Consider the following 57,671-nt stretch of genomic DNA (forward strand, 5'->3'; position numbering starts at 1 on the left):
CTTATAAGCTTATAAGTCATTTCGCCTTTTTCAACTTGGGTTACGACTGACAATTTAAAGGCAAGAGAATAATCTCGTTGAGTACGTCTACTTGTTGTTTTCATGACACTCTCCAATTTCATGTTGGAAATGTGTMAACCATAGTTAGGACGGTACATACAAAATAAAAGAGCCCGCTAACTCATGGCTAACAGGCTCTTCTTCAATCGAGACACTAAGGTGTTTAGTCTTTTAAAAACAAAGCCATAACGCTTAGTTTGCTGATGTAGAGTCTCTTAAAATATCGCGCTTAACTTCACCTTTCAGATCGGTCAGGGTTTGTTGGTCGATATCAATCAAGAAGTGGTCACTCGCTTGACCTGTTGCGAATTTTTCAAGAATCACGAACAAGCTACCGAAACGAGAGCGGAATACCTCGCCTACTGTATATTGGCCAAGGTCGCCCAGTTCTGAATCCACAGTGCCGTCAAACTCGGCAAGCTCACGGCTTAGCAGTTCGTATTGGCGAAGCTGTGTTTCACCGATATCACGGAATGCCAGTTCGTCTGCATTACGTAGTCGGTAGAAATCTGTCGCTAATAGCTCACCGCTCCACTCAGCAAAATCGGCTAATTCTAGTCCTTCTAAAGAAGCCAACTTTTCAGCAACAACCTTAGCCGTCTCCCAATCGCGTTGAAACTGTTCGTAATCATCCACACCATTTTCAACACAAGTACCTACGTCATAGCCGAGTTCGTTAGCTAGCTGACAGACCGTGAAATTAGTTTCTAGCTGAGACATGATCATCATCTCTTGACCATTCATTTCCATGATCATAGCGCGCATCTCTAGCGGCCAGTCACCCGGAAGAAAACGCAGACGGGTTAGTTCACGGATGTGCCAGTCGGTGAGTTCGTAGTAGCTCTCTGAATCTAGAATTTCTTTGTTCCAAATCTTAGCTTCTGCATCAGGATCGCCATTCGCAGCTTGAGTAAGGTACTCATGCTCTTCTTCATAGTGACTGAATAGCTCGTTGTAACGTTCAACTTGATCGATAACGACTGTTTCAACTTCGATTTGGTTATCAGGGCGAATGTTCAGCAGCTTGTACGCCGGAATGTAACCCGCTAGCGATGGTGCTTGAATATTAAAGAGTGTGTGCTGTACGCCATCGATATTGAAGCTCTTCTTACCCGTATCGTTAAAGTGCATGTGACCGCCGACGTGGATATTTAGGCCAGTAGCAGCTAATGCACGGCTGGTATTGTCATCCGGTTCACGAGCCAATTGGTGGCTTCCTTCGCCAAACAAGTCTTCAATCTCTTCAGAGGCACCGTTATAGAAATCAGTCATTGGGAAATGTGAGAAGGAAACAAGCGTCTTGTTCTGCTCTTTCGCTGCTTTTACCACATCAGAGATCCAATCGATCACATGTTCTTTGTGAGTCAGCATCATGTTATAACCAGCGTTGCTTGAGCCATCAAATGTATCACCATCGACAGAGTTATCAGACGAGTTTTCTTTAGGACGATAGACGTTCGCGTCAATCGCCAACAACCACAACCCTTTTACAGGCTCGACTAAATAACTGGTATCAGGCACTTCAGAACAGCTTGAGTAACCACTTTCTTTGTAGCTACCGCCTGTGCCTTCGTAACAGATCTCGTACATGCGCTTGTCAAAGGCCGCTTCTTCTTTAGCTAAGTCATAGCTGTAATTAGTACGAGCTTGGTCGCTGCTGTAAGGCGTTTCAAAGTAGAAGTAATCTTGTTGGGGGTAGAAGCCGTGAGTACCTAGGATACTCATGATCTCTTCATAGCCCCACTCTCGTACTTCTTCAGTACATATGGTAGCTAGGTTGTCGCCTTCACCGGGAATAGTCGTCCACTCATCATCATAACCAACACACTCTTCCTTACCACGGCTGTAGATACGTTGGTTCTTGCCACCTTCTCCTAAGTAATCAGATTTACCTGCTGGGATTGTAAATGGACGCACTGGATCGTGGTTACCCGGCGCTGCAAAAAACTCAAGGCCGTACGTATCACGATAGTGATCAAAAATGCTAACTAAGCCACGCATATGAATCGGCTGACCGTCGTCACTGAAGTCACCGGGCAAGGCAACGTATTTAACTCCCCGATCAACCACATCATCCAATGCTGCGATCATCGCAAAGTAGTTTTCATTGAATAGACGGGTGGAGTTCATTTGAGACTCCATCGTTCGGATTGTCGCGTACTTGCCACTATCCGAGTTGTAGAGCCCTGCGAACGAACCATCTTCAAATGTACCGTAAACGTCATGGAAATGGATATCTGGCATGAACGCAACTTGTACTGCGCTCTCTAGATTGCCGTTGTCGTCACTTGGTGAACTTGAATTACAACCAACCAGCGTGGCTGCTATCAAGCCTGACAGTACGGTCAATGTACTCTTTTTCATTTTCTCTTCCCAAAAAGTTAGAACTCAAAATTTGGCGAGGAGATTAGGTGAGAAAAATGACATTATTGTTTCTGATATCTTACAAAACGTCGCATGCAGAGTACTTATGCGACCTTGCTTCAATCCTTAAAATTCAATTAGTTAGACAACATCACAACCATCAATGATTTAATCATACAAATCAGATATAAGTATACAAACCATCACACATCGATAGATCGAACATCAATGATAGCAATGCATCCAAGCGGTTCAAGAGTGACACCCCTTTCCTAAAAGTGGCTTATTAGTGCCAAGGTTTACGACTACTAAGCCGTGCAGACTTTCAAAGCCAACTATTACATATATGTAATAATCATTTTCCATTTCGGGGGATTATCAAAACCAAGAGTCGTATCTATACTAGCTCCAACAAAACGAGAGAGCGGAAACAAACTTGCTCAACTACGCTTAATACGTTGAGCATATTGAGAATCAAAAAGTCCGCTGTAATGACATAAATAGGAAGCATCCAATGACTATCGAAATCAAACCTGGTCAAACTCATATCCAATCTAAAGCAATGGTCGCTTGGAAAGCGGGTGAGCCTCTAAAACGTGAAACTGTTGACGTTGAACTGCCAAAAGCAGGTGAAGTTCTTGTTCGTATCGTAGCGACCGGTGTTTGTCACACTGACGCATTCACACTATCAGGTGACGATCCAGAAGGTATCTTCCCTTCTATTCTTGGTCACGAAGGTGGCGGTATCGTTGAGATGATCGGCGAAGGCGTTACCAGTGTTGAAGTTGGCGACCACGTTATCCCACTTTACACAGCAGAATGTGGCGAATGTAAATTCTGTAAATCTGGTAAAACTAACCTATGCCAAGCGGTTCGTGAAACGCAAGGTAAAGGCCTAATGCCAGACGGTACAAGCCGCTTCTCTATCAATGGTGAGACAATCTTCCACTACATGGGTTGTTCTACTTTCTCTGAGTACACAGTACTTCCAGAAATCTCACTAGCGAAAGTAAGCAAAGAAGCACCGCTTGAAGAAGTTTGTCTTCTAGGTTGTGGTGTAACTACAGGTATGGGCGCTGTACTGAACACAGCTAAAGTTGAAAAAGGCGACAACGTTGCTGTATTCGGCCTAGGCGGTATCGGTCTTTCTGCAATCATTGGTGCTCGCATGGCTGGTGCTGACCGCATCATCGGTGTTGATATCAACGAGAGCAAATTCGAGCTAGCTAAACAGCTTGGCGCGACAGACTGCATCAACCCAATGAACTTCGACAAGCCAATCCAAGACGTTATCGTTGAGATGACAGACGGTGGTGTTGAGTACTCTTTCGAGTGTATCGGTAACGTAAACGTGATGCGTCAAGCTCTTGAGTGCTGTCACAAAGGTTGGGGCGAATCAGTAATCATCGGTGTTGCAGGTGCAGGTCAAGAGATCGCAACTCGTCCATTCCAACTAGTGACTGGTCGTGTATGGCGTGGTTCTGCTTTCGGTGGTGTTAAAGGCCGCTCTGAGCTTCCAGAAATCGTAAACCGTTACATGGCGGGTGAGTTTGGTCTTCAAGAGTTCATTACTCACACAATGAGCCTTGATGAAGTAAACGACGCATTCGACCTAATGCACAAAGGTGAATCTATCCGTACTGTTCTACACATGGATAGATAATTCTCCTTGGTCTCGATACTTAGGTGTCGAGGCCACAGTTCTGACTTAAACATCAGAGCGAAACTGTCTTCACCACCTCCTGCCCGGTGGGTGGTGAAACTTTAAGTGACATAGACAAACTTACTCCCAAACCATCAACCTAACGGAGCACTATAGATGACAATCGAAAACATTAGCCAAGCAAAGGTTGCTGGAGGTTGGCACAAACAATACACCCACTTTTCTGCAACGCTTGACTGCAATATGCGTTTTGCGATTTTCTTGCCACCTAACGCAAGCAAAGAAAACCCAGTTCCTGTTTTGTATTGGTTATCAGGCTTAACCTGTACCGATGAAAACTTCATGCAAAAAGCCGGCGCATTCAAAGCCGCGGCTGAGCAAGGCATTGCCATTGTTGCCCCAGACACTAGCCCACGTGGCGAAGGCGTTGCCGACGATGAAAACTACGATTTAGGCCAAGGCGCAGGCTTCTACGTGAATGCCACTCAAGCACCATGGGACAGCCATTACCACATGTACGATTACGTGGTAACAGAGCTTCCAGCGCTGATTGAATCTTTCTTCCCTGTGACATCTGTAAAATCAATTTCTGGTCACAGTATGGGCGGACACGGAGCCCTAACGATTGGCATCAAAAATGAAGATAGCTACCGTTCTATCTCAGCATTCAGCCCTATTAGTAACCCAATGCAATGCCCTTGGGGACAAAAAGCCTTCAACCAATATCTAGGCTTAGATATTGAAGAATGGAAACAGTACGACGCCTCTGAGCTTCTAAAAACGAAAGGCACTAAACTGCCAATGTTGGTAGACCAAGGCGAAGCAGACAACTTCCTAATTGAGCAGCTTAAACCTGAGCAATTGGTCGAAGCAGCGAAGACAACCAATGCCGATTTAGAGCTACGTATGCAGCCAGGTTACGACCATAGCTACTACTTCATCTCTAGCTTCATTGATGAGCACATTGAGTTCCACGCTGCTTACCTAAACAAGTAGAGACACCTATTTAGCCCACACCTTGCAAAAGCGTGAGGTGTGGGCTTTTTTATGCCTGCTGTTTAGCTTCAGCAACCTTAAACAACGATTAGCACTTTTAAACTCCTCCCTATATCAACACAAATAACATAACGACAAAGGTACGCATATGAGCTGGTTTTTCTTGATGATGGGCGTAATGGCTGAAGCACTTTCTCACGTTGCACTTAAAGCCACTGACGGGTTTAGTTTGTCTAAGCCAGTACCAGCTTTACTGGTTATCTCAGGGCATTTGGCAGCGTTTCTATTTTTGAGCCAAGCGATGAAGGGTATGCCAGTTGGTGTGGTGCACTCTCTATGGGCAGGATTAGCTATTTTGACAGTGAGCTTAATATCGACCTTCGTTTACAGCCAACATCTGGACACAAAAGTTTGGATTGGCATGGGGCTTGTTGCCGCAGGCGTCATGTTGATCAACCTATCACAAGGCCACGCTCACTAATATATCCAGACGCTTTTTGATAGAAAGCGTCTGAAACGTAAATTATGAACAGTGCGTCAACTTGTTCAAACTTCCTAACAGAGTGGTGCCGACTTCACTTATTCATACTCTTACAATCGACAAATCAAACCTGTTACCATGGCACCTTCAACATCACCTATTTTGAAGGTTGCTATGAAAGCAATTAAGACTCTTTTCTTCCTGATGGTTTTACTGAGCGGTCTGTTTACCGCTTGGCTGTTTATCCCGATTCCAGCCACCATGGACAAGCAAACGCTTGATGTTCCATTAACAGAACCGTTCAAGCTTGTGGCGTATCGCAGCAACCCAAATGATGCGAGCAAGCCGCTCACTTATCACTACTATGTGATTTCAGATGTGGTTGGCGTGGATGACATGGATCCGTTTCTGATTACGACAGACCAGTTCGTAAAACTTGGTGAGTTCGATGAGAACACATTCAACCTAACGGTTAACGGCAAGATCGAGAGCTACACTAACGATTTGTGGATCAAAAAATCGGACGGCAAGCTTCAGCACTGGTACGTGAGTATTAATGCAAACTATATTCGTTAGAGTCGAATCCCAATAGACCCTACTTTAAAACTGCGCTTTGGTTTCCAAGCGCAGTTTTTGTTTCTATTCCCCCCGCTTTACAAGCAAAGAAGATCTCACAAGCCATGTAGGTGTCATAAGCTCTGTAGATGTTATAAGCTCCACCTATGCTCGACTCCCCATAAATCAAAAACAATAAAGGATCACCCGTGGAATTTACGCTCGACAAATTTAACGGCATCATCATTGACCCAGTAACCGCGCCCCAAGATGCTGATTCATTCAACGCCGAACTAAGCGAGATCACCGAATTTTCAAAGCAGAATAACAAAGGCATTATTTGGATTAGCTTGCCGATTTCGCTCTCACACCTCATTCCGGTAGCGACCGAACTTGGCTTTGTCTTCCACAACTGTCTAGAAGACGAGATGACGCTGATCCACAAATCCGAAATCGTCGAGTTTGTGCCTTTCATCCCGACCCACACATTGGGTGCTGGCGCGTTGATTACCAATGAACACAACCAAGTGCTGATGATCAAAGAGCATGGTATGACAGGCTACAAATTACCTGGCGGCCACATTGAGCTTGGCGAGGGTATCGAAGAGTCTGTAGTTCGAGAAACATTAGAAGAGACAGGCATAGAGGCAACATTCGTGTCTGTGGTTGGCATGGCGACAAGGCACCCATATCAGTTCGGTAAATCGAACCTCTACTTTGTATGTCACCTTACCGCTCAAACTCAAGAGATCGCAATTCAAGATACCGATGAAATTGCAGAAGCAAAATGGGTCGATGTAAAAGAGTTCATCAACAATGCTGAAAACTACCCGTTCAACCGCCAGATGGTGGGTTCTTTGATTGGCAAACAAGGATTAGAGCTAACCCAACTAGAAGGTAACTACGGCCCAACCCACAAGCCAGAGATCTTCTTTTCGAAAAGCTAGAACCCTCAAACATAAAAACGCCCAACTCACATGAATTGGGCGTTTTGCTTTTACTTGTTGTTTTTCTTAAGCCGACTGCGTTGTTAATTTTCTCTAATTCAGAAAGCTATCTTTAGAACATGTCTATTTTAGAGAAGCCTAGTTTAGAAAAAACCTAACGGATTCGTATCGTAGCTGATCAGCAGGTTCTTCGTGTTTTGGTAGTGATCAAGCATCATCTTGTGTGTTTCACGACCGATGCCTGATTTCTTGTAACCACCAAACGCCGCGTGTGCTGGGTAAGCGTGGTAACAGTTCACCCAAATACGCCCCGCTTCAATATTACGACCCATGCGATACGCTAGATTTGCATCACGCGTCCAAACGCCAGCACCCAAGCCATATTCGGTATCGTTGGCAATCTCCAACGCTTCCGCTTCATCTTTAAATGTCGTTACCGCTATAACAGGGCCAAAGATCTCTTCTTGGAAAACACGCATCTTGTTATTGCCTTCGAGCATGGTCGGTTGAATGTAATAACCATTACCGAGATCATCCGGTTGTTGAGCGATTTCCCCACCAGTTAGCACTTTTGCGCCTTCTTGGCGGCCAATCTCTAGGTAGCTCAGAATCTTATCAAACTGCTCTTGAGATGCTTGTGCGCCAACCTGAGTGTCAGTATCTAACGGGTTACCTTGCTTGATGGTTTGTGCACGCTCGATGACTTTGGTGATGAACTTGTCGTAAACCGATTCGTGGATCAACACACGCGATGGACAGGTACACACTTCACCTTGGTTGAAGAACGCGAGCAACATACCTTCGACGCACTTGTCTAGGTACTCATCTTCATGATCAAAAATGTCTGGGAAGTAAATGTTTGGAGACTTACCGCCCAATTCAACGGTTGATGGAATCAAGCTTTCAGCCGCACATTTTAAAATATGATGTCCAACCTCTGTTGAGCCAGTAAACGCCAACTTAGCCAAACGATCACTGGTTGCTAACGCTTGACCCGCTTCACTACCAAAACCATTCACGATGTTGACCACACCTGCAGGCAGAAGATCAGCGATCTTCTCCATCATCACCAAAATTGACGTTGGTGTTTGCTCGGCAGGTTTCATCACTACACAACAGCCCGCAGCTAGCGCAGGTGCCAATTTCCAAGCCGCCATTAAAATCGGGAAGTTCCAAGGAATGATCTGCCCTACCACACCAATTGGTTCAGGGAAGTGGTAGCTTGCCGTGTTTGAATCTAACTCTGCAGCGCTGCCTTCTTGCGCTCGAATACACCCCGCAAAGTAACGGAAGTGATCGACAACCAACGGAATGTCTGCCGCTAACGTTTCACGCACAGGCTTGCCGTTTTCCCATGTTTCAGCGACTGCGATTTCTTCTAGATTAGCTTCAATACGATCAGCAATTTTAAGTAGGATGTTCGAGCGTTCTGTCACACTGGTCGCAGCCCAACTCGCACGAGCGGCATGCGCCGCATCGAGCGCTAAGCTAATGTCCGCCTCGGTTGAGCGCGCGACTTGGCAATACACCTGACCATTCACGGGAGACGTATTATCAAAATACTCGCCGCTGACAGGCTTCACCCACTCTCCACCAATAAAATTGTCGTATTGGGCTTTAAAGTTCACTACTGCGTTGTCACTACCCGGCTGTGCGTAAATCATAGTTAGATCCTTCTTTGATTTGTTGTTCGTTATTGAGCGAGAGCTGTCTTATTTTTATGGCGACTTCTCTTGAGAAAAGAACTCATGACAAGACGCCCATGTTTATGCTTTCTGTTTAAAACACTGATACTTCGTGTTTTCTTCACAACAAGAACAACGCAAATCACACGCCACAACCTCAAAACTTGTTGTTAATAAATTGTAAAACTATGATTACCAAACATTTACAACCCAAAGTGAGTTGGCATTGAACGGCCGTATGGAAAGCACTCCAGTGTTCAACTGTTCCAATTTGGTACACTCTCACTGTTACGACATGGAACAGTCATGCACCTTCAACAAGGATTGGCTTTCGTCCTCTTGGCACCGCAGCACAGAAGCGGGGCTTAAACAGAGACGTCTTCCCGAAGATATTCGCCTGCCACAGTCGATTCTTAAGCAGCGACGTCATCAATCATCGAGCTTGATTCAAATCGTCGAACGCAATGCGCTGCCTCTGTTTAACCAAATGTTTGCACGCACCGACAGTCGTTTAATCTTGACCGATATTGAAGGGGTGATTCTAGCTAGTTGGGGACAAGAGCGGTTTAAGGAAAAGCTGACTTCGATTGCGATCAGTTCTGGAGCGTGTTGGCAGGAACAACTCAAGGGCACCAACGCCATTGGCACAGCGATTGTGGAAGCCAAACCCGTGACCATCATTGGTGAGCAACACTTTATCCACCAGCATCGGTTTATCAGTTGTTCAGCAAGCCCGGTGTTTGACCATCAAGGGCAAATGGTTGGCGTATTGGACATCACTAGCGAGCAACAACAACACGACAGTTCAGTGCAGCTACTCGTTCAAAACATGGTTCAGCTTATTGAAAATCAGTTATTGAGCCATATCCCACAAGGCACCACTCGCATTGATCTCGCGTGTGAGAAGTCGTTATTGCATAGTGGTTGGCAAGGGATTGTGATAGCCAATGAAGCTGGTGAAGTAGTAGCGCACAATCAGGTCGCCTCTCAACTGCTGGATCAAACCTCGATCGTCGGCGAGTGCATCGACACTCTGTTCAACCGAACCTCATTAGATACACCCTTTGTATTTGAAAAACAGCACCTCAAGCGAACGACTACCAAACGTACGCGTTCACTCTCAGCATCGTGCGATTTACATCACGGTGAACAACAAATTGAACACGCTTGGCAGCAAGCCAACAAGGTAATAGACAAAGGGATCAGCTTGTTGATCTTAGGAGAAACGGGCGTTGGAAAAGGCGAGTTTGTTAAGGCGTTACACAAGCAGAGCCAACGTAAATCATCTCCTTTAGTGGCAGTGAATTGCGGTGCGCTGCCTAAAGACCTTATTGAATCTGAACTATTCGGTTATGCGCCGGGGGCTTTTACGGGCGCAAGCCACAAAGGTTTCCAAGGTAAGATCCGCCAAGCGGATAAGGGAATTCTGTTTCTAGATGAGATTGCCGACATGCCATTGGAAGCTCAGTGTCGACTGCTGCACGTTCTGCAAGACAAATCCGTGGTGCCTGTGGGGTCGAACCAAAGCTACCAAGTCGATTGTCAGATCATCGCTGCCACACATAAAAACTTAGAGCAGCTAGTCGCAACTGGCGAGTTCAGACAAGATTTATACTATCGTCTGAACGGTTTGGCCTTTACCTTGCCAAGCCTGCAACACCGACAAGATAAGCATGCCTTAATCGAACACATTCACCGTAAATACGCTGAAGATGAGCAGACAATCTGCCCACATTTGATGAGTTTGCTGTGCGCCTACTCTTGGCCGGGCAACATCCGTGAATTAGATAATTTACTTAAGGTTGCTGCTCTATTGGCAAGTGATGAACCACAACTCACGCTAGAACATGTACCGAGCCATCTTGCTCAACACCTCACCTCTTTAGCTCAAGATAGTCATCATCAGATTACTGCTTCTCGTATCATCGAAGGTAAGCCAAATGCTGATTTAAGAAGTACCGTTGAAGAAACCTTGCTGCAAACCTATCAAGCCAACCAAGGCAACATCAGCAAGACTTCACGGATACTTGGCATCAGCCGTAATACGATTTATCGAAAATTGAAAAGCTTGGGGATCCTTCAGTAAAGCCACTGGCGATCTTGGCCAGCCCTTTCGTTATCAATAAATAAAATTCACTTCCAGTGAGACATTTGGCCCTCTGAGTCGTAATGCATCAAAACGAATGAGGGCTCAAATGCAAACAATCAACATAGTGTGGCTAAAGCGCGATTTAAGGCTCACCGACCACGCACCTTTACAACACGCTTTATCAGATAAAAACCCGACCGTATTGCTCTACATTCTCGAACCTATGCTTTTAAACAATGCACACTATTCTGAGCGACATTGGCGGTTTGTTTGGCAGTCGCTGCAATGCATGAACCAGTCATTAAAAAAGCATGGACATGAGGTTTCAATACTCCATGGCAGTGCTATGGACTGCTTCGAAGCGATCCAATCTCGTTACCACATCAGAAACGTCTTCTCTCATCAGGAGATAGGATTAAATTGCACCTTTGAGCGTGACAAGCAAATATCTGACTGGTTTCAAGAGCACAACATCCAGTGGCAAGAGTTTGCACAGGGCGCTGTCGTGAGAGGGTCGAAAGACAGAATCGGTTGGGACAAGCATTGGAACAGTGTGATGCGTGCTCCCATAGAAGAGAGTCAGTTAACTACAGAGTCACTGCATACCCTTGATGCTGAAGAGCTTGAACTCGCTATGGAACCTCCACAAGCATGGTTAACCAAAATTAACGGCATACAAACGGGCGGAAGTGCACTGGCATGGGCAACGTTACACGACTTCTTTGAGCGCCGTGGTCGAGATTACTACCGCAGCATCTCAAGCCCAGAAGCCTCGCGACATGCCTGTACACGTTTATCCCCATATTTGGCTTGGGGCAATATATCGCTGCGTGAAGTTTATCAACACCTGTTGGGACACTGGCAAGTCGCGGGATTTCGTCGCAGCCTAATTGCCCTTTCTTCAAGGCTTCATTGGCACTGTCATTTCATGCAGAAGTTTGAATCGGAATGCGCGATGGAATATCGCTGTATCAATCACGCCTACGAGACGTTATTGCAGAATGAGACGGTAAAAGATCCAACACGTTTACAGGCATGGAAGGCGGGGATGACTGGCGTGCCATTGGTCGACGCTTGTATGCGCTGCTTGCATCACACGGGTTATATTAATTTTCGTATGCGCTCTATGTTGGTGAGCTTTCTCACTCACCATATGAACATGGACTGGCGTGATGGTGTCACTCATTTAGCGCAGCTGTTCCTCGATTTTGAACCCGGCATTCATTACCCACAGTTTCAAATGCAAGCTGGAGTAACCGGCATCAACACCATCCGAATTTACAACCCAACCAAGCAAGCCCAAGAGCACGACTCTGATGGAGACTTCATCCGTAAATGGGTGCCAGAACTTTCAGACATACCCACCCCACTTCTTTTTGAGCCTTGGAAGATGACTCCCATGGAGGTGATGATGCATGAGCTTAAACCAGATTCACCTTACCTCAACCCAGTCGTCGATCTCGATACTAGCGCCAAAGAAGCGCGGGTGCGTTTATGGTCGTGGCGCAAACTGACCGAGGTAAAACAAGAACGAAGTCGTATCTTGGCTCGCCATGTCAGGCCATCGAAGAAGAAGCCTAATCAGAGTCCAACTCAACAAGCTGATTAAGCACTTCTTTATCCAATACTGGATGATGCTTGCTCGCTAAGATCAGCACAATATCGACAGAGGGCAACGGCGGCATATCTTGAAGAACTTTTAAATCTGGAGTCACACTGAGCTTGCCCATCGCACCAATTGCCAACCCAGCTTTGACAATTGCACGCTGCGCTGAAGCCGTATTACTGCACGCCAAAAGCTGATATGGCGTGTCTTGTTTGGTTAAACCATTCACTGCCGCAGCATGGTATTTACAATCCGTCTGGAACAGGGCGAGTGGGACAGGTTTAGAATCATCAAACACAAAATCAGGGCTGCTTATCCAAACGCCCACATCATTGGTTAGCCAATACCCTTCTTCGCTATCGGGAGCGCGGGTCACGATCGCAGCATCAAGCCTGCCATCATCAAGCCACTCTCTAAGCGTAATGCTCGGCAAGCTAAAGACTTGAATGGAGCACGTAGGTTCAGCGTTCTGCAACAGCTTAATCACTTTCGGCAAGATGCTGTCGTTATAGTCTTCAGGGCAACCTAATCTCAGTGGCTGTTTGTCCTCATAACGTTTTACTTGTTTCAACGCTGTATTGTGGAGTGCGACTAGCTGCTCCGCATGAGAACGTAATGCCAAGCCCGCCTCAGTCAATACTAGGTTGCGTCCTTCCTTTTGAAACAGAGTAACGTTAAGTTCTTCCTCTAACTTACGCATCTGAGCGCTAAAGGCCGATTGGGTGCGATTAATCTGCTTTGCAGCACGTGTAAAACTACTGGTCTCCACAAACGCAAGAAAGCCTCGCAACGCATCAATATCCATATTGAAATCACCACCCATCGTTTTTATTAATGTATTGCATCAAAATTATCCGTTAGTGCGCCGTAATACAATCCCTTAAGCTCAAATGCATACCCACCAAACGTAAGGAAGCACCTATGCAGCTTTATATCGCAAACCAAAACTACTCAACTTGGTCACTTCGCGCATGGCTCATATTCGACCATTACAACCTCGACGCAGACATTATTAAGCTCAAGCTGTTCACCTCAGATTTTTACGACACGTTAGCGAAAGTGACACCTACAGCCAAAGTCCCGACCCTAGTTGATGGCGACGTCGCGGTGTGGGATTCACTCGCAATTCTCGAATACGTTAATGATGCCTATTTGAATGGTGCGGCATGGCCAACTTCCGTCGCAGAACGCGCTCTCGCCCGTGCAATCTCGGCAGAAATGCACTCTGGTTTTTTCAACATCAGAAATGAGTTACCAATGAATTGCCGAGCCAAAAGAAAGCTCACGTTGAGTGATGGTGCATTGAAAGACATCGCTCGCATCGACGCAATATGGTCTGCACAAATGGAACAATACCCAGAGGGATGGTTGTTCGGTGAATGGTCGATTGCCGATGCGATGTTTGCACCTGTGGCGCTACGCGTAGAAACCTATGGCATCCAGCTATCAGAAAAAGCCAAGCAGTATCAACAACGCGTGCTCAACAGCCCATCAATACAAAAATGGCTAGCCGAGGCGAGTTTAGAAAGCGATGTGGTAGAAGAAGACGAGGCGGGAGAGCCTGTATAGGTAGATTTAAAAGAGTCTCGATACGATATCGAGACTCACTCATTACCAGATGATTAAACGGTTAACTGGTTAAAAAAGATGTCCTTAGTGGCTATTCTTCAGTAACACTGTCTTGATGATCATTCGGTTCAAATTCCAAAATATCACCTGGTTGGCACTCTAAAACTTCACACAGCTTATCGAGTGTCGATAGCCTTACCGCTTTGGCTTTGCCATTTTTTAATACTGATAAGTTGGCTTCGGTAATCCCAACTTCTTTTGCCAGTGTCTTCAATCGCATTTTTCGTTTGGCCATCATAATGTCTAAATTAATGCGGATAGTCATGACAAGTCCTTTAAATGGTTTGGCTATGTTCGTCAGCCAGAATATAACCTTCTTTCATCACCCATGAGATGATCAAAATAATTATACCTAATATCAGTGTTAAAAAGTCCATACCAACAAAACTAATCTCAAAGATACGTTCACCTGGTGGATTATTGAACGACAAAATAACTGACATCAATGAACCATAGATAATTGAACCTAATACCCAATAGAACAAGCTATATCCGAGCTTCTGGTAGGACATTGCGTTTTCTAAAGAGAAGATTTCACCTCGCTCATAGTTACGAAACAGACGTATCAAAACCATTAGTGCATACATAAGGATGCTCGACATCGCTAAGCTTGTGAACGCAGCAACGATTCTTGTTGTCATAGTCAGCGGCAACATCGTGAAATACCCTATATCGTAGGTAAGGTAAAAAATGCCCGTCGCACTAATAAAGTCGTAGGGAGTCTCAATTGTTAGCCAGAAGTAGCACACCATAATAGGGGTAAGTACAAAAAGGGATTGCAATAGCATACGTACACGTCGGCTTTGTTTTTGGATGTTAGACATACTTATATTCCTGTTGAATTGACAGGAGGATACTAAGATCAAAACAAATGCTGATCAATAAAAAATTATCGTTTTTCGATAATTTTTTATTGATTAAAGTAACACAAAGAAGCTACTTATAATTTATGTTCAGAGTATGTTATTCAACAATTCACAAAATCTAGACGCTATCCACTGATGCGAAGCGGATGTAAATGTACGTTGATGCTGCAATAAATAGAGATCTACGTGATATTGTTTACTGTCTACAAAGTCGTAAATGTCCACAAACCTACGGTCGAAATCCGCTAGTGAACTCAGCGCGTTCATACCAAAAATCACCGCATCAGAACGAGACGCAATCTCCATAAGCACATGAGTTTGAGTGCTTCTAAGTTTTGGACGTTTATCGCTTTCAAGCTCTAACAATATTTGCTGAAGAGGCGTATTAAATGCTTGTTTGTGGTCTTCTTCTACATTCATCGCGAGCACTGGGTATCGCATGATTTCATCTAACGTAGCGTTTCTCCCCACTAGAGGATGGTCTCTCCGAACAAACAGTTTGGGGTAAATGGTTCCTAACTTTGTCGCTTGGTATTTTTGATCTAGCGAACTCGAATAATGAATCGCAAAATCTAACTTCCCTTTATCGAGCAAATCATAAGGATTACTTTTCGCGGCCATTTCTATCAAATTCACATCCGGAGCTTCATCAAATAGCCCCAAAACCAAATTAGGAAGAATGGTGCTGCCCAGAAAAGTAGGCAAGGAGATCGAAAAGGTATCATTGCATTCTCGAGGATCAAATTGATTATGCTGAAACAACGCACTCAACTGCGGAAGAATGTGTTGCAGTTCTTTGCCTAACTCTAAGGATTTTGCTGTCGGTGTCAGCCCTGTCGATGTTCGAATAAAGAGAGGGTCATCGAACGTTTCTCTCAACCGTTTTAAGCTCCGACTCATGGCTGACTGCGAAACAAACAATGCCTTAGCAGCATTGGTGACATTACGTTCCTTAAGCAACGTATCAAAGGCCACCAGCAGATTTAAGTCGACTCGATTCAACTGATATGAAATATCTTTTTGCATAAACCCTCTAGCTAGATTGAACAATGACATTGTTTAGAACGAAATAACCATAACATGAAAAGATACCCCCAGTTAAAGGGGTACCCCATATTGATTAGCTTTCTGTTCTACTTTGGTAGAATCACTTGTTTACTTTGATAAAGTCACTTGGCTTCCATGAATTATCAAACCATTTTTCAGTCGGTGAATACATACGGAAAATGATATTAAAGCCCTTACCGTCCGTCGTTTGAACCCAGTTATTTTCCATTCCTTTGGGTGCATTGGGAGCAAAGTGGATGGTGATAGAACCATCGGCATTTTTCTGAATACCGTCACTCAAACCATCAATACCCGCAGACTTTTGATCCGTTTCTAACATAGAACGCGTCTGGTTATCGTAGATCATAAATGACCAAAACTTCTCTACTGGCGCATTCGGCGGCAATGTCACCGTGTAATGTTGACTACCATCCAATACTTCTTTGTTCACATCACGTGTCGCCAATAGGTAATCCGAGCCTTTGCCTACGGTTTTTGTCACCATATCAGGGGTAATCCCCGTCGCCATGAAGTGGAAGGTGGCTCGCATATCCGAGTCAATCACACCATTCTCGTCTTTAAATTCATGGCCTGAGACTAACGGAGTAAACCATTGTCGATCATCGTAGCGGAACATTTCTTCCTTAGGATGAAAATAGGTAGAGCGCGCTTCAGCCGTTGCTATTTTTGCCGCTTCCGACAGTATTTTCTGCATGCGTTTATTAGGAGCAAACTCCTGACCTTTTTCTATCCCAATATCTTTGGCTAGCGACAACCATTCAGCATCAAAAATAGCAGTAGGTTCGTACTGAATTAGCGCATTTACCTCATCGTAAAACGTCGCGTCCATAGCGTGGATGGTGTTGTAGTCGACACCTGAAATATTCACGAACTCTGTCTTATCCTTTTCTCCATACGGATAAAGTTTTGTTGTCGCTTTTAGTGTTTCGATACTTTCTTGCATCTCTTCTGGAGAGCTTACAAGGCGCAGTAATAACCAGTGCTGATAACCTTCACTGACAATCTCAATGTACCCCTCTGGTACTTCACCTTTCCACGAAGAATGGCGAACGAAGTACTTACCTGATTTAGCGACGTTGTCTGGGTGAGTCACGCCAATTCTATCTACATATTTAAATGCAGCATTGTCAAGCAAGCCAAGCACTGGAGTGGGAATATCCAGAATGACAGGGCCATTTCTTACATCAATTTCTGATGTGATATACGGTGTGGTCGTATTCGCTGTTAGCCAAAGGCTATTCGCGTCTAGATTATCTTCAGAAATTGCGATGGTTTGATTCGGCTTCATACCGATGCTTTCATGTCCCAATAATAATCCTTGTATTGAAGCAACAGGGATACCGGATAGAAAAACACGAACGGCATTGGATACCTGAACGAAATCTTGCACTTTGGTGTGTGTTTCGGCTGTCGGTGCGCCATCGGTATAATTCAGTTCACCTAGATAGTTAGACTCAACCTTATTTGGCGTGATGATGCTCTCTGGCACTTGTGCACTAAATTTAGGCTCCGCAAATGCGAAAGATGAACAACCTAGAGTAATCAGCAACGTAGCAATAATCGATTTTTTCATAATAGTTTCTCTTGTCTAAAGTGATTCATATAGCCTAGGCCGCACCAATTGATATTCTTGGCTTGGGTGTCATGCTCTAGGCTATTTATTTCCAGAAACGGGTTAGCGTTTATTGCTGGTTAGCCACTGATTTTTTCCATGTCTTCTAGCATCCAGTTTTTAAAGAACGTCTTCGATGTTGGACGGTAAAGTCGGAACAGTAAGAAGTAATCTTCACCACCGGTAGGTACCCAATTTTCCTCTTGTCCTTTTGGTGCTTCTGGGCCGAAGTACAAATCGTAAGAACCATCAGGATTCTTTTTCATCGTGTCTGCATTTCGAGAAGAGAGCCCGACTCGGTCGACACCTTTCACGAAGTTCTTGGTTTCCATGTTGTAAACAATGGCTGACCAGAAATCTTCGACTGGCGTATCCGCTGGCACATTAAGCTTGTATGTCGCTTTGCCATCTAACATCTCACCTTTTGAATCACGCAAGCCCGTTAGATAAAAGGTTGAACCACCGAGCTGTTTCGGCAAGTAAGTGACGTAGAAGTACGACGCTGCACGCTTATCGACTAACACCTCATCTTCATCTACAAAGGGAAAGCCAAGCTGAGCTTGAGGGCCAAAATTCCAGAAAGACCATTGTGATAGAGGCTTGCCATTTTCATCTTTCCATAACGCACTCACCGTCTGATCAGGTTTTACGAATTTCGACTGCATGTGCGCATAAGCCATCAGTACACCTTCACGTATCGCTTTTTTCTGCTCATCTGTTGGGTCGAATTTTTTACCTTTTTCGATACCAAGGTCTTTTAGTAATGACGCCATCGCCTTGTCTTGATCTCTGACCGGGTTCTCTTGGATAACGTCATTGATGTCTTGAAAGAACGTCTCGTTGTAATACGGAAGACTGTCATACGCGACTTCCGTTGCATCTAAATAATCCGTTTTTGGTGGGTTTTCAGCATCAACAAGATTGTAGATTTTGATTTTCTTCGCGTAGTTACCCGCATCTAAATCTGTCGCACCATTGGTTAACGATGGTCTGAACGAAAAGCCATACAAATAAGTGTCGGTTTCAAATACTAGATAACCTTGGCTTTCTAGCGCTTGCTTCGAACCAAACTCGTTGTTGTAATCTGGCGGTAAGAAGAGATACTTACCTCCTTCACCTTCATCAGCGCCTTTATAGCCAACATCCGTGATCGGCACTTCCCACTGGTTCACAACCGAACCAAAGTAATTCACTTTGTCTGTTGCTGCTGGCACTTCAATAACGACGGGGCCATTTTTAGAGGTTGTGGTTGCCCACGCATAAGCTGTGGTGTCATTGGCAGTGAGGAACCCCTTTTCTGATCCGAAAGGTTCATTCACGTAAACCACATCATTGTAGTCGCCATTCAAATCACGACGGGTTGCTTTCAAAAAATCAATCTGAGTAACGGCAGGCATATAGTGAATCGCCGTTTGAGTCGCACGTTGTACCATCATTTTGTATTCAAGGTTTTCAATCTGCGATGCGCGATTAAGGATGTCGTCGGTATCATCAAACGATTGAGAATAGACAGGCATTGTGCTGATTGTAAGTAGCGAAGCTAATAGAAGTTTTTTCATGTTGAGCATATCTCTTCGTAAAGGTGAAACATTCAATTGTTTAAAAAACATCCTTTGTTTGAACCAAGTATACGAATGCGACCAAAATTCATCCAATGACTTATAGTCATTACTAATTATTCGAATTATGGATAATGATAGATGAGATTCGATTAACTCAATGGCTTGCGAACCATCCCCTCTAAAGTGCTTTAATTTGATCGATTGTGATCGCCGAATCACAATGTGCAGACCTGATTGTTTATATTCAACTAAATTCAAATCATTAAGATAAACATCATGTTACGAGCAACCATCGCATTACTCAGTGTGACCAGTTTCGCTGTATCTGCCAATGTCGCCCTTCCCTCTGGAGAAGACTGGATCAATCATGCTTCAGAAGGGCTGGCACCTTATTGGTTAATGCCTAGCGCGCAAGGAGAACCAATAGGTAACTTCCCCACTTTCCGCTGTGATGATGGAACATTGCTTGATGTGGCTAACGTTTGTCCTGAATTGAACAGAGGCTGGATCACGCCACACTTTGGTAAAGAGTTCACGCGTATGAAATCGCGCCAAATCTATGCCTATGGCGTGCTTTATCATCTTACCGGAGACAAACAGGCGCTAGCGCTCGCTAAGCAAGGAGCTTACTACCTTATTGAACACTTAGAAGATGAGCAAAATGGCGGCTTCATCAGCTTCACCAAAGACGGTAAAGCAGGGCTTGAGTGGCAACAGCGAACGGCTCAAGATCAAGCGTATGCGTTAGTTGGATTGGCGATGTACTACTACCTGACCCAAGACAAAAAGGTAGAAGAAGCGCTAATCGCCCAACAAGCTTTTATCTTTGAAAATTATCAACTTAAAGACAACAGCGGCCTAGCGTGGGTACTTGCCGATGGTGAAGATGGTAAAGCCACACAACGTGAATTGGTCGCGCAACTTGATCAGATTAATGGTTACATGCTGTTAGTCGCTCCCCTACTACAAGAGCCCATCAAGACACAATGGCTCGATGACCTGAATTGGCTCACCCAAACCATGGTCGAGCACTACCATTCTGAGGATGAACAACGCTTCTACGGTGCGATTCACAGCAAAGCAGCTATGATGCCGAATGCCAATCACAACGATTTTGGACACACCATCAAAGCATATTGGATGACTTACCTTACTGGACAAACACTGGATAACTCTGAATGGAAAGAGTTTGGCATCAAAGGGATGAAGCACACCTTAGCCCAAGCTCAATATCAAAAAGAGTTTGTGAGCATATCTCAATACTTTGGCGAAGAACTTCAGCAAGCTTGGCAAGGACAAGAGATTACAGGCTGGCAAAGCAGACCAAACACAAATTGGGCTTCATCATGGGAATGGGCAGAGCTCGACCAAGCTGCAATGACGGTATCGCTGGTCGATGGTTCAATGAAAGAAGTTCTGCAATACACGCTACCGACGTTTCATGATGTATGGGTCGATCATCAGTATGGTGGTGTAGGGCTTGAACCCAAGCGCACCAAGGCTTTCCATTGGGGCAATGGCTACCATCAATTTGAGCATGCGTTGATTGGTTACTTATATGCCAGACAGGTTGAAGGCAAACCTGCAATCCTTCATTACGCGAGACCAGCTAACAGCGAGATGCCAATGGAACCGTATTACTATCAAGGTGATGTGGTTAAGTTAGAAGACATTGGAGATGGCACGCAGGCAGTCAGCTTCAAGAACATTCGACCTTAGCGTTAGTTGTTTACTCTGAATGAACTTGAGATGCAGGGGAATGGACAAGTTCAAAGAGTCAGCACAATAGTGATGTCGCAGACCAAACTAAAGCCGCTGTTGATCAGCGGCTTTCTTGATGGAGATAAACGGAGTTTAGTCGTCCAACCCTTTAATTGGGCCCATCGGGTGATAAACGGTGTTCACGTCACCAGTTATCGACAACGAACTCAAGTCATCAATGAAGAAACGGCTGGTCATTGTGTGCTTACCGCCATTGATAAAGATTTCGATCACTGACTTATCGACATAAACCTCGATGGTTTGCTTGGAGCTCAACCTCGGTGCTTTTCTCACAAAGCCAAACTCTTCCGCATAAAGTTGAGACATCTTACTGCGATCAAGCATGAACTCCGATTCTGTGGCGCTGAACACGATGTTATCACCCGCAGCATTAGCAAGCGTTAACTCAAACGCGTCCGTTTCCGTTTCAAGCTGAACCATGAAGCTGGTTGTATCCAACACAAGAACGCTCTCAACCACGACAGCTTCGCCTTGCAACGCTTTCAATTCAGGTAAAGCAGACTGAACCAGATAGCCATCTTGGATGTGAAGTTCGCGTGGTAGCGACAACATACCCGCCCACTGATGCTCATTAGATGGTGTATCAATCTCAGGCAGACCGATCCAAGCAATCAGAATGCGGCGGCCTTTATCATCTAAGTATGTCTGTGGTGCATAGAAATCGAAGCCATAATCTGGCTGTGCAATATCTTGATGGTTTTCCAGTTCTACCGAATCTAGATTTAGTCGGTCACCGACAATGTAAGCCACCGAGTAGATGTTTTTGAAATCGTATGGGTTTTCGCTAGACACACCTTGTGGAGAAAACAACATCACCGACTGGTTGTCTATTTCAAAGAAATCTGGGCATTCCCACATATAGCCAAGGTTGTTGTAACGAGTTTGAATTGGACCTTTGTGCTGCCAATTCATCAGGTCTCGGCTGCGATATAGCGCCATTGAGCCAGTCTCTTGAGGCGTTTGAGCACCCACAACCATCAGATAATCGTCGCCCTGTTTCCACACTTTTGGGTCGCGGAAATGTTCGGTGTAGTGATCGTTTTCGATAACCACGCCGTGCTTTTCTATTTTGCCATCGGCAGACATCCTGGCAAAACATTGAGTTGGTACTCGCAGCCAATTTTCATCGCGCTTGTTACCCGTAAAGAACAACAATGCATTGTCGTTTTCAACCAATGCACCACCAGAGTAAACACCATGCGAGTCATAATCTTGGTCTGGGTGTAAGCCAATGCCATGGTCTTCAAAATGAACGAAGTCTTTGGTAGAAAGGTGGTACCAGTACTTCATACCATGGACTGGACCAACTGGCGTCCATTGGTAGAATAGGTGGTGTTCACCATTAAAGAAACACAGGCCATTCGGATCATTGAGCAGACCAAATTTAGGCGCAATATGGTAACTCGGATAGCCAGCATCTTGTTTGCGAAGATTGACCATCTCATCAATGCTGTTTTGTGCAATCTCTTCTATACGACGATATCTTTGCTCTACCGTCCAGTTCGAGTTCAAACTCATACACTCCCCTCTACGGAATTCGTATTTGAAGCGTCTTTTTGAATAAACTGAGTTAGATCCTCTTGCGTTGGAAGTGCAGTCATTGCGCCTTTTTGCGTGGTCGCCAGTGCACCACAACCATTCGCCCACTGGATTGCAGAATCGACGACTTGTTGATTATTCCACTCTTCATGTTGAGAAAGCTTTGCAAGCAAACCGCCAACAAAAGCATCGCCTGCGCCCGTGGTATCCACTGGCGTCACTGAGCGACCTGAAATCAACACTCCTTGGTTTTCAAATACTCGCCAAACGCCTTTCGCGCCCTGCGTAACCAGAACAAGCGTGTTGTTAAGATCTGCAATGTTAGCCAAGCCTTGTTCCATCGACGTTGAATTGGTTAAGAAATCCAGTTCTTCTTCTGAGAATTTAACCACATCAGCCAATTCAACCGCTTTCATGACCACAGACTTAATTTCAGATGGGTTTTCCCACACTTCATCACGAAGGTTGGGATCGAAGCTGATGTAACCGCCCGCGGCTTTCATACGTCGGATCGCTTCAAAGGTGCTGCTTCGGCTTGGTTCATTAGCCAAAGAGATTGAGCAGACGTGTAGCCACTCGTTTTTCTTAAATTCTGGAATGTCTTCAACAGACATAAACTGGTCGGCACTTGGCTTAACCATAAACGTAAAACTGCGCTCGCCTTGGTCATCAAGATCAACCACCACGGTTGACGTGCGTTGTTCAGGGTCCTTCACCAAACGCTCGGTATTCACACCTTCCTTTTGCAGAGTCACTTCCATAAAAGTGCCAAACGGGTCGTTACCCACTCGGCCAAAAAATGCGCTTTTGCCTAAAAGGCGAGAAATCGCTACCGCGACATTGGCAGGCGCACCGCCCGGACACTTCAATAATGTCGCGTCAGTCTCCGGAATGAGGTCGACGACGGCGTCTCCAGTTACCCAAACTTGATTCATCTTTCTTACCTTAAAACTGAAAATCATGACAACCGAAAGCAGTGGCAATCGAAAGCAGTAGCAACCAAAAGCAAGGTGACACTTCACGCTGTCATGTAAAAATATAAAAAGGCTAGCTAAGCCAAATCACTTAGCTAGCCCCCCAAAGCTTAGGAAATGAAGTGAAAAGGGGGGCTTCACTTCTAGGGAGAAACGTTAAGCTGTTGCTTTAATGTTTTGCTTGCTGCTCTCACGTAGACCTAATACAACGGTCAGCGCAAATGCAGTTACGAACGCGATAATCATACCTACCACGTAGTAGCCAATTTTCTCTGGCGATATTGAGATGATGCCAGGAATACCCGCGGCACCTAGTGCTTGTGCTTTCACATTAAACATGGTGATAAATGCGCTTGAAACCGCAGCAGCACAAACCGCAGCAATGAATGGGTAGCGAAGCTTCAAGTTCACACCGAACATGGCAGGTTCAGTAATGCCAAGCAAACCGGTCACACCAGAAGGAATCGCGATACCTTTCATTTTCTTATCTTTACTCATGAAACCAACCGCCAGTGCCGCTGCACCTTGAGACACGTTAGACATCGCCGCGATAGGGAAGATGAACGTACCGCCAGTCGTTGCGATATCCGCAAGCAGCTGAGTTTCAATAGCAATAAAGCTATGGTGCATACCAGTAATAACGAACGGCGCATAAATCAAACCAAACACCGCACCACCAATGAAGCCAGCGCTGTTGTATAGCCAGTTAAGACCGTCACCCAGTAGGAAGCCGATATCACGTGTAAATGGCCCCACAACCATGAATGTCAGTAGGCCAGTCACGAAAATAGCCAGTAGCGGCGTTAGCAAGTTATCCAGAACCGAAGGAATAACTTTACGCAGGCCAAGCTCAACTTTCGCTAGAATAAACGCAGAAACAAGAACGGGCAGTACTGAACCTTGATAGCCCACTTTCTCGATTTCGAAACCTAGAATGTTCCAAACTGGAATGCTGCCCGAAACCGATGCGCCACCGAAGCCCCAGCCGTTAAGCAAGTCTGGGTGAACCATCAACATACCCAAAGCCGCGCCAAGGTATGGGTTACCACCAAACTTCTTACTGGCTGAAAATGCTAATAAAATAGGTAAGTACACAAAAGGGGCATTAGCAAATGTATTGATCATGTTTGCTAAGTCGGTCAAACCCGGATTAGCGTCGATTAAAGATTTGCCATCAATGAACAAGCCTTGAGCCGTCAATAGGTTGTAGATTCCCATCAACAAACCACCAGCAACAATCGCCGGAATGATTGGTACAAAGATATCAGACAGACCTTTCACTGCACGTTGCAGGATATTTTGGTTATCAGCACCTGCAGACGCCACATCGTTGGTCGACATTTCAGTCATTTCAGTCAGCTTAGCCAACTCAGCATAAACTTGGTTTACGATACCTGAACCAAAGATGATCTGATATTGACCTGCTACTTTAAACTGGCCCTTAACCCCTTCTAGGTTATCAACCGCCTGTTCATCAATTTTATCTTGGTCTGCAACCGCAAGACGCAGACGAGTCGCACAGTGTGCGAGTGCGGTGATATTACTTTTACCACCTAATAGAGAAAGCAGCTCTTTTGCTATTTTTGGATAATTCATTACATACCCCATTGGATTATCATTTGAGCCTTTGAATTTTCGGGAACGTTTGCAAAACAAATTTTTGCCTAGAAATAACAAATGATCAAAGATAACTGCTCAATACTGTGAGAATGATCTTCAAATTATCTCCCTAGGATAAGAAGACAGGGTTAAAATCTCCTAATAACAGGTAAATTTGATGCTCTGTTTGCAAACAATCCCAAAACTAAAAATACAAATGGATAATGAATAATGGCTAGTCTTCATGATGTCGCTCGTCTCGCTGGAGTTTCCAAGTCGACGGTCTCAAGAGTAATCAACGATGAGTATGGCGTAAAAGACGCAACCAAGGTGAAGGTGCGTAAAGCGGTTGAAGAGTGTGGCTATCTCCCAAACCAAGTCGCTAAAGACTTAAAGTCTCAGAAAACCAACCTGGTTGGCGTGATTGTTCCTAGGGTTTCTTCCCACGCCACCTCTCAAGGTGTCGATGGTTTAACCGCCGTCTTAGAGCAAGCGGGCAAGCATGTTTTATTAGCCAGCACACACCAAACACACCATAAAGAACTTGAATATATTCAGATATTTAACCAAAAGCGCGTTGAAGGCATCATCCTGTACGCGACCCACCTCGATAACAAATTAGTCAAAGCCATTCAAAACTCTGCTGTGCCGGTGGTATTGGTAGGTCAAGACGGGTCAATGTTTAACATCCCAAGCATTGTGCACGACGACACTCGCGTAGGGTTTGAAGCGGGTAATCGCTTCATAGCAAAAGGTTGTAAGCATATGGGGTTCATCGGCGTGCAAGGCGATGATATTGCGGTTGATAAGATGAGATCGGAAGGCTTCGCTCAATCGCTTCAATTTAACGACCTCACACTGCAATTTCACGCCCGTGGCGACTTCACCATAGAGTCAGGTTACCAACTGGCTAAACAGTCTCTAAAAGAGCACGCCAAGCTCGATGGCCTGTTCTGCGCAACTGACCGTATCGCAATCGGTGCGATCAGAGCCATTCAGGAAGCTGGACTCATTCCAGGAAAGGATGTCTTGGTACTCGGCGTGGGTGACGATGAACTTGCTTCAGTATGCACACCAACGCTGTCTACGTTTAACTATGCATTTGATAAAGCCGGAGAAAATGGAGCCAAGCTGCTGCTCGACCGTATTGAGAAAAAAGGCTTTGAAATGAGTAAGATGGTGTTGACCTTCACCACTATTGACCGAGAGTCTTGCTAGCGATTTATTTCAGAGATCAAGTTATCCCAAGATGAAAAAATGCCAACCTTCGAGTTGAAACGATAAGGTTGGCATTTGATGATGCGACTATCACATCATGAGTAACACTCTCTATCTAGACGATATATCAGGTAATTAGAACCAAGTTTCCATCTGCAGTGCAAACAGAACCTCGCCGCCCTCTCCCATCGTTGCTGCATCTGCTTCAGTGCTGATCGAGTAACCATTCAGGTCTTCACTCCAATCCACATAGCTCACAGCGAAACGTAGTTCTGGTCGGTCAAAGAAACCAGTGCTGGTTGAAAGCTTCAGTGTTGGTGCCACTGTCGCTTTGTAGAAACCGCCGCTTGCTTGCTCTGTCGAGTTGTCTAAATCCATGTATTGCAATGAACCTTCGTAAACCATCTCAAAGTTCTCTGTGAACTCTTGAGCTAATCGAACGTTTAAAGAAGCCCATGTAAACTCGTCATTCTTCTTCAAACGGTCTTGGCTATGCTCTGCCATTAATGCAGGTGCTAAGCGCCAGTTATCGCCAATACGAGTAACACCGTAGCTAAACAGGCGAACGGCTTTTGCGTCATCCAGTAGATCACCATTTGAACCTATGCCTTTTAGCTCAGCACCTAGGCCGCTACCCACTAACATACCCGTTTTAGAGAAGCCTTCGCTCAGACCAAAGAAGTTGTCTCCATTGTACGCAAACATGGCGTGTACACCGCTTTCAGCTGCGCCATTTAAGCGGCTATCGTTGTCTGCTGAGGTCATGCCACTCAACATCACTTGCCATTGACCAATACGGTTATTAATGGTTGCAATGTAGTTTTCTACATCTGTTGATGAGCTATCAATCTCGCCAAAATCTCGGCCATAAATGGAGAAATTCGCTTTCCAGTTGTCGTTCATCTGAACATCGTAAACGCCCGCACCAGTACCTGATAAGAAGACAATATCCGAATCGAAAAAGTGAATATCAAAGTTGTCGCGATCGAATCGTTTACCCGCCCAAAACGTAGCTTCAGAAAACGCTTCGGATTCAGAGAACATGCTCAGACGGTTCAGTTCTGAATACACTTGTCGTACATTCAACTGGCTTTCACTGGCTGTCCATTCATTATTTGTTTCAGTACTGTCGGCTAACATGATACGAAACAAGGCACTAGAACCATCATCCGCAAAGCGCTTATGAATCAAGTTCGCTTCAACGTAATGATCATCTTCCACACCAAGTCGTCCAATAGGCGCACCAATCGCACCCGCCGCTGTCATGTAAGGACCAGTACCTGTCGCGCCATTTAAGTCGTCGTTGATCAATAACCCAGAGCGCGCATAGCCGTGAAACTCAAACGAAGAAGCCTTTTCATTGGCTTCGGTAGAAACCTGCTCCGTTTGTGCAACTCTTTGTTCTAATTCATTAATACGTTGCTCTAATGCTGCAACGTCTTCACTTGCTAATACCGATGTAGTCATTAGCCCCATTGTTACAGCAACCGCTAAAGTGTGTAGTTTCATTCTTATGTTCTCACGTTAATTGTCTTGGATTGTTTGCAAACGTTCCCAAAATAATTCGTAAGCGCATTTCGGCTTATACTTTTGATGTACAAGCTCTATATCGAAGAAGAAATAGAAATCAGTCGTATTGATTACTTCACTTTTGTATCTGGGTGGATGATAGATCGATACTTTCGGGAACGTTACCGAAAACGCATGATTCTGATAACTTTGTCACAAGTGAAATTGATTAATGGGCGAAAAATAGTGTATCGCGCACATTACTCAACGAATAAAAACGAGCCTATGATTGAGCTTAAGCGTATTAAAGTCATCCATTGAAGCGAAGGTAACCATTAAGTGAGCATCAATTAGGAAAAACAGAGGCAAAGCCTGAGATGAAGTTTCAGGCTTTTTAAATGCAGAGCATTCTCACCAACAGTGGGAATGTTTTCGAAGTCAGGTAGCTTTTCTGGCCGTGGTTGAAAAGGCATAAATTCGTTGATGCCGCTACTTTCTTTTACCCTGTTCAACTAATTTCTCATTCCATGCCGTGTTACCGTCTCGCTTGGAGACATCGTATTCCGCACAAAACTGGGATATGGTCATGTTGTTGTCGCCAGTCGCGAGTTTTAGTGCCAGCTGAACTTGTTGAAGCTTGCTTTGCAGACGCAGGATCTGACCTGCATTTGGGCTTTTCTCTTTGGCATACTTTAAGGCTGCATGTTTACGCTCTGCCGCGCCAGCTCTACGATCCGCTTCTGATAACAGATACTTTAGTTGCGCGACACTCTTGCCCTTCTTAAAAGCAGGCTCAAGCAACTCAACGCATTCATCAAAAGATGGATCTATAACGTAGGGATCAACTTTATGAGCTTGTTGGCGCATCCACTCTAATGCGAGTTCTTCATCTGACATATTCGAATCTTTACCAAAGAAATAGCCGTATATGGTATCGCTCAATAGCAAACCGCTGCAATAGTAAATTGAATGAGTTCGCACCTTTTTGGTCGGAAGCTTGTGGCTATGACTATCAAACATCAGTTATCAAACATTAAATCTAAACCGTCTGTTCTCAGCCACAGCTCACCCCAGAGATGCTTCCCCATTCAATTCATCAACTGACAACGATTAGCGCATCACAAACAGCTCTTCGTGGTAGTGCTTTTCAATATCAAACTGATAAGTGTCTAATTCTTTTTTCAACGATGTTGAGAACAACTCTGGCCCGCAGAAATACACCTCGTATTCGTTGAGGTCACCGCATTGATTGACAATTCTTCCGGCGTTCAGTCGCGGTGAATGTAAAGTGTCTATCACGGTTAACTTCACACCAACCTCATGTGCCAGGTGCCACAACTCATCGATTAATTGCTTATCAACACCGCGAGTACAGTAAAACAGTTCGATACGGGGGTGATCTTGCTCTGTTTTGAGCGCTTCAAGCGTAGCAAAGAACGAAGCAATCCCGACACCACCCGCAATCCAAATTTGAGGCTTGCTTAGGTCAAAATCAAGTCGACCATAAGGTCCTTCAACCGTAACCGCATCGCCCGCTGTCACTCGTTCATAAAGGCCATTAGTAAAATCACCCAACTCTTTGATTAAGAAACGCAGTTCTGAATCTTCACTGCCAGACACGATGGTAAACGGATGCGGGTCTTCATTACCGAAACGCAAGTAAGCAAACTGCCCTGCTTTGTGACCTTGCCAAGACGCATCCGGTTCTAACACAAGCTCCATCACTTCAGCTTGTGGAAAATAGCGAGTCGAAGCGATAGTCGCTGAGTGACGATTACGACGCCCAACCAAACCCAACAAACTGTAAATCGCAGCGATAGATCCAACCAAAGCAAATGCCACAGTTAGGTAATAAATCGGCTCTCCCCAATACGCTCGTTTAAGCAGTATTACCGAGTGAAAAGCGATAAACAGGTACGCGACCGACATCAGGCGATGTGACAATTTGAACGGTTTGTATTTCACTGCCGCCCATAGTGACACCACAAGTAGAACGAGTAATAAGTAAAAGCCCCACTCGCCGATACTTTGCGCGATACCGCGCAGTTCATTGACCCACAACTCCCAGCCAGTCAACACAGCTTGTGTCCCTGAACCATCGTGTCGAACAGGCTTATCCAATACACCAGACGTCACCAGTGACTTAGGGATTTGGTACCACAACCAATGTGTGACACCCATAGCCACACCACCGATACCGAGCCATTTATGGACTCGATACGCTTTATCCATACCTTTGAGCCAATTCTCGACCATAGGCAAGCGCATCGCCAAAACCATGGTGATGGACATTAACATCAGAGACAAAATACCTGAGTACTGAATCATGGCTGAGCGCCATTCAAAGACATCGCTTGAAGCGAATAATTGCGGTTCCATCGCAAACCAAAAGGCTGACATTGTGGCAATCATTGCCCAAATGATATTGCGGACTGTTTTCATTTTTTAACACTCTTAAAGACGACATCATTACTTTAGCTTGCGTGATGTAAAGCAACGTCAACATGCGTAAATCTATGCAAAGACACACGTTCAGCTGATCGTTAGAGGGTGCTCCCGCGTAAATGTGCTTTGGTTAGTGAACAAGTCTTAGAAAACAAAAAAATGGGAAGAAAAGAAGATATGAAGGACCTCACCCTGTCAAAACAAGACCTCCAAGCAATGGACCAGCGTCATCGCACTCGCTTGATCAATTCTTTGTCTGGATTCAAAAGCGCCAATCTCATAGGCACATGCGATAACCAAGGGGGCACAAACTTAGCTGTGATAAGTTCAGTGGTTCACTTAGGGTCACACCCGCCACTGTTTGGCTTTATCGTGCGTCCTAGCAAACGCCGTCGCCACACCTTAGAGAACATCCTTGAAACCAAGCACTTCACCATTAACAGCATTGGTGCGGACTTCGTTAAAAAGGCGCATCAAACCTCGGCTCGCTATCCAAAATCAGTATCCGAATTCGAGACGGTGGGTCTTACACCTTATTACGACGATGATTTTCCGGCACCATTCGTTTTAGAAAGCAGTTTGAAAATCGGATTGGCTTTCAAAGAACAGATCACAATCGAGAGTAATCAAACCCAGATGTTGATTGGAGAGGTGATAACGATTCATGCTCCTAAAAGCGCAGTGATGCCTGATGGCTATTTGGATTTGGAAGCTTTAGATACCGTCACCGTATCGGGGCTAGACAGCTACCACGTAACCCAAAGGCTACACCGCTTGAGTTATGCCAAACCCGATGAGCCCTTGTTTCCGCTAACCCGCGAAGGCGATCCAACATCGTGGTAGATCTTTGAAGTAAACTCGACTCATTTTGTTCGGTAATTAGCAGAGAAAAGTGGTAACTTTCTCAGCTTAACCCTGTGTACCAAACAAGATGGCGACTCTGTATTTGCCACCACTTTGCACCCAGCTCCAAGGAATCCTTTGAAGTTAACCCATTTTAAATATAAGACGCGCAAGGGCCCCGACTATCGACATGGCGATCAGGTGTCTTTTATGGACATCAAACAGACCTTCGGTATGGGCAGTATTCGTGTGGGCGCTTGGGTAACCAAAGAAGAGAAAGACTTAGCCGCGAATCTGATATTCGATTCACTAGCAGACCTCGCTTACATCTTGGCTTTACCACCAGAAGCGATAGGCCTGCGAGGCACATTAGGTTTAGCGTTCGGCAGTGGCGGTAGAAAAGGCGTGCAAGCACACTACGCGCCTAACCAACGTGAATTAGCACTCGCCAAGAACGCAGGTGCGGGTGCACTCGCCCATGAATTTTGGCATGCTTTTGATCACTACATCGCCGAAAAAGCGTTTGAGATTGGCGATACATCAGGCCCACGAAAACACATCTTGTTTGCCACTGACTGTTGGCTACACGATAGAAAGGTGCGACCTCACCCATTAAACGAGAGTCTGATGTCGCTGTTCGACGCCACACTACTCAGTGAGAACAATTTGGATAAGCACGATTACGTGGCTCGAAGCGTGATTGCCGACAAAGCAGCCTCTGCCCGTTACTTCTCATTGCCAACGGAGATGATGGCTCGTGCTTTTGAATCTGCGATTGAATCCTGCTCAGATATCGAAAACGCTTACCTAGTCGATGGCACAACCAAGCCAGACATGTTCCCTCTCTATCCAGACCTCAAGCATCGCAAAGAGATTTATGAAGCGCTTCAAGGTTATTTTGCACCGTTAGGCCGCTCTTTGAGCAAGTAGCTCTTTAAATAAGTAGCGTTTTGAATAGCTAGAACAATAGATGACCCAATCTTCAAAACTGTTTATAGTCGACACAAACTTCAACACACATGATTCAGAGGCAGTAATGATCCGTTGGCCATCTTTAGTAAAGCTCGACGGCGATGATGAGCTTATTTACGTCGCATCCGAGAACGATTTTCAGGCAGAATGCTCAGACATGATCTTGGGTGAAGATGATTACCTCATCGATTCTGAAGGTGACAGCTACGCACTTCAATCGAGCTCAAATCAACTGTCGCTAGCGAAACGACCTGAGCAGTATTCAGTAGAAGGCGTGACTAAGCTGATACGAAATCATGAGTTCCAGAAAGCCGAAGTGTGCTTGATGAAAATCCACTTCCTAACGATTGAAGAAGCGATTCAGTCGCTGGCTTTTGAGCCACGTTAATAGCTCTCCTGAAAGCTAATAAATGAAACCTGTTCAAACAAAAACAGCGACAATTTAGGCGCTGTTTTTCGTTTCTTATCTCGTTATCGCTAGTTTAATTAAGCGACCCAAAGCTAGGTTAAGCGATAAAAATCTGTGCCAATGCGTAGCCTAGACAACATGCACCTACGACACCGATTAAACCCACCGACATGAATGAGTGGTTGAAGTACCACTTACCAATCTTAGTGGTACCAGACACATCGAAGTTCACGGTTGCGATATCAGATGGATAGTTCGGGATGAAGAAGTAGCCGTACACCGCTGGCATCAAGCCGATCAGCAAGGCTGGGTCTAAACCTAGACCAAGGCCAACAGGCAACATCATACGTGCCGTTGCTGCTTGTGAGTTCACCACAACTGATACGATGAATAACGCTAGTGCGAACGTCCATGGGTAGTTAGTTACCATTTCCACAATGCCAGATTTGAACTGAGGCATTGCGTATTGGAAGTAGGTATCTGACATCCAAGCGATACCGAAGATAGCAATCGCTGCCACCATACCGGATTTGAATACCACGCCGTTTGGCACATCACGTGGGTCTGTTTTAGTTGCCAGCAAGATGATACCGCCGAAGCAGAGCATCATCATTTGGATGATTACCGACATCTTGATTGGCTTGTCGCCGTCTACAATGGTTCTGATTTCTGGCACCATCGCCACAATAACAATCACGACAATTGAAAGTAGGAAGATCAAGACTGCATTACGCGCTGAGCTTGGAAGCACTTCATCCAAAGATGTCGCCGTCGTGTTTTCAATGCGCTTTTTCCACTCAGGATCTTTCAAGCGCTCTTGATAATCAGGATCGTCGTTCAGTTCTTTACCGCGTTTCAAGCTGTACAGAGAAAGTAACAGCGTACCGAACAAGGTTGCAGGCACCGTAACTAATAAAATCGAAAGCAAAGTAATGGAATGCTGAATATCTGAAAGTTGCGCGAGGTAGTACACCACTGCCGCCGAGATTGGCGACGCGGTAATCGCAAGTTGAGATGCGACTGAAGCCGCTGCCATTGGGCGCTCAGGACGAATCCCGTTCTTCAATGCCACATCACCGATGATAGGCATAATTGAGTAAACCGCGTGGCCAGTACCCAATAGGAAAGTCATCGAATAAGTCACAAACGGAGCTATCAGGGTGACGCGTTTCGGGTTCTTTCTTAGTACCCTTTCCGCCACTTGCAGCATGTATTTTAAGCCACCGGCCGCTTCGAGGATCGAAGCACAGGTTACCACCGCGAGAATGATCAGCATTACGGTGACAGGTGGCGACGTTGGCGGCATCTTAAAGATAAAGACCTCAATCACCAAACCAATACCAGAAACAACCCCTAAACCAATACCGCCATACCGAGAACCGATATAGAGAACGACAAGTAAAAATAGAAACTCAAAATACAACATAAGCAACCCTGCTAAAAATGTGGACTAGGGATATTTTGTCTGTATGTTCAATACTTTACTTATTGGTATGTCACACAATTATTGAGCGTTTTAATGGATTGTTTTTTATAAGATTAGGGTCACGATAACGGGCGATTAAGTATCGAAAATGTAATTTTTCACTCAAGTGAAACTCAAGGATTGTTATGCATTCTGATGTTCATTGTTTCTTTTAGAACGCCTGAATCTATAAAATTTAAATATCATAACTAAACGCTATCACCCATTCAGAAGCCCATAACGAATTGCGCCTGCTCCCTTAAAATTTTGTAATACAATTATCGCTGTTTTACTGAACTCTAACTCGCCTATCCCAAAACACTGTGTCAAAATACCCGCCCTTACGATGACAACACATAAAGAACCACGGATATGAATTTTCAAGCTGCTATTTTTGATATGGATGGACTGCTGCTCGACACCGAGCGACTTTGTATGCAGGTATTTGAAGAAGCATGTCACGCGCAAGGTGTTCCGTTTTTGCAGGATGTGTACCTAGGCATCATTGGCTGTAACGCAAAAACCATCGAACAGATTTTTCGAAATGGCTACGGTGAAAACCTAGACTACCCAGCACTGAATAACGAATGGCGCACGCGCTACAGTGCAATTGTTAAAAACCAAGCGATCCCGGTAAAAGACGGCGTGATTGAGCTGCTTGAATGGCTAAAGTCGAATGACATTCCAATCGCGGTGGCAACCTCAACTCAGCTAGATATCGCCAAGAAGAAACTTGAGCTAGCAGGCCTAGATTCTTACTTCACTTCACTAAGCACAGGCTGCGAAGTGACTCATGGCAAGCCTCACCCAGAGATTTACTTGCTGGCGGCTGAGCGCCTAGGTGTTGCGCCTGAAACCTGCCTAGCGTTTGAAGATTCAAACAATGGTATTCGCGCTTCTATGGCAGCCAATATGATCAGCTTCCAGATCCCTGATTTAGTCGAGCCATGTGACGAAGTAAAAGCGCTTGGACACACCATCAGCCCTTCTCTTCACGATGTGTTAGCACAGCTTCAACAAGCTGCAGCTTAAGCTCTGACTGCCGTTGATATTGCTTTTGTCTGTCTCGTCCTAAAATACGTAGACAAGCCTCTCTATAAAGCCGACTCACAGAGTCGGTTTTTTTGTGGGTATTCCTTTTATAAAAGATAAAAACTCACGCTTGAAACTGTTACAGTCGATGTGAAATAAATGCCAGGTGATCAACAAGATTGCTAACGTCTACCTATGGAGAAAGAGACGCGTGAAGGAAAAGTTTGAAGACCAACTGCTTGATTTTGCACAGCGAGAAATGACACAAGATGCAGCGCACGACATTAGCCATATTAAGCGCGTCGTTAAAACCGCGAAGGCTTTGTGTGCTCAAGAACAAGCTAAGCTTGGAGTCGTTTTACCCGCCGCTTACCTTCACGATTGCTTCACCTTTCCTAAGAACCACCCAGACAGAGCCCAAAGCTCGCAAATGGCAGCAGACAAAGCGATCTCTTTCCTCAAATCTATCGACTATCCCTCGTCTTATCTTGATGAGATCCATCATGCCATTGTCACACACAGCTACAGCGCTAACATCACACCTGAAACCATAGAAGCTCAGATAGTCCAAGATGCGGATCGCCTTGATTCTCTGGGGGCTATTGGTATTGCTCGCTGCCTGTATGTGGGGCAGAGTTTTAACGCAGAACTCTATAACCACGAAGACCCATTCGCTGAACATCGTGACTTAGATGACAAGCATTACAGCGTCGACCACTTCTATGTGAAGCTGTTTAAGCTCGCAGAAACCATGAATACAGAATCAGCCCAGTTAGAAGCCAATAAGCGCACCGATTACATGCGTGGCTTTCTTGAGCAGTTGGGCACGGAAGTTTAGCGGCTTAGAAAAAGAGACACACGATAAGGAAGAGACAGGATATGGAAATAAAGCGCTTTAAAGCATCCGATGCCGACGAGATCGTCACTTGGTTCACATCCCTAGAAGACTACGTACTGTGGGGAGGGCGAACCTTTGGTTGGCCTTTGAAAGCGGCTTCGATCATCGAACGTTCTCAAGAGCCCCACGTCGAGCTTTACACATTCTCCACGCCTAACACTAACTCGAATACCAATGATTTGATCGGTTTTATGGAGTTTCAACGTATGTCGGACAACGAACTTCGCTTTTGCCGAGTTGCAATTCACCCAAACCAACGAGGCAAAGGGCTTGGGCAATCCATGATAGAAAGTGCATTAGAAGCGGCGAAACAAATCCCTGATGTCACCACCATCAGCTTGGCGGTCTTTCAACAGAATATCGGTGCAAAACGTTGCTACGACAAAGCGGGCTTTCAAGTAGTCGACAAAGAACCAAAGTTCAAAGAATTCAATGGCCACACCTGGCCTCTATATCAAATGGAATTAAAGCTCAGCTAGTTTGTTTTACTCGGCTTGATCGTTTTCATTAACAGAATGATTTTAATTGACAGATTTGACCCCATATCATTAAACATTGGCTACACAGATGTAATTTGGAACCTTCAATGACCCAAGAAAAATTCGACACCATTTATCAACGTGCCGCTCACCGTAAAGGTGGAGCAGCAGAGCTCGAAAAAATTGTTCGTGCGCCTCTTTCACAAGCCGAGTTATCACAAATCACCGACGACCGTTGGCTTGCAGCCTTTACCGAGAAGGTATTCCAGTGTGGTATTTCGTGGAATGTGGTGAGGAAGAAATGGCCGCAATTTGAAGAGGTGTTCTTTGAGTTCGACATCGAAAAGATGCTGATGCTGCCGAATGAGATGTGGGAGCAGAAAGCGCAAGATCCACGTATTATTCGCCACCTCACCAAGGTGATGACCATCCCAGCTAATGCAATGATGATCCACAATGCCAAACGTGAAGCGGATTCCTTCTCACAAATGGTTGCCGACTGGCCATCAGAACGCATTACAGAACTTTGGGATTACCTGAAGAAACACGGCAAGCGATTAGGTGGTAACACCGGTGCTTACACCTTGCGCCAGATGGGCAAAGACACATTCATCTTATCTTCTGACGTGGAAGCGCACCTGCGCAGTACCGATGTGGTTGATAGCGGTCGTAACACCAAACGAGCACAAGTTGCGGCAAGTAAGGCTTTCAACGAGTGGCAGCAGCAATCAGGTCGTACCCTGAGCGAAATAAGCCAGATCGTCGCCTACAGCTGTGGCGATAATCGCGTCTAGTTCAAGAAGAATGGCTTAAAGCTATAGATTGCACACAGTTCACTGCAAACTAAATGTTATAAGTCATTAACAAATAAGCGTGCATCGCACTTTCATCCGGTGGCATTGTATAGATAAATGTATACAATATAGAGTAACACTCATGAATTATTCTCGACCAACCCAACTCGACTAAACAAGGGCCCTTATCTCTATGACAGCTCTCAAAAACTCTGTCTCCAAAGGTGTAAAAACAAAAGTAACAGGCCAGACTCAAGACGATGTTGTTTACTGCCATATCTTCGACGCGATACTAGAACAAAGGCTGCCACCAGCCACCAAATTAAGCGAAGAAGCACTAGCAGAGATCTTTGGTGTTAGCCGCACTATCATTCGCCGTGCCTTGTTGCGTCTCTCATTAGAGCAAGTTGTGGTGATCCGTCCAAACCGAGGTGCCATGATTGCTGCGCCAACGGTAGACGAAGCCAAACAGATATTTAAAGCGCGTGAAGTGATGGAGCTTGCTATCACAGAGCTTGCAGTGAAAAACGCAACCAAAGCTCAAATCGAAGAGTGCAGAAAATTGGTAGCGAAAGAGAACTGCGCCTTTGACCAAGGTGACTACGGCTCAGGATTACGTTTGTCTGGTGAGTTCCACATCAAACTGGCAGAGATGGCAGAAAACGCACCACTGCTTGCCTTCCAGCGCAGCCTAGTGTCGCAAACCTCACTGCTGATCGCTCAATACGAAACAGGTAATCACTCGAACTGTTCTTTGGATGAACACGAAGGGTTACTTGATGCGATTGAGTCTGGCGATGAAGAGCAAGCCGTCGAGTTGATGAAAGAACACTTGAGCCACATTCGTTCTAAGCTCAACCTAGACAGCAGCACCGCATCAAGCGACCTGCATGTCGTGTTCTCGGATCTGCTTAAGAACAAGTCATAACGAGTTGACCATTCCAATCCAGCTCTAACAACTTTCTGTTAACAAGTTTTGGTTAACAGCTTTTTGTTAACAAAACAGGAGAGAAGTAAGCCTCTGCGCTTACTTCTCTTTTTTATGCCCTCCCTATAATGATAGACGCGAAGATCGGCGCATTTCACCTCAAAACACTCTTAATTCTGAGCAGAATAGTGCTCTTATCCTCTATAGCATTTGCTCCCAAATGCCAAAATTCTTGTCTTTATTTTGTATACATAGTTATTAATTAATTCACACCACAAAACTCATCACTTCCAATTTAAATTCTAATAAAACAAGCAACTAAAGATAAAATTAAATTGTATACAATCTACCAAATCGCAATGTTGTTGCATTTTTGTAAATAAATAGTTGACCACAGGGTCAGGATGGATAATTATTGACCTAGAAGTCAAAAAGAATACACATGGAAAAATGTCGATTTACAAGGAGGTCTCTTGATTACTTTTTTGCTCAATCAGGAAATAAGACGTGAAGACAATCTGTCGCCGAATATGACAGTGCTCAACTACCTTCGTACCAAGGTTAATAAAACAGGTACCAAAGAAGGTTGTGGGTCTGGTGACTGTGGCGCATGTACCGTCGTTTTAGGTGAAGTGGTGGGTGGACAGCTGCAATATCGCTCGGTGAACTCTTGCCTTACGTTCGTTTCAGCGCTGCACGGTAAACAGCTAATCACAGTAGAGGATCTACAAAACCGAGATAAGTCACTGCACCCTGTACAGAAAGCGGTGGTTGATTTTCACGGTTCACAATGTGGTTACTGCACGCCGGGCTTCATCATGTCGATGTTTGCGCTAGGCAAAAACAAACCCGATGCGAGCAAAGAAGATGTCATGGAATCGCTGGCAGGTAACTTATGTCGTTGTACGGGCTACCGACCAATTGTTGATGCTGCAATGTCGCTTTCAACAGACCAACCTTTGATCGACCAATTCGCTGAACTTGAACGCAACACCATCAAAAAGCTAGAAGATATTCAAGACACCGAGGCCGACTTACGCCTTGGTCACCTCACCGCTTTTTCCCCGAAAAGCACCGATGAGCTGGCCAAGCTTTTTCAAGCACACCCGAACGCTAAGCTGGTTGCTGGCGGCACGGATTTAGCACTGGAAGTGACACAATTCCATCGCGAGATTGAAACACTGATCAGCGTAAACCTTGTTGAAGACATGAAGGTATGCGAAGAGACCGACACCGATTTAATCATTGGTGCCAACCTGCCTATCAGCGATTCTTACGCACTACTGAAAAAGCACTACCCAGATTTTGGTGAGCTACTGCACCGCTTTGCTTCCCTGCAAGTACGTAACCAAGGCACCATTGGCGGTAATGTTGCCAATGCTTCACCTATCGGTGACACCCCTCCTCTGCTGATTGCCCTTAACGCGAAGATCAAACTTCGTTGCGGTGATGAGTCACGCACCATGCCGATTGAAGATTACTTCATCAGCTACAAGGTGACGGCGCAGAAAGAGAGTGAGTTCATTGAACAGATCATCATTCCCAAGCCAACTAACGACAGCTTCCGAGCTTACAAACTGTCTAAACGTTTAGACGATGACATCTCTGCGGTATGTGGTGCGTTCGATATTCAAATTGAAGATGGCAAGGTTTCTTACGCTCGTATCGCCTTTGGTGGTATGGCTGCAACGCCTAAGCGCGCGGCGCGTTGTGAAAATACGTTATTAGGCAAACCATGGACAGACGCTAATATTAAGTTAGCGATGCAAGAACTGTATAACGACTTTGAACCGCTATCTGATTTCCGTGCAAGCCAAGAATACCGTTCATTGTCGGCGGCTAACATGCTGCGTCGCTACTTCATTGAACAACAGAATAAAAACAACCAAATCGAAACAAGGGTAACGTCTTATGTCTAAATCACACGAGCATGCGATGACCCACGAAGAGATGGTTACCATTGCAAAACAAGACCTAAAAACTGGCGTAGGTAAAAGCGTTAAACACGACAGTGCAGCCAAACAAGTAACGGGCGAAGCGGTATACATTGATGACCGCCTAGAGTTTCCCAATCAACTGCACGTGTACGCACGCCTGAGTACTCAAGCGCACGCTAACATCACCAAGATAGATTTATCACCGTGTTACGAATTCGAAGGCGTGGCGATTGCCATTCAAGCCAAAGACGTACCAGGTGAACTGGATATTGGTGCCATCCTACCAGGTGACCCACTGCTTGCCGACGGCAAAGTAGAATACTACGGCCAACCTGTGATTGCGGTAGCAGCCAACGATCTAGAAACCGCACGCAAAGCCGCACACGCAGCGATTATTGAATACGAAGAGCTACCTGCCATTCTTGATGTCAAAGAAGCGCTAGCAAAAGAGCACTTCGTGACAGAGAGCCACACTCAACAGCGTGGTGACTCGAAAGCCGCACTGGCAAAAGCAAAACACGTGATCTCTGGTGACCTAGAGATCGGCGGTCAAGAACACTTCTACCTAGAAACTCAAATCAGTAGCGTAATGCCAACCGAAGATGGCGGCATGATCGTCTACACCTCTACACAAAACCCAACCGAAGTTCAAAAACTGGTTGCGGAAGTGATTGGCGTGCCGATGCACAAAGTCGTGATTGATATGCGTCGTATGGGTGGTGGTTTCGGTGGTAAAGAGACTCAAGCGGCCTCTCCAGCCTGTATGGCAGCGGTTATTGCCCACCTTACAGGCCGACCGACCAAAATGCGCCTGCTGCGTAATGAAGACATGCAGCAAACCGGTAAACGCCACCCGTTCTACAATCAATACACAGTCGGTTTTGACGACAATGGTGTGATTCAAGGTGCCGACATTACCGTTGCTGGCAACTGTGGCTACTCGCCAGACTTATCAAGTTCTATCGTCGACCGCGCGATGTTCCACTCAGACAACGCTTATTACCTAGGTGATGCAACTGTGGTCGGCCACCGATGCAAAACCAATACAGCATCGAACACCGCTTATCGTGGCTTTGGTGGCCCGCAAGGCATGATGACCATCGAACACATCATGGACGAGATTGCGCGTTACCTGAAAAAAGATCCTTTGGAAGTACGTAAGGCGAATTACTACGGCGAAGAAGGTCGTAACGTGACCCATTACTACCAAACCGTTGAAGACAACTTTTTACCTGAGATAACCGAACAGCTTGAGCGCAGCAGTGACTATCACGCACGTCGTAAAGACATTGCTGAGTTCAACAAGCAAAGCCCTATCTTGAAGAAGGGCCTAGCAATCACACCAGTGAAATTCGGCATCTCGTTTACTGCGACTTTCTTGAACCAAGCAGGTGCGCTCATCCATATCTACACCGATGGCAGTATTCATTTGAATCACGGTGGGACGGAAATGGGGCAAGGCTTGAACATCAAAGTTGCACAAATCGTTGCACAGGAGTTCCAAGTCGATGTCGAACGTATCCAGATCACCGCTACAAACACAGACAAAGTTCCGAACACATCACCAACCGCAGCCTCATCGGGCGCCGACCTCAACGGTAAGGCCGCGCAAAACGCCGCAATAACCATTAAGCAGCGCCTGATCGACTTCGCTTCTTCGCACTTCAAAGTGTGGCCTGAAGAAGTGGTGTTTAAGAACGGCATGGTGCAGATCCGCAATGAGATCATGACCTTCAACTCATTTGTTGAACTGGCTTGGTTTAACCAAACCTCGCTATCGAGCACTGGCTTCTACCGCACTCCAAAGATCTATTACGATCACGAGAAAGCTCGCGGCCGCCCGTTCTACTACTACGCGTATGGCGCATCTTGTTCAGAAGTCATCATCGATACTCTAACTGGCGAAAACAAAATTCTGCGTGTCGATATTCTGCATGACGTGGGCGCTTCATTGAACCCTGCAATTGATATCGGCCAAGTTGAAGGTGGCTTTGTGCAAGGTGTCGGTTGGTTAACAACGGAGGAGTTGGTTTGGAACCAACAAGGCCGCTTGATGACCAACGGCCCGGCGAGTTACAAGATTCCTGCGATTGCTGATATGCCGATTGATTTCAGAACGCACCTTTTGGAAAACCGCAGCAACCCAGAAGACACCGTCTTCAACTCGAAAGCCGTGGGTGAGCCCCCTTTCATGTTGGGTATGTCGGTATGGAGCGCACTGAAAGATGCGATTAGCTATGTCGCTGTCGATGGTGCGATTCCTAAGCTCAACACACCTGCAACGCCAGAACGTATCCTGATGGCGATTCAGAAAGTCACTGAAACGGCTCCGACTTCGGTCGATGTTCAATCAGAAACGGCTTAGGGCTGATAGGTATCTAAGACACCAATAGGCAGCTAGGAAAGCACAGAAGGGATTTAGGAGGACGTATGTTTAAGGATAATTGGATTCACGAACTGGCAAAACTGGAAGAGAACTACGAACCATGTGTGATGGTGACAGTGCTTGAAGACAGAGGCTCAGTGCCGCGTGATGCGGGTACCAAGATGCTTGTCACTCGTGACCGAATCATCGCTACGATTGGTGGTGGTCATCTTGAACATGTGGCCACCAAAATGGCGCGTGAAATGCTGATTGCCAGCGAGAAATCACTCAAAGTAGAACGCTTCAACCTAGGCGCTCGTTTAGGCCAATGTTGTGGCGGAATGGCAACGTTAAGCTTTGAACCGATTGGCACTCAGCAGAACCACCTTGTGTTGTTCGGCGCAGGCCACGTTGCCAAAGCGCTACTACACATTGTCGCAACCCTGCCCTTCCGCGTGACCTGGATTGATGAACGCGAAGAAGTATTCCCTGAAGCGCTGCCACACGGTGTGAAAAAGCTTGTCTCAGACGATCCAGTCGGTGAAGTGAAACACATGCCACCGAACAGCTACTACCTAGTGATGACGCACAACCACCAGCTCGATTTTGACCTAACCAAAGCCATTATCGACCGTGAAGACAGCCGTTACTTCGGCATGATCGGTTCGCTCACTAAGCGTAAGAAGTTCGACTTCCGCTTAGAGCAACGTGGTTACAGCCAAGAGCAAATTGAAACCATGATTTGCCCGATTGGCATTAGCGCTGTGAATGGCAAACATCCGGCTGAAATTGCGGTATCGGTTGCGGGTGAACTGATCGCACACTATCAAGGCCAAGCGCTTGAACAAAAGCGCCCAACCAAACAATATCGAAATCAGGATTTGACCGATCAACACAGTCAACCAAGCGACGTAGGCGAACCACCATTGGAAGAGAAGATCGCCTAATAAAAGTCGCAAAGCTTCAGTGGCCATCAAGTCGCTGAAGTCATTAAAAGGAAGTAAACATGACAACGCAACGCAAAGCTTATCGCGCCAGTATTTTACACAGCGTAGCCGACCCAAAAGACGTCGGTATCGATGAGTCTTACGACTATTTTGAAGACGGTGTTTTAGTGGTTGAGAACGGCCATGTCGTCGATTTGGGCCATGCCGACGAGGTATTAGCTCGCCAACCTAAAACACTCGAAGTAAAAGAATACAAAGACAAACTGATCACCTCTGGCTTTATTGATACGCACATCCACTACCCTCAAACAGGGATGATCGCGTCTTACGGTGAGCAGCTTCTTGATTGGTTAGAGAACTACACCTTCCCAGAAGAAAAACGCTTCAAAAACCCAGTCTATGCACACAAAGTAGCGAAGCTATTCCTAGATGAATTAGCAAGTAACGGCACCACCACTGCACTCGTATTTGGCACGGTACACAAAGAGTCGGTTAACGTATTCTTTGAAGAAGCCGAGAAGCGTAACCTACGTATGATCGCGGGTAAGGTTCTGATGGATCGCAACGCGCCTGATTACCTCACCGACACACCAGAATCTGGCTATGCAGACTCAAAAGAGTTAATCGAAAAGTGGCACAAGCGTGGTCGTTTGCACTATGCCGTAACACCTCGCTTCGCGCCAACCAGTACACCAGAACAACTCGAAACAGTAGGTAAACTGCTAGAAGAATATCCAGACGTATACATGCACACTCACCTTTCTGAAAACAAGAAAGAGATCGATTGGGTATTAGAACTGTTCCCAGAGCGCGACAGCTATTTGGATGTGTATGACCACTATGGTCTGCTGCACAAACGTTCGGTATTCGCACACGGTATTCACTTATCAGATTGCGAATGTAAACGCCTAGCGGATACCGATTCGGCAATCGCCTTCTGCCCAACTTCGAACCTGTTCTTAGGCTCGGGGTTGTTCCGATTACCAGAGATGGAAGATCACGGTATTCGTGTCGGCGTGGGTACTGATGTAGGCGCAGGCACCAGCTTCTCAATCCTGCAAACAATGAGTGAAGCGTACAAGATCATGCAGTTACAGCATAAGAAGCTGCACCCAGCTAAGTCGCTGTTCTTAGCAACTCTAGGCGGCGCACGTTCACTGCATTTAGAAGACAAGATTGGTAACTTGGAAGTCGGCAAAGAAGCGGATTTCGTGGTGTTGGATCTACACGCGACACAGCTGATGCGCTTTAGAATGGAACAAGCCACTAAACTTGAAGAAAAACTGTTTGTATTGATGAGCTTGGGTGATGACAGAACCGTCAGCGAGACTTACATCTACGGCGAAAAAGCCTACGACGTGAATTTCAAAGATTACAAAAAGCTCGTTAGCTAGACTTAAAACCGAGTAACAATCGCTAGACAGCGACAGCCGTCGTTAATTAAAAATCCGTCCAGATTTATCTAGCCTTTAAAGACCAGTTGCTGATGCCACTGGTCTTTTTTGTGCTTCATTCAAAGAAATATAAATTAACCGCTTTCAGACAACGATCTTCGGTGACGCCAAGTCATTATATTGATAGGTTAATGTTTATACATTTCGACTTCATACTTCACTTTAGCGTATCTCTCAAACATTCGTTTCTCAGCTAAATGGAAGCACTAAATCTAGAAAGGAATTCTATGTTCGAACAGGTCGTCAGCATTCTGTTTCCCGTTTTTGCTTTAGCCAGTGCTGGCTTTGCGGTCGGTCGTTGGCTCAAGCCCGATTTCAAGCCAATCAATCGCATCAACATGGATGTTTGTATCCCTGCTTTGGTGTTTGCATCGCTGACCACCATGCCCCTCGACACCGAACAACTGCCACTGATCTCTGCCTCTTTGGTGGCGGTGTTAGTTCCAGCCTTATTGATGATTCCAATCTGTAGGATCTTTAAGCTCAACTTCAAAGCTTGGGCGCCGCCACACATGTTCCGCAACAGTGGCAACCTCGCCATTCCCCTGTTCACTTATACCTTTGGCGAAAGCGCATTAGCCCCTGCGGTATTACTGTTTGTGGTATCGGCGTGTGTGCACATTAGTGTCGGTTTAGCGCTACTAAGCGAAGGTAATCCGATCAAGCAGATCCTCAAAATGCCGATATTCTTAGCCGCCGCATTAGCGATGACGTTGAACCTATCTGGCATTGCGGTGTGGAATCCAATCTACGAAGCCACTTCGCTGCTTGGGCAAGCAGCCGTGCCTATCATGTTGTTGTCGCTGGGATCGCAAATGGTCAACTTAAGGCTGAGCGGATTAAAGGTCGGCTTATTGTGTACCGCCCAATCGCTGTTTACTGGCGCCATCGCCTTTACCATCATCTACTTCTTTATCCCGCTGCCTACGCTGCACCTACAAATGATGGTGCTGTTCACCATGCTGCCACCCGCCGTGATGAACTACCTGTTCGCAGAAAGGTTCAATGTCGAGCCACCTAAGGTCGCGTCTATGGTGTTGTTCGGCAACTTCCTGAGTGTTGTCACTTTGCCTATATTGTTATCGTTCGCGCTGTCTTTATCGTCTTAAAGAACCACGAACCTCTCGGATTGACGACCTTTTAAAACTTAGCCAATCAATAAAAAGGGAGCACAACTTAGTAGAGTTGACGCTCCCTTTTCAGAATTTATTGTCTATTTATCTTAGGCTATGTTTCTCTCAGCAAGCACTTCCTTGAAAGCAAACATGCCATTCAATGCCGAAGGGAATCCCGCATACACCGACATCTGCAATATCACTTCTTTGATCTCCTCCTCGCTGCAGCCGACATTGAGTGCCGCATTCAAATGCACCTTAAGTTGAGGGGCACAATTACCGAGCGCAGTTAGGGCTGCCACGGTCGCAATCTCTCGCGATTTCAAATCCAAACCGGGGCGTGAATAGATATCACCGAAGGGATATTCGATAGTATATTTGGCAAGTTCAGGGCAGATATCTTTCAGGCTTTCAATAACCTGTTGCCCTGCTTCTCCGTCGATGTAATTCAGTCTTTCTAAGCCAATGTCAAAACGTGATTGATTCATGGAAATGTTCCTGTTTTTTTGGGGTTACAGGAACACCTTACAAGTTAGAGTCGACTCTAAGTCAACGGACTTTTCCATCTCAATACAAACTAATTTTTGCCTCTAACGCAGCCAGATGCTTTTGTTGCTCTTCAATATGGGAACGCAAATTCTGTTGATGTAGTTCAAGCAACACTTGACGCTGCGAAACAGATTCTGGCCCTAACTCCCTGAGCTTTGCGTATTCCAGAATTTCATCCAGTGGCATTGCGGTGTCTTTTAAGCGCTTAACAAACTCAATCCAAGTCACGTCCTTCGTTGTATAGACTCGATGGCCGCTACTGTTTCGTTGAATATTTTTCAACAAGCCTATTTTTTCATAGTAACGAAGCGTATGGGCAGACAAGTCCACCAACCGAGAAAACTCACTCACATTCATTACTTCACCTTTCTATATAATTACCGAGAAACCAAACTACGCGCATTTATCTAATTTGAGCTCTGCAGTCACTTTCGTCAAACGCAACGCAATCGCAAAACACACTAAGTAAGGACTCACATACCAGAAGATGCTTTCTAATGGCTGCTTCACCTGCGCTTCTCTGGTTTTGATGTACTGGTTCTTCTGCTTCTCATACTGACTCAGCATGCCACTCACCCACACGGCATCACTTTCCACCAGCGATACGCTAGGCGCAGGAACCGTAAAATCAGCGGCGTTCGGTAGCAAGGTGAAATCAACATCTTTGAATGTGATAGCTGTATTCAAATACCACAAACACGCCTCATGGTGCTGGCCATGAGTGTCTAAAGACGGCTGACCTGTGCAGATGTCGCTTCTTAATTTATCCAAAGAGAACTGCTGAATCGACTCTAAAATAGTGACTGCTCTGGTTTGTTCTGTCTCGACCCAATCACCGGCCACCGACGCCCGAATTTCAGACACCGCACCCAGCATGCCGATACCCGCCAACAGCGGCCATAAATAATCCATAAGCTTCCATTTGCGTCGGCTCAAGTTGAACCCACACCAAATTGGAATATGTAAGATGAGCGTTAGCCCTAGTGATAGCAAAACGAAATTCAAGGAGCTAGAGAGCATGAGTTCGCTATCGAAGAAGTTCTTCATAATGAGAGACTTGCCTGTATAACAAAGAGAAATTTGATACTAGGTTCGATATTAGAAAAGAGTGTAAGGGGAAAGTAAAAACAGCACCAACAATTGGCGTTGGCGCTGTTTATTTGAGCATGTAATTACCGAGACAAACCTTACTTTGAAATTATTCGATAGTACTGAAATCTAGATTTCTAGGTACCGCCACACTAACCACCTGAGTGCCTGCGATTAAATCATGCAAGCAGCGTCTATTTTTGCGGAAAACAAACAGGTAATTAAGAATCGATATAAACTGACCAATAACAGGAATATAAACAAAGATGCTCATAGGTAAGATTCGTTTGATCACTATGTTGAACAGTCCTATTTGCTTACCGTCCATATCAACAATCGCAATTTCCATTACATTTTTTCCGAGCGTTTGTCCCTTTTTTTGCAGTAAGTAGCCATGACACAAGAGGAACACCACCCAGCCATAAATAAACATCATTGTTTGTTCGTGTAGTTCAACGGCCCCATTAGAAACGGCTCGATCGAACAAATTGGTATATAAAGCAACAGGAATCATAGCAGCCGCATAAATGAGGCCATCGATAACAAACGCCCAAAAGCGAGACCATCGAGATGCGAGCACAATTTCGGGTGTATTTTCTACTACTTCAGACATATCCTTTCCTAAAGTGATATTGATTATGAACGTCGAGAAATCGATTTTTGATAGCGTTAGGTTGATGTACTGATAGACAAATCTTGAAATTAATGCGAAAGAAAACACTTTGCTTTCAATAGATAAGGCACGCTTTATAAAATCGAGAAAAACATAACACAAACAAATACCAGAACTAATACACCATGCAATATATGTGAGCTTAGTTGCTTAAATTTCGACTATGAAACGCAATAAGATAGGTTGAAGGGAATTTAAGAAAGTAAATTTCCGGAGGTAATGATTTTTTACTTAACAGTTTGTATTAATAAGATTTCTGTCAATTGGACAATTAGAGGTGAGACGCACTGGTGCTATTTCAAAGCCAACACATACTCGATAAAAGTCGCTTTCTTTTCACGGTACTCTTCTTGCTGCCAACCTTTACAAGACATTTTGAGGGCATTGTATTGTTCAACTAAGGCAGGAGCCGCACGTAGCTTGTCACGAAACGTTAGAAAGCATTCAAATTCAGAACCATTGGCGACTACTTGCAACGCCACATCATCCGAAGATGTGGACTCCAACATACACAGTTCTGGCGTTCTTAAGGTATCGAGCTTCTCTTTAAAGCCGAGTGTTGTGAGTTGCTCAGCGGCGTACTCAAGTTCACTCGGCTCAATACCAACGAATATATCCAAGTCGCCTTTAGATACTGCAGATGGAATCGAGGATGCACCTACATGCTCGACTCTCGCATTAGGAACAAGCTTTTTGATGTCACGCTCATATCGAGCAAACATTTCATGACAAGCAGCTTGGTATTGTTCAGCAAGGTAGAATTTCATACTGACTCACTTCTATGACTGGCTCTGAGCATTAAAAACTATTGAGCACACCAATAGCTAACAGAAATAGCGCAATGCTAATCGCGCCGATATAAGAGATTCTGGTTCGCTCTTTTTCAGTTGGAAGCAATGAAGGGAAGCGCCCTAATGTGAATACTTTACAAACTATCCATCCAGAAGCGTAACCAATAAACTCGATCACTAGCGACTGAAACATATATCTGAAGAACGCGCTTAATGCCCTAAAATACGCGACTATCACCTCTTCCATTCTGTGCCTTAACTAAAGTCAATTTGGAAAAGAAAATGCCACGGGTAGAGATTCATATCAAGTTTCCTATACGGAACTACGCACGTAAAAACAGTTAGATCTAGTGTTAGATTCAACATTTAGGTTTTTGGACAAAAGACTAACCTTAACAAGACAAACACTCAGATATTTACATAATAATCGTCTATCTAAGACTACATTTTCCATAGGCAGTTTTCATTGAAAAGCATAAGTTTATTAGACCCTCGAGTACAAAACATGCCCGTAATCGAGAACCAAGAGCCCATCGTTCCCATTAATCCCAAAGGAACAAAAATAGTCCTCGATTATGAGGTTGAACTCGGTTACGCAAATCAATTTATAGCTAGAGAAAGCGTGGTCAAACGATTAAGTGACGCGTCACTATGCTTACCTGAGGGCATCTACTTATCTGTAAAGGAAACATACAGACCGAAGTCTTTTCAAAGCTTTATTTATAATCGAAGGTTAATTCAGTTATTTTGCTCAGAAAAACATATAAACCTTACATCTCAAGAAGTTCATGAGATCACTGCGGAATATATAGCTCCACCGAATGTAGCTGGTCATCCTACAGGAGGAGCTGTCGACGTGTCTTTAGTTGACCGTCTAGGTAATGAAATTGACCTTGGCTGTCAATATGATGAAGATGCAACGATCTCACAAGGGAAGTGTTATTCATTTTGTGGATCACTTGAAGCTGATGTCATTGAAAATAGAAGAGTGCTATTCGAGTGCATGGAGAAAGCGGGATTTATCAATTACCCATTTGAGTGGTGGCACTGGTCTTATGGAGACAAATATTGGGCTATAGTGGCTGAAGCCCCAAACGCTTTCTATTCAGCTATAGAAATAGGACATATCAAGGCTAACTGACTCATAGTAGCTGAAACCACAATACCTATTAAATTCTACTTCTACAGAAAGCCATTAACCCCAAATAGAACCCTACTTTCTCTTATCCAAAAACAAAAAATCCCCGGCGATAGGAGCCGGGGAAGATGGGGAAAATGAGTCTGACGTATGCCTGCGATCAAACTCCCCCGAAACCTCATCTAAAGCTGATGTCCTAGTTGAGGGATTGGCAAATGGTTGTTGAAATACCGTGTGTTACTTTGCTAACGATCCAATCTGGGAAAGTCATCATCTGTCCTCTATATTCCGCTTAATCATGCGATAAACCAGAAATGCAGCGACAATGCATAGAACACTCATCACGATGCTGCTAATACAAAGAAAAATGTAAATTGGTTCCACTTCTTCTCCCATCACTCTCTCCAGAAATAAGCCTTACCGGCTCTAAACACATCAGTAACACACTAATATTCATATTAATTTTAAAGGTCAACACCCTTTATTTGGTCGTAATTTTTGTTTCATCGCTAATTATTAATTAGCCAAAGCCAACGAACTGTTGTTATACTCGCCCAAAATAAGGGGTGTCACCCTTTATTTTTTGAAGTCTACGTTTAGTCAGACTTATCGTCAAGCTACTTCGTAACCAAAAGTTAGAATAACCGCTCAACTCTATTGGCGTTGGGTTCCTAAATTTGAACATAGGGTCACCCCTTACAAGAGCAAAACATGAAAAAAGCAGCACTCACTACCCTCATTTTAGCCATGTCTTTATCGGCACCAATTAACGCTGAAGTTGGCATAGGCCTAACCGCCAGTTACTCGCCAAATGTTTACAAAGGAGGCGATACCAAAGTTACACCGTTCCCTCTGATTAGTTACGACAACGGCTATTTTTTCATTGAAGGTGTCCAAGCTGGCTATCGCTTGGCTCCAAAAGGCAGCGTGAACAATCTTGTTATCTTTGCGGCCTACGATCCTCGCACCTTAGACGCGAAGGAATCCGATGATCCCGATATCAAGAAGCTGAATGATCGCGATCCTTCATTCATGGGTGGCGTAGCTTATGTATTGACGACAAATGTTGGAGAACTCCGAGCGGGTGTGGGTACGGATATTGGTTCAGTTCACAATGGCCTTTACGCAGAAACTCGTTACAGCTACCACATCAATCTGGGTTCATTTGGTTTGATCCCAGCGATAGGATATTCGTTCAATAGCGATAAATTGAATGAGCATTTGTACGGTGTTTCAGCGTCTGAAGCAGCCAATACTCGCTTTGAAGAATTTAACCCCAACTGGAGTGGACGTTACTTTGTCGGTTTGACCGGTTACATGCACTTATCAAAACAATTACGTTTAACGGGTGGGGTTAGATATGAAAACCTCGACTCTGAAATCGAGAAAAGTCCGATACTTGAGAGTACAACATCGGTTATTGGGAATGTTGGGGTCAGTTACACTTTCTAGTGGCTTGAGCGCATTTAACACGACTGAATAGCAATGAAACTGGTTTAGAAAAAGGACTTTCTACAACCTTGAACGCTAGTAGAAACCGCTATACGTACAGATCTATTTTGTTCATTTTCTTAACCACATCTTCCCCTTGAATCCTTTTTAATACCGTTCCATTCGACGATGAGATAACAATTTGCTTTTGGCTATCTAACTTGGCTGACAAGTCAGTTTTATTCGCTGAAAACGTGGTGTTGATGTAATCCGTTGCACTATTCAGTTTGTGACTGCTCAATGGGGAATGTATCAGGTTGGTCATCATTTCACGCCTTTTAAAAAATAAAGGTTAACAACCTCTATTCTATATGATAAATGTATAATTTCAATAGCATGAACTCGATGAGGCCTTTTTGAGCCATTGATGTTCAGTGACTTAACGATCGATTGTATCGCAAGCTTTGTGCCTTTATTCTACGGCCTGTTACTGCTTATTATCGATGGCCCATAAAACACAACCATCATCCAACGTTCGGAGGCAAGAGTGGGAAGAGCAAGCGCTGCACAAGCGATTATTACACGCCAAAAGATCATCGATGCTGCATTTGATATCGCATTAAATGAAGGCTTCGACAAGGCAACCTTTGCTTATATTGCTAAGAAAGCCGGAGTGTCTAAGTCAGGGATTAATGCTCACTTCGATAGGAAAGCTGGTATTGCCAAAGAGCTTGAGCCTCTTTTTGCGAAGATCATCAATGAGCACTTAAGCTACGAGTCAACTGCGGCCTTTTCTAAAACATGGCAGAAAGCCATTGATAACGAACCTAGTTTTGTAGCGGCCATTGTCGCATTCGGCCCTATTATGCCAACTGAGAAAGGCATCAAAGGGCTGCAAGCCAAAATCCAAGGTGAGGAGCAAGAAGTGCTCGACTGTATTTATCACTGTATTGGCTATGCCGTTTGTAATATTCAATCTCGCAAATCCGCTTAACTCGCCTTTCCTATACCCGATTGTCCAAAAACAAAAAGCCCCGGTTATAGGAACCGGGGAAACAGGGTGGGATGAGTTTGGCGCGTGCCCGTAAACCAAACTCTCCCCAAGCCTCACCTAAGACTCATGCTCTTAGGTAAAGGATGCTGAGTACTGTTATTGAAAAGTACGGTTATTGAAGCGTCGCACCTTGCTCTACCCAAGTGCCGATGAGTGCGCGTTCTTCATCAGTCATTTGAGTCATGTTGCCGAGCGGCATCACCTTGGTTGTTACGGTTTGAGCAACAATTCTTGGTACGTTGGCTTTGATCTCTTCAGGCGTATCAAACATCACACCGCCCGGCGCAGCAGCAAAAGCAGCATGGCTAGGGGTTGATGAGTGACACACAGAACAGCGCTCTTGAATGACTTTATTAATGGTTTCAAAGCTAACGCCTGCGCTCGCAGATTGCGTTGCGTGTGCTGGAGCCTGTTGAGCATCAGTCGTTGCAGAAGCGATACTGCTCGCAGCAAGTTCTTCTGAAGCCGATTCTGCCGCGCTCACTTGCGCTTCTTGAACCGCTGGTGCTTGCACAACGGGAGTCATCTGTTTTTTCGCGTAAGGTGAAGTAACAAACGCGAGAGTGATCATACCCAATGCCGCGACTGGCACTGTCCATGCAAACTTCTGACTACCATGACGTGTATTGAAGTAGTGACGCACCAAAATACTGAAGATCGCTAAGCCAGCAAGGATCAGCCAGTTGTATTCCGAACCATAAGTGCTTGGGAAGTGGTTACTGATCATGATGAACAGCACTGGCAGTGTCATGTAGTTGTTGTGACGAGAGCGCAGTAGACCTTTCGCAGGCAATGCTGGATCCGGTTCGCGTTTCTCTTCAATCGCTTTCACCAAGTTACGCTGTGCAGGCATGATTACGCGGAATACGTTACCCACCATGATGGTACCAATAATGGCACCCACGTGAATGTAAGCACCACGGCCACTGAACACTTGGGTTAGGCCATAGGTTGCAGCAACGAGCAACACAAACAGCACAACGCCAAGCAGTACCGGGGTTTTGCCTAATGGCGAGTCACACAGTAAATCGTAGATAAACCAACCAGCAACGAATGAACCAATACCAATCGCGATTGCCGTTGTTGAATCAAGGCCAGAGCCCGGTGCAATCAGGTAAATTTCAGCGTTAAGGTAGTAAACCACACCCAGTAGACACACACCGGTGATCCACGTGAAGTAGGCTTCCCATTTGAACCAGTGCAGGTGCTCTGGCATTTCTGGTGGCGCGAGTTTGTACTTCTCTAGGTGATATATACCACCACCGTGAATCGCCCATAAGTCGCCTGAAAGGCCCGTTTTAGGGTTAACTCGGTTAAGGTTGTTCTCTAACCAAACAAAGTAAAATGATGCGCCTATCCACGCAACACCAACAATCATGTGAATCCAGCGAATCGCTAAATTCAACCACTCTGTAATATGCGGATCCATAATAAACTCCTGTATCACAACGCCTTAGCTAAGCGTTGCTCTTCCTTGTTGTCTTCCGTTGGCAAGTCTTCCAAATGCAATGCCACTCGATCGTTCTCGAAATAAACTTCATCACAGTTGTGTCCTTCGCCGCCTCTATCGACAATCAAGAACTGGTCTTGATCGGTGAGCGCGAGAACTGGGTGATGCCACACCCCTTTGTGATAGTTCACTCCTTGACGGCCGTTGCTCAAGAAAGCTCGGCTATTGGCTAACGTTGGGTTATCGCCTTTTGGTGCAACAACAATTAAATAGGGTTGACCAAGTAATGGAACGAATGCCTGAGAGCCAAGTGGATGACGCTCTAACATTTTGATGGTCAGTGGGTAGCTCAACGGTGTGGCCTGGAAGATGCTGATGATCGCTTCTCCGTCTTGGTCTTGCACATCCGTTGTCGCTAGCTTGTGGTAGCGACGTGTTGATCCACTGTTGATCATGAAGAAATCACTATTATCGGACTCGATAACATCGCCAAACTCTGCAAAAGCTTGCTTGGTTAACGGTTCGATAGATAAACGACGTATTCCATTACTCATACTCATTTCCTTACCTATTTCGCTTTCGTACCAAATAGACGCAAACGGCTAATACCACCATCTGGGAATATGTTTGCACGTACGTGGGTAATCGCACCAAGGTCGTTTACCTCAGAAATGAATTCGTGAATCTCGTGTGCTTGCAGCTTTTGTGCTGGCAAGAGTTCACGCCAGAATAGGCTTTGTGTTTCTACTTGATCGTCGGTACCACCTTTCACGTAAGCCGCTTGGATTGAGCAGCTGTCTGGGTAATTGCCTTTGAAGTGTGCCGTATCCACAACGATACGTTCAATGTTGCCTGGGTGGCCTAATGCCACGATTACCCAGTCGTTCCCCGGAGTACGACGACGAGCTGTTTCCCAGCCATCACCCATGTTTTCACCGCGGCCTGGGCCTAAGATGTTGGCTTTGTTGCCGTAGTGTTCATCGCTACATGCGAGTGCTCGGCCACCGTGCTCAACCGCTGCTAAGTCGACTTGTTGTTGAGAATCTATTGCGTCCCAATCCACGCTTGGTCGGCCATAAACACGTAGACGTGCGACACCGCCGTCTGGGTAGATGTTCAAACGTAGGTGTGTAAATACTTGGTCACTTTCGATACCTTCAAGATGATGATGATCACCCTGTAGTGCCATTGAAGGCAGAATTTCTTGCCACTCTGTTGAGTCAGTTGGCTCACCTTGTGGTGAATAACACGCGTCAATTGATGCCGAAGGTGGGAAGTTACCTGTGAAGAATGAAGTATCAATATCAACGCCAGCAATGGTGCCAGCTAGGCCAAGGCGAACAACACAATAGTCGTAACCTTCGCCGCGTTTACGTCTGCTTTCCCAGCCGTCCATCCACTTGCCGTTATCGTCGTATAAGTCGTCTTTCCACTCTGGTGCTGCGTGGCTGAGTAGACGGCTTTTATCCGCGAAAAAATCGTCGGTTGCGAAGATAGCTTCTGCGCCGAGTTTTTCGTCTGCAAGGTTTATATACTGTTCAAATTTATGGGTCATGTCCGTGTAATCCTATGAAATTAATCAAGTAATAATAAAATGAGAACTTAGTGGCTTATGTTTTTACAAATCAAACCTTTGGTGCACTAAGACTGGGCTGAGATAGCTGTTAACCCCGTTAACTTACATATCCCAGAGACGAAACATCGCGATCTTGTTGATCTCTTGAATCGCCGTAGCAAACTCAGTTTCACTATCATTTCCTAATCGCATCTCGAACGACTCAAGAATTTGGTAACGATTGGCACCCTTCACCGCCATGATAAAAGGGAAATTGAAGCGACTTTTGTAGCTGTTGTTGTAAGAAGTGAATTTTTCAAATTCTTCGGCGCTGCATTGGTCGATGCCCGCCCCCGCTTGTTCTTTGGTAGACGACTCAGTAAGTTCGCCGTTTACTGCTGCTCTGCCTGCTAAATCTGGGTGAGCGTTGATCAAAGCCAACTGTTTGCCTTGATCGGCATTTAACAAGGTCGATGCCATTTTCAGATGAAGATTCTCGATATGATCATCTTCGGCATTCAAACCTTGGTCATACACCGCTTCAGCAACCCATGGGCTGTGTTCGTACACATCAGCAAAGTGCGCGACAAAGGTATCGCGGTTCATGGTTGTTGGTTGGCAAGATCGAAATTCAGTCACGTTAAGCCTCCTTGCTGTTCGTTCTAATTTTGTTGTTCGTTGTATGGGTGATGTTGGTGCCAGTGGTTCGCGATATCGATTCGACGACATAGCCACACGCTGTCATGCTGTTTTACGTAATCTAAGAAACGTCTTAATGCAGCAATACGACCGGGACGACCAATAAGACGACAATGCAACCCAACCGACATCATTTTCGGTGCGGTTTCGCCTTCCATATAAAGGGTGTCAAACGTGTCTTTTAGATATTGGAAGAACTGCTCACCCGAGTTGAAACCTTGCGCGGTTGAGAAGCGCATATCGTTGACATCGAGAGTGTATGGGATCACCAGTTGTGGATGACCGGTTTCGGTATGCCAATAAGGCAGGTCATCGTCATAGGCATCTGAGTCGTAAAGAAAACCGCCCTCTTCTGCGACTAAACGACGCGTATTTGGACCCGTTCGACCGGTATACCAACCTTGTGGGCGCTGACCGGTCACCTGTTGGATGATCTCAACCGCTTTGGTCATGTGGTCGCGCTCTTCAGACTCATCAATGTATTGATAGTCTATCCAGCGATAACCGTGACTGCAGATTTCGTGACCCGCTTCGACCATGGCTTTGGCTACGTCTGGGTGACGCTCAATTGCCATCGCGACCGCAAAGACGGTCAGTGGGATTTCATATTCATCGAACAAGCGAAGAACACGCCACACACCCGCTCGGCTGCCATATTCATAGATGGATTCCATGCTGATGTGGCGTTCGCCTTTGATCGGCTGTGCTGACGGGATCTCTGAGAGAAAGGCTTCAGACTCGTCGTCTCCATGTAACAAACAACGCTCACCGCCCTCTTCATAGTTCAATACAAAAGAAACCGCGACGCGCGCATTACCTGGCCATTGAGGGTTCGGAGGGTTAGCTCCGTAACCGATCAAATTTCTTGAATAATCCTTATTCATCCAAGTACTCCTAACATAAGTGGTTGGCTTAGCCGCTGTTTAGCTGGTTCATCAATATGATTCTGCTATTGGTTATTTCAAAACCGAGCAACCTTACCCCTGTACATTTATTGTATACAATTATTTATCTCAATGTAAAGATTTTGTTATTCAAGTTAAATTTATAAGCTTTTATATTTTAAAAACAATAACTTAATAAATCACAACCTCACCAAAAAACGATAATCAGGTTCTATAAGGTCAGAAAAAAAGACACAATAGTTAACATTTTTCCAACAATTCGCTTTACTAATTGTGTACAGTTCGTACATAGTTAGTGGTAACAAAGTGACCAGTTGCACTCTTTTGCTAGGTCGATATGGACAAACAAACCACGGAACAGAGGAGCGCCAAAAGCGCTATTAAAGGACTATGGGAAGATTAACAACACACGTATTAGACACCACACACGGCTTGCCTGGCGCAGAGATC

54 protein-coding genes (1 of these 54 running past the window's edge) are annotated in these 57,671 nt (G+C 45.3%); 27 read left to right on the top strand and 27 right to left on the bottom strand.

The annotated features are described in order from the left end of the window. Positions 1-252: 252 nt before the first annotated feature. Complete coding sequence (locus L1D37_RS20045) at positions 253-2,424, bottom strand: metallophosphoesterase (RefSeq protein WP_239848935.1); 2,172 nt, start codon at positions 2,422-2,424, stop codon at positions 253-255. A gap of 514 nt (positions 2,425-2,938) precedes the next feature. Here L1D37_RS20045 and L1D37_RS20050 point away from each other — a divergent pair. The 5 genes from L1D37_RS20050 to L1D37_RS20070 all read left to right on the top strand — a co-directional run bounded on the left by L1D37_RS20050 (position 2,939) and on the right by L1D37_RS20070 (position 7,066). After that, complete coding sequence (locus tag L1D37_RS20050) at positions 2,939-4,087, top strand: S-(hydroxymethyl)glutathione dehydrogenase/class III alcohol dehydrogenase (protein ID WP_132941942.1); 1,149 nt, start codon at positions 2,939-2,941, stop codon at positions 4,085-4,087. A gap of 156 nt (positions 4,088-4,243) precedes the next feature. After that, a complete protein-coding gene (fghA, locus tag L1D37_RS20055) occupies positions 4,244-5,083 on the top strand; it encodes an S-formylglutathione hydrolase (RefSeq protein WP_132941943.1) in 840 nt (279 codons plus the stop codon). Positions 5,084-5,231: 148 nt separating this feature from the next. Next, positions 5,232-5,564, top strand: a complete 333-nt coding sequence (locus L1D37_RS20060; protein ID WP_008218062.1) for a multidrug efflux SMR transporter — start codon at positions 5,232-5,234, stop codon at positions 5,562-5,564. Positions 5,565-5,738: 174 nt separating this feature from the next. Beyond that, complete coding sequence (locus L1D37_RS20065) at positions 5,739-6,140, top strand: hypothetical protein (RefSeq protein ID WP_048611754.1); 402 nt, start codon at positions 5,739-5,741, stop codon at positions 6,138-6,140. Positions 6,141-6,328: 188 nt separating this feature from the next. Then, positions 6,329-7,066 (top strand): NUDIX domain-containing protein, encoded by a 738-nt coding sequence (locus L1D37_RS20070; RefSeq protein ID WP_239848936.1) that lies wholly within the window; start codon positions 6,329-6,331, stop codon positions 7,064-7,066. A 143-nt stretch (positions 7,067-7,209) separates the two neighbouring features. Here L1D37_RS20070 and L1D37_RS20075 read toward each other — a convergent pair whose 3' ends face one another. Then, entirely contained in the window at positions 7,210-8,730 is a 1,521-nt protein-coding gene (locus L1D37_RS20075) for an aldehyde dehydrogenase family protein (protein WP_239848937.1), read from the bottom strand. 316 nt (positions 8,731-9,046) lie between these two features. On the opposite strand from L1D37_RS20075, the gene L1D37_RS20080 reads away from it, so the two are divergent. Together L1D37_RS20080 and L1D37_RS20085 are read left to right on the top strand one after the other, a co-directional pair. Beyond that, positions 9,047-10,837 carry a sigma-54-dependent Fis family transcriptional regulator gene (locus tag L1D37_RS20080; protein WP_239848991.1) on the top strand — a complete coding sequence of 597 codons (1,791 nt, stop codon included), beginning with the start codon at positions 9,047-9,049 and terminating at the stop codon, positions 10,835-10,837. 109 nt (positions 10,838-10,946) lie between these two features. Next, complete coding sequence (locus L1D37_RS20085) at positions 10,947-12,449, top strand: deoxyribodipyrimidine photo-lyase (RefSeq protein WP_239848938.1); 1,503 nt, start codon at positions 10,947-10,949, stop codon at positions 12,447-12,449. Here the strand turns inward: L1D37_RS20085 and L1D37_RS20090 are convergent. Beyond that, complete coding sequence (locus L1D37_RS20090) at positions 12,418-13,269, bottom strand: LysR family transcriptional regulator (protein WP_239848939.1); 852 nt, start codon at positions 13,267-13,269, stop codon at positions 12,418-12,420. The genes L1D37_RS20085 and L1D37_RS20090 overlap by 32 nt on opposite strands. A gap of 98 nt (positions 13,270-13,367) precedes the next feature. Here L1D37_RS20090 and L1D37_RS20095 point away from each other — a divergent pair, with 98 nt between their 5' ends. Then, entirely contained in the window at positions 13,368-14,015 is a 648-nt protein-coding gene (locus tag L1D37_RS20095; protein WP_239848940.1) for a glutathione S-transferase family protein, read from the top strand. Positions 14,016-14,106: 91 nt separating this feature from the next. Here L1D37_RS20095 and L1D37_RS20100 read toward each other — a convergent pair whose 3' ends face one another. From L1D37_RS20100 to L1D37_RS20120, 5 genes are all read right to left on the bottom strand, one after another. Continuing rightward, positions 14,107-14,340: a helix-turn-helix transcriptional regulator gene (locus L1D37_RS20100; RefSeq protein ID WP_017105014.1), complete on the bottom strand. Its 234-nt coding sequence runs from the start codon at positions 14,338-14,340 to the stop codon at positions 14,107-14,109. Positions 14,341-14,350: 10 nt separating this feature from the next. Then, complete coding sequence (locus L1D37_RS20105; protein WP_123961465.1) at positions 14,351-14,899, bottom strand: DUF2975 domain-containing protein; 549 nt, start codon at positions 14,897-14,899, stop codon at positions 14,351-14,353. A 129-nt stretch (positions 14,900-15,028) separates the two neighbouring features. After that, positions 15,029-15,967: a LysR family transcriptional regulator gene (locus tag L1D37_RS20110; RefSeq protein WP_239848941.1), complete on the bottom strand. Its 939-nt coding sequence runs from the start codon at positions 15,965-15,967 to the stop codon at positions 15,029-15,031. A 121-nt stretch (positions 15,968-16,088) separates the two neighbouring features. Continuing rightward, positions 16,089-17,582 (bottom strand): DUF1254 domain-containing protein, encoded by a 1,494-nt coding sequence (locus L1D37_RS20115; RefSeq protein WP_239848942.1) that lies wholly within the window; start codon positions 17,580-17,582, stop codon positions 16,089-16,091. A 119-nt stretch (positions 17,583-17,701) separates the two neighbouring features. After that, positions 17,702-19,180 (bottom strand): DUF1214 domain-containing protein, encoded by a 1,479-nt coding sequence (locus L1D37_RS20120; protein ID WP_239848943.1) that lies wholly within the window; start codon positions 19,178-19,180, stop codon positions 17,702-17,704. A gap of 279 nt (positions 19,181-19,459) precedes the next feature. On the opposite strand from L1D37_RS20120, the gene L1D37_RS20125 reads away from it, so the two are divergent. After that, on the top strand, positions 19,460-20,902 hold the full coding sequence (locus L1D37_RS20125) for an N-acylglucosamine 2-epimerase (protein WP_239848944.1): 1,443 nt from the start codon (positions 19,460-19,462) through the stop codon (positions 20,900-20,902). Between the two features lie 135 nt (positions 20,903-21,037). On the opposite strand, the gene L1D37_RS20130 is transcribed toward L1D37_RS20125, so the two are convergent. From L1D37_RS20130 to L1D37_RS20140, 3 genes are all read right to left on the bottom strand, one after another. Then, a complete protein-coding gene (locus L1D37_RS20130; RefSeq protein WP_239848945.1) occupies positions 21,038-22,483 on the bottom strand; it encodes a sucrose-6-phosphate hydrolase in 1,446 nt (481 codons plus the stop codon). After that, entirely contained in the window at positions 22,480-23,439 is a 960-nt protein-coding gene (locus L1D37_RS20135) for an aminoimidazole riboside kinase (RefSeq protein WP_239848946.1), read from the bottom strand. The genes L1D37_RS20130 and L1D37_RS20135 overlap by 4 nt, the downstream gene beginning before the upstream one ends. Before the next feature lie 195 nt (positions 23,440-23,634). Beyond that, positions 23,635-25,074 carry a sucrose-specific PTS transporter subunit IIBC gene (locus tag L1D37_RS20140; RefSeq protein ID WP_239848947.1) on the bottom strand — a complete coding sequence of 480 codons (1,440 nt, stop codon included), beginning with the start codon at positions 25,072-25,074 and terminating at the stop codon, positions 23,635-23,637. 234 nt (positions 25,075-25,308) lie between these two features. On the opposite strand from L1D37_RS20140, the gene L1D37_RS20145 reads away from it, so the two are divergent. Further along, positions 25,309-26,295 carry a LacI family DNA-binding transcriptional regulator gene (locus L1D37_RS20145; RefSeq protein WP_239848948.1) on the top strand — a complete coding sequence of 329 codons (987 nt, stop codon included), beginning with the start codon at positions 25,309-25,311 and terminating at the stop codon, positions 26,293-26,295. 135 nt (positions 26,296-26,430) lie between these two features. Here L1D37_RS20145 and L1D37_RS20150 read toward each other — a convergent pair whose 3' ends face one another. The 3 genes from L1D37_RS20150 to L1D37_RS20160 all read right to left on the bottom strand — a co-directional run bounded on the left by L1D37_RS20150 (position 26,431) and on the right by L1D37_RS20160 (position 30,246). Further along, the gene (locus tag L1D37_RS20150) at positions 26,431-27,804 is read right to left on the bottom strand and encodes a carbohydrate porin (RefSeq protein ID WP_239848949.1); all 1,374 of its coding nucleotides are present in this window, start codon (positions 27,802-27,804) and stop codon (positions 26,431-26,433) included. A 489-nt stretch (positions 27,805-28,293) separates the two neighbouring features. Next, entirely contained in the window at positions 28,294-28,701 is a 408-nt protein-coding gene (locus L1D37_RS20155; RefSeq protein WP_239848950.1) for a hypothetical protein, read from the bottom strand. A 213-nt stretch (positions 28,702-28,914) separates the two neighbouring features. Next, entirely contained in the window at positions 28,915-30,246 is a 1,332-nt protein-coding gene (locus L1D37_RS20160) for a ferric reductase-like transmembrane domain-containing protein (protein WP_239848951.1), read from the bottom strand. A 180-nt stretch (positions 30,247-30,426) separates the two neighbouring features. Between L1D37_RS20160 and L1D37_RS20165 the strand changes: the two genes are divergently transcribed. From L1D37_RS20165 to L1D37_RS20175, 3 genes are all read left to right on the top strand, one after another. Further along, positions 30,427-31,092: a flavin reductase gene (locus tag L1D37_RS20165; RefSeq protein WP_239848952.1), complete on the top strand. Its 666-nt coding sequence runs from the start codon at positions 30,427-30,429 to the stop codon at positions 31,090-31,092. Between the two features lie 138 nt (positions 31,093-31,230). After that, positions 31,231-32,022: a CLCA_X family protein gene (locus tag L1D37_RS20170; protein WP_239848953.1), complete on the top strand. Its 792-nt coding sequence runs from the start codon at positions 31,231-31,233 to the stop codon at positions 32,020-32,022. A gap of 106 nt (positions 32,023-32,128) precedes the next feature. Next, positions 32,129-32,452, top strand: a complete 324-nt coding sequence (locus tag L1D37_RS20175; protein WP_239848992.1) for a DUF4144 domain-containing protein — start codon at positions 32,129-32,131, stop codon at positions 32,450-32,452. A 118-nt stretch (positions 32,453-32,570) separates the two neighbouring features. Here the strand turns inward: L1D37_RS20175 and L1D37_RS20180 are convergent, their stop codons facing one another. Continuing rightward, positions 32,571-33,899 (bottom strand): anaerobic C4-dicarboxylate transporter, encoded by a 1,329-nt coding sequence (locus L1D37_RS20180; RefSeq protein ID WP_017630706.1) that lies wholly within the window; start codon positions 33,897-33,899, stop codon positions 32,571-32,573. 411 nt (positions 33,900-34,310) lie between these two features. Here L1D37_RS20180 and L1D37_RS20185 point away from each other — a divergent pair, with 411 nt between their 5' ends. From L1D37_RS20185 to L1D37_RS20230, 10 genes are all read left to right on the top strand, one after another. After that, positions 34,311-34,970: an HAD family phosphatase gene (locus L1D37_RS20185; RefSeq protein ID WP_008221043.1), complete on the top strand. Its 660-nt coding sequence runs from the start codon at positions 34,311-34,313 to the stop codon at positions 34,968-34,970. Between the two features lie 211 nt (positions 34,971-35,181). Further along, positions 35,182-35,808 carry an HD domain-containing protein gene (locus L1D37_RS20190; RefSeq protein WP_239848954.1) on the top strand — a complete coding sequence of 209 codons (627 nt, stop codon included), beginning with the start codon at positions 35,182-35,184 and terminating at the stop codon, positions 35,806-35,808. A 41-nt stretch (positions 35,809-35,849) separates the two neighbouring features. Next, positions 35,850-36,347 (top strand): N-acetyltransferase, encoded by a 498-nt coding sequence (locus L1D37_RS20195; RefSeq protein WP_239848955.1) that lies wholly within the window; start codon positions 35,850-35,852, stop codon positions 36,345-36,347. A gap of 107 nt (positions 36,348-36,454) precedes the next feature. Further along, the gene (locus tag L1D37_RS20200) at positions 36,455-37,141 is read left to right on the top strand and encodes a DNA-3-methyladenine glycosylase I (protein ID WP_008221039.1); all 687 of its coding nucleotides are present in this window, start codon (positions 36,455-36,457) and stop codon (positions 37,139-37,141) included. A gap of 193 nt (positions 37,142-37,334) precedes the next feature. Next, positions 37,335-38,069 (top strand): GntR family transcriptional regulator, encoded by a 735-nt coding sequence (locus L1D37_RS20205; protein WP_017630710.1) that lies wholly within the window; start codon positions 37,335-37,337, stop codon positions 38,067-38,069. Between the two features lie 473 nt (positions 38,070-38,542). Then, positions 38,543-39,988: a xanthine dehydrogenase small subunit gene (xdhA, locus tag L1D37_RS20210; RefSeq protein WP_275665545.1), complete on the top strand. Its 1,446-nt coding sequence runs from the start codon at positions 38,543-38,545 to the stop codon at positions 39,986-39,988. After that, positions 39,981-42,371 carry a xanthine dehydrogenase molybdopterin binding subunit gene (xdhB, locus tag L1D37_RS20215; protein ID WP_239848956.1) on the top strand — a complete coding sequence of 797 codons (2,391 nt, stop codon included), beginning with the start codon at positions 39,981-39,983 and terminating at the stop codon, positions 42,369-42,371. The genes xdhA and xdhB overlap by 8 nt, the downstream gene beginning before the upstream one ends. Before the next feature lie 65 nt (positions 42,372-42,436). Next, on the top strand, positions 42,437-43,318 hold the full coding sequence (gene xdhC / locus L1D37_RS20220) for a xanthine dehydrogenase accessory protein XdhC (protein ID WP_108194364.1): 882 nt from the start codon (positions 42,437-42,439) through the stop codon (positions 43,316-43,318). Positions 43,319-43,377: 59 nt separating this feature from the next. Then, complete coding sequence (guaD, locus tag L1D37_RS20225) at positions 43,378-44,712, top strand: guanine deaminase (RefSeq protein WP_048658956.1); 1,335 nt, start codon at positions 43,378-43,380, stop codon at positions 44,710-44,712. 287 nt (positions 44,713-44,999) lie between these two features. Continuing rightward, the gene (locus L1D37_RS20230) at positions 45,000-45,881 is read left to right on the top strand and encodes an AEC family transporter (protein WP_239848957.1); all 882 of its coding nucleotides are present in this window, start codon (positions 45,000-45,002) and stop codon (positions 45,879-45,881) included. A 113-nt stretch (positions 45,882-45,994) separates the two neighbouring features. On the opposite strand, the gene L1D37_RS20235 is transcribed toward L1D37_RS20230, so the two are convergent. From L1D37_RS20235 to L1D37_RS20260, 6 genes are all read right to left on the bottom strand, one after another. Next, positions 45,995-46,375, bottom strand: a complete 381-nt coding sequence (locus L1D37_RS20235; protein ID WP_239848958.1) for a carboxymuconolactone decarboxylase family protein — start codon at positions 46,373-46,375, stop codon at positions 45,995-45,997. Between the two features lie 79 nt (positions 46,376-46,454). Next, positions 46,455-46,793 (bottom strand): MerR family transcriptional regulator, encoded by a 339-nt coding sequence (locus L1D37_RS20240; RefSeq protein WP_239848959.1) that lies wholly within the window; start codon positions 46,791-46,793, stop codon positions 46,455-46,457. Positions 46,794-46,829: 36 nt separating this feature from the next. Further along, complete coding sequence (locus L1D37_RS20245; protein WP_239848960.1) at positions 46,830-47,348, bottom strand: hypothetical protein; 519 nt, start codon at positions 47,346-47,348, stop codon at positions 46,830-46,832. 286 nt (positions 47,349-47,634) lie between these two features. Continuing rightward, positions 47,635-48,138: an RDD family protein gene (locus L1D37_RS20250; protein ID WP_239848961.1), complete on the bottom strand. Its 504-nt coding sequence runs from the start codon at positions 48,136-48,138 to the stop codon at positions 47,635-47,637. Positions 48,139-48,491: 353 nt separating this feature from the next. Further along, positions 48,492-48,965, bottom strand: coding sequence for a GrpB family protein (locus L1D37_RS20255; protein WP_239848962.1), 474 nt, complete (start codon positions 48,963-48,965; stop codon positions 48,492-48,494). A gap of 31 nt (positions 48,966-48,996) precedes the next feature. Next, positions 48,997-49,236 carry a hypothetical protein gene (locus L1D37_RS20260; RefSeq protein ID WP_239848963.1) on the bottom strand — a complete coding sequence of 80 codons (240 nt, stop codon included), beginning with the start codon at positions 49,234-49,236 and terminating at the stop codon, positions 48,997-48,999. Between the two features lie 258 nt (positions 49,237-49,494). Here L1D37_RS20260 and L1D37_RS20265 point away from each other — a divergent pair, with 258 nt between their 5' ends. Together L1D37_RS20265 and L1D37_RS20270 are read left to right on the top strand one after the other, a co-directional pair. After that, complete coding sequence (locus L1D37_RS20265; RefSeq protein ID WP_239848964.1) at positions 49,495-50,130, top strand: M15 family metallopeptidase; 636 nt, start codon at positions 49,495-49,497, stop codon at positions 50,128-50,130. Positions 50,131-50,838: 708 nt separating this feature from the next. Beyond that, positions 50,839-51,579, top strand: a complete 741-nt coding sequence (locus tag L1D37_RS20270; protein WP_239848965.1) for a MipA/OmpV family protein — start codon at positions 50,839-50,841, stop codon at positions 51,577-51,579. 88 nt (positions 51,580-51,667) lie between these two features. On the opposite strand, the gene L1D37_RS20275 is transcribed toward L1D37_RS20270, so the two are convergent. Further along, positions 51,668-51,883: a hypothetical protein gene (locus L1D37_RS20275; protein WP_176678900.1), complete on the bottom strand. Its 216-nt coding sequence runs from the start codon at positions 51,881-51,883 to the stop codon at positions 51,668-51,670. A 222-nt stretch (positions 51,884-52,105) separates the two neighbouring features. Here L1D37_RS20275 and L1D37_RS20280 point away from each other — a divergent pair, with 222 nt between their 5' ends. Then, positions 52,106-52,552 carry a TetR/AcrR family transcriptional regulator gene (locus L1D37_RS20280; protein WP_239848966.1) on the top strand — a complete coding sequence of 149 codons (447 nt, stop codon included), beginning with the start codon at positions 52,106-52,108 and terminating at the stop codon, positions 52,550-52,552. Between the two features lie 172 nt (positions 52,553-52,724). Here the strand turns inward: L1D37_RS20280 and L1D37_RS20285 are convergent, their stop codons facing one another. The 5 genes from L1D37_RS20285 to puuE form a co-directional block, all read right to left on the bottom strand. Next, positions 52,725-54,041, bottom strand: a complete 1,317-nt coding sequence (locus L1D37_RS20285; protein ID WP_239848967.1) for a urate hydroxylase PuuD — start codon at positions 54,039-54,041, stop codon at positions 52,725-52,727. 14 nt (positions 54,042-54,055) lie between these two features. Further along, positions 54,056-54,616, bottom strand: a complete 561-nt coding sequence (locus L1D37_RS20290) for an ureidoglycolate lyase (protein ID WP_132763004.1) — start codon at positions 54,614-54,616, stop codon at positions 54,056-54,058. Between the two features lie 14 nt (positions 54,617-54,630). After that, the gene (gene alc / locus L1D37_RS20295) at positions 54,631-55,617 is read right to left on the bottom strand and encodes an allantoicase (protein ID WP_239848968.1); all 987 of its coding nucleotides are present in this window, start codon (positions 55,615-55,617) and stop codon (positions 54,631-54,633) included. Positions 55,618-55,740: 123 nt separating this feature from the next. Next, positions 55,741-56,256, bottom strand: coding sequence for a 2-oxo-4-hydroxy-4-carboxy-5-ureidoimidazoline decarboxylase (gene uraD, locus L1D37_RS20300; protein WP_017061596.1), 516 nt, complete (start codon positions 56,254-56,256; stop codon positions 55,741-55,743). 23 nt (positions 56,257-56,279) lie between these two features. After that, entirely contained in the window at positions 56,280-57,200 is a 921-nt protein-coding gene (gene puuE / locus L1D37_RS20305) for an allantoinase PuuE (RefSeq protein WP_239848969.1), read from the bottom strand. 411 nt (positions 57,201-57,611) lie between these two features. Between puuE and uraH the strand changes: the two genes are divergently transcribed. Next, on the top strand, positions 57,612-57,671 hold the 5' end (the start) of the coding sequence (gene uraH, locus L1D37_RS20310; RefSeq protein WP_239848970.1) for a hydroxyisourate hydrolase. The gene runs 294 nt beyond the window's last position; 60 of the gene's 354 nt are visible here — the first part of the coding sequence; the start codon lies at positions 57,612-57,614; the stop codon falls past the right edge of the window.

This window comes from Vibrio sp. Isolate33 (genome assembly GCF_022397895.1).
Taxonomy (GTDB): domain Bacteria; phylum Pseudomonadota; class Gammaproteobacteria; order Enterobacterales; family Vibrionaceae; genus Vibrio; species Vibrio pomeroyi.

Coding starts and splice junctions, on each gene's coding strand:
- L1D37_RS20045 (WP_239848935.1), bottom strand. CDS start 2,424: ATGAAAAAGAGTACATTGACCGTACTGTCAGGCTTGATAGCAGCCACG.
- L1D37_RS20050 (WP_132941942.1), top strand. CDS start 2,939: ATGACTATCGAAATCAAACCTGGTCAAACTCATATCCAATCTAAAGCA.
- fghA (WP_132941943.1), top strand. CDS start 4,244: ATGACAATCGAAAACATTAGCCAAGCAAAGGTTGCTGGAGGTTGGCAC.
- L1D37_RS20060 (WP_008218062.1), top strand. CDS start 5,232: ATGAGCTGGTTTTTCTTGATGATGGGCGTAATGGCTGAAGCACTTTCT.
- L1D37_RS20065 (WP_048611754.1), top strand. CDS start 5,739: ATGAAAGCAATTAAGACTCTTTTCTTCCTGATGGTTTTACTGAGCGGT.
- L1D37_RS20075 (WP_239848937.1), bottom strand. CDS start 8,730: ATGATTTACGCACAGCCGGGTAGTGACAACGCAGTAGTGAACTTTAAA.
- L1D37_RS20080 (WP_239848991.1), top strand. CDS start 9,047: ATGGAACAGTCATGCACCTTCAACAAGGATTGGCTTTCGTCCTCTTGG.
- L1D37_RS20085 (WP_239848938.1), top strand. CDS start 10,947: ATGCAAACAATCAACATAGTGTGGCTAAAGCGCGATTTAAGGCTCACC.
- L1D37_RS20090 (WP_239848939.1), bottom strand. CDS start 13,269: ATGGGTGGTGATTTCAATATGGATATTGATGCGTTGCGAGGCTTTCTT.
- L1D37_RS20095 (WP_239848940.1), top strand. CDS start 13,368: ATGCAGCTTTATATCGCAAACCAAAACTACTCAACTTGGTCACTTCGC.
- L1D37_RS20100 (WP_017105014.1), bottom strand. CDS start 14,340: ATGACTATCCGCATTAATTTAGACATTATGATGGCCAAACGAAAAATG.
- L1D37_RS20105 (WP_123961465.1), bottom strand. CDS start 14,899: ATGTCTAACATCCAAAAACAAAGCCGACGTGTACGTATGCTATTGCAA.
- L1D37_RS20110 (WP_239848941.1), bottom strand. CDS start 15,967: ATGCAAAAAGATATTTCATATCAGTTGAATCGAGTCGACTTAAATCTG.
- L1D37_RS20115 (WP_239848942.1), bottom strand. CDS start 17,582: ATGAAAAAATCGATTATTGCTACGTTGCTGATTACTCTAGGTTGTTCA.
- L1D37_RS20120 (WP_239848943.1), bottom strand. CDS start 19,180: ATGAAAAAACTTCTATTAGCTTCGCTACTTACAATCAGCACAATGCCT.
- L1D37_RS20125 (WP_239848944.1), top strand. CDS start 19,460: ATGTTACGAGCAACCATCGCATTACTCAGTGTGACCAGTTTCGCTGTA.
- L1D37_RS20130 (WP_239848945.1), bottom strand. CDS start 22,483: ATGAGTTTGAACTCGAACTGGACGGTAGAGCAAAGATATCGTCGTATA.
- L1D37_RS20135 (WP_239848946.1), bottom strand. CDS start 23,439: ATGAATCAAGTTTGGGTAACTGGAGACGCCGTCGTCGACCTCATTCCG.
- L1D37_RS20140 (WP_239848947.1), bottom strand. CDS start 25,074: ATGAATTATCCAAAAATAGCAAAAGAGCTGCTTTCTCTATTAGGTGGT.
- L1D37_RS20145 (WP_239848948.1), top strand. CDS start 25,309: ATGGCTAGTCTTCATGATGTCGCTCGTCTCGCTGGAGTTTCCAAGTCG.
- L1D37_RS20150 (WP_239848949.1), bottom strand. CDS start 27,804: ATGAAACTACACACTTTAGCGGTTGCTGTAACAATGGGGCTAATGACT.
- L1D37_RS20155 (WP_239848950.1), bottom strand. CDS start 28,701: ATGTCAGATGAAGAACTCGCATTAGAGTGGATGCGCCAACAAGCTCAT.
- L1D37_RS20160 (WP_239848951.1), bottom strand. CDS start 30,246: ATGAAAACAGTCCGCAATATCATTTGGGCAATGATTGCCACAATGTCA.
- L1D37_RS20165 (WP_239848952.1), top strand. CDS start 30,427: ATGAAGGACCTCACCCTGTCAAAACAAGACCTCCAAGCAATGGACCAG.
- L1D37_RS20175 (WP_239848992.1), top strand. CDS start 32,129: ATGATCCGTTGGCCATCTTTAGTAAAGCTCGACGGCGATGATGAGCTT.
- L1D37_RS20180 (WP_017630706.1), bottom strand. CDS start 33,899: ATGTTGTATTTTGAGTTTCTATTTTTACTTGTCGTTCTCTATATCGGT.
- L1D37_RS20185 (WP_008221043.1), top strand. CDS start 34,311: ATGAATTTTCAAGCTGCTATTTTTGATATGGATGGACTGCTGCTCGAC.
- L1D37_RS20195 (WP_239848955.1), top strand. CDS start 35,850: ATGGAAATAAAGCGCTTTAAAGCATCCGATGCCGACGAGATCGTCACT.
- L1D37_RS20200 (WP_008221039.1), top strand. CDS start 36,455: ATGACCCAAGAAAAATTCGACACCATTTATCAACGTGCCGCTCACCGT.
- L1D37_RS20205 (WP_017630710.1), top strand. CDS start 37,335: ATGACAGCTCTCAAAAACTCTGTCTCCAAAGGTGTAAAAACAAAAGTA.
- xdhB (WP_239848956.1), top strand. CDS start 39,981: ATGTCTAAATCACACGAGCATGCGATGACCCACGAAGAGATGGTTACC.
- xdhC (WP_108194364.1), top strand. CDS start 42,437: ATGTTTAAGGATAATTGGATTCACGAACTGGCAAAACTGGAAGAGAAC.
- guaD (WP_048658956.1), top strand. CDS start 43,378: ATGACAACGCAACGCAAAGCTTATCGCGCCAGTATTTTACACAGCGTA.
- L1D37_RS20230 (WP_239848957.1), top strand. CDS start 45,000: ATGTTCGAACAGGTCGTCAGCATTCTGTTTCCCGTTTTTGCTTTAGCC.
- L1D37_RS20235 (WP_239848958.1), bottom strand. CDS start 46,375: ATGAATCAATCACGTTTTGACATTGGCTTAGAAAGACTGAATTACATC.
- L1D37_RS20240 (WP_239848959.1), bottom strand. CDS start 46,793: ATGAATGTGAGTGAGTTTTCTCGGTTGGTGGACTTGTCTGCCCATACG.
- L1D37_RS20245 (WP_239848960.1), bottom strand. CDS start 47,348: ATGGATTATTTATGGCCGCTGTTGGCGGGTATCGGCATGCTGGGTGCG.
- L1D37_RS20250 (WP_239848961.1), bottom strand. CDS start 48,138: ATGTCTGAAGTAGTAGAAAATACACCCGAAATTGTGCTCGCATCTCGA.
- L1D37_RS20255 (WP_239848962.1), bottom strand. CDS start 48,965: ATGAAATTCTACCTTGCTGAACAATACCAAGCTGCTTGTCATGAAATG.
- L1D37_RS20260 (WP_239848963.1), bottom strand. CDS start 49,236: ATGGAAGAGGTGATAGTCGCGTATTTTAGGGCATTAAGCGCGTTCTTC.
- L1D37_RS20265 (WP_239848964.1), top strand. CDS start 49,495: ATGCCCGTAATCGAGAACCAAGAGCCCATCGTTCCCATTAATCCCAAA.
- L1D37_RS20270 (WP_239848965.1), top strand. CDS start 50,839: ATGAAAAAAGCAGCACTCACTACCCTCATTTTAGCCATGTCTTTATCG.
- L1D37_RS20275 (WP_176678900.1), bottom strand. CDS start 51,883: ATGACCAACCTGATACATTCCCCATTGAGCAGTCACAAACTGAATAGT.
- L1D37_RS20285 (WP_239848967.1), bottom strand. CDS start 54,041: ATGGATCCGCATATTACAGAGTGGTTGAATTTAGCGATTCGCTGGATT.
- L1D37_RS20290 (WP_132763004.1), bottom strand. CDS start 54,616: ATGAGTAATGGAATACGTCGTTTATCTATCGAACCGTTAACCAAGCAA.
- alc (WP_239848968.1), bottom strand. CDS start 55,617: ATGACCCATAAATTTGAACAGTATATAAACCTTGCAGACGAAAAACTC.
- puuE (WP_239848969.1), bottom strand. CDS start 57,200: ATGAATAAGGATTATTCAAGAAATTTGATCGGTTACGGAGCTAACCCT.